At 67.9% G+C, this 57671-nt stretch carries 48 protein-coding genes (2 of these 48 running past the window's edge); 25 read left to right on the plus strand and 23 right to left on the minus strand.

Features of this window, described 5'->3' with window-relative positions; translation table 11 throughout:
• The 5 genes from ASF94_RS08140 to ASF94_RS08160 form a co-directional block, all read left to right on the plus strand.
• Window positions 1–388, plus strand: partial view of a DASH family cryptochrome gene (locus ASF94_RS08140; RefSeq protein ID WP_056664116.1) — the end only. It extends 935 nt beyond the left edge of the window; only the last 388 of its 1323 coding nucleotides appear in the window; the start codon falls outside the window, past its left edge; its stop codon occupies window positions 386–388.
• Window positions 385–1941 carry a cryptochrome/photolyase family protein gene (locus ASF94_RS08145; protein WP_056664117.1) on the plus strand — a complete coding sequence of 519 codons (1557 nt, stop codon included), beginning with the start codon at window positions 385–387 and terminating at the stop codon, window positions 1939–1941. The genes ASF94_RS08140 and ASF94_RS08145 overlap by 4 nt, the downstream gene beginning before the upstream one ends.
• Before the next feature lie 16 nt (window positions 1942–1957).
• Entirely contained in the window at window positions 1958–2671 is a 714-nt protein-coding gene (locus tag ASF94_RS08150; RefSeq protein ID WP_056664121.1) for an SDR family NAD(P)-dependent oxidoreductase, read from the plus strand.
• Window positions 2672–2903: 232 nt separating this feature from the next.
• Window positions 2904–5585: a penicillin-binding protein 1A gene (locus ASF94_RS08155; RefSeq protein ID WP_056664124.1), complete on the plus strand. Its 2682-nt coding sequence runs from the start codon at window positions 2904–2906 to the stop codon at window positions 5583–5585.
• A 214-nt stretch (window positions 5586–5799) separates the two neighbouring features.
• Entirely contained in the window at window positions 5800–6594 is a 795-nt protein-coding gene (locus ASF94_RS08160; RefSeq protein ID WP_056664127.1) for a transporter substrate-binding domain-containing protein, read from the plus strand.
• Between the two features lie 40 nt (window positions 6595–6634).
• On the opposite strand, the gene ASF94_RS08165 is transcribed toward ASF94_RS08160, so the two are convergent.
• The 4 genes from ASF94_RS08165 to ASF94_RS08180 form a co-directional block, all read right to left on the minus strand.
• Window positions 6635–8008, minus strand: coding sequence for a leucine-rich repeat-containing protein kinase family protein (locus ASF94_RS08165; protein ID WP_056664130.1), 1374 nt, complete (start codon window positions 8006–8008; stop codon window positions 6635–6637).
• 99 nt (window positions 8009–8107) lie between these two features.
• Entirely contained in the window at window positions 8108–10699 is a 2592-nt protein-coding gene (locus ASF94_RS08170) for a chemotaxis protein CheW (RefSeq protein WP_056664133.1), read from the minus strand.
• A gap of 119 nt (window positions 10700–10818) precedes the next feature.
• Entirely contained in the window at window positions 10819–11376 is a 558-nt protein-coding gene (locus tag ASF94_RS08175) for an NUDIX hydrolase (protein WP_056664136.1), read from the minus strand.
• Window positions 11377–11467: 91 nt separating this feature from the next.
• Window positions 11468–12163, minus strand: coding sequence for a fumarylacetoacetate hydrolase family protein (locus tag ASF94_RS08180; RefSeq protein WP_056664138.1), 696 nt, complete (start codon window positions 12161–12163; stop codon window positions 11468–11470).
• Between the two features lie 128 nt (window positions 12164–12291).
• Here ASF94_RS08180 and maiA point away from each other — a divergent pair, with 128 nt between their 5' ends.
• Complete coding sequence (gene maiA, locus ASF94_RS08185; RefSeq protein WP_056664141.1) at window positions 12292–12960, plus strand: maleylacetoacetate isomerase; 669 nt, start codon at window positions 12292–12294, stop codon at window positions 12958–12960.
• On the plus strand, window positions 12957–13805 hold the full coding sequence (locus ASF94_RS08190; protein ID WP_056664143.1) for a polyphenol oxidase family protein: 849 nt from the start codon (window positions 12957–12959) through the stop codon (window positions 13803–13805). Before maiA ends, ASF94_RS08190 begins: the two co-directional genes overlap by 4 nt.
• Here the strand turns inward: ASF94_RS08190 and ASF94_RS20740 are convergent.
• Window positions 13710–14075 carry a hypothetical protein gene (locus ASF94_RS20740; RefSeq protein ID WP_082493078.1) on the minus strand — a complete coding sequence of 122 codons (366 nt, stop codon included), beginning with the start codon at window positions 14073–14075 and terminating at the stop codon, window positions 13710–13712. The genes ASF94_RS08190 and ASF94_RS20740 overlap by 96 nt on opposite strands.
• Window positions 14076–14217: 142 nt before the next feature.
• Here ASF94_RS20740 and phaC point away from each other — a divergent pair, with 142 nt between their 5' ends.
• The 3 genes from phaC to phbB all read left to right on the plus strand — a co-directional run bounded on the left by phaC (window position 14218) and on the right by phbB (window position 18146).
• Window positions 14218–15948 (plus strand): class I poly(R)-hydroxyalkanoic acid synthase, encoded by a 1731-nt coding sequence (phaC, locus tag ASF94_RS08195; RefSeq protein ID WP_056664146.1) that lies wholly within the window; start codon window positions 14218–14220, stop codon window positions 15946–15948.
• A 120-nt stretch (window positions 15949–16068) separates the two neighbouring features.
• Window positions 16069–17247 (plus strand): acetyl-CoA C-acetyltransferase, encoded by a 1179-nt coding sequence (locus ASF94_RS08200; RefSeq protein ID WP_056664149.1) that lies wholly within the window; start codon window positions 16069–16071, stop codon window positions 17245–17247.
• Window positions 17248–17408: 161 nt separating this feature from the next.
• Entirely contained in the window at window positions 17409–18146 is a 738-nt protein-coding gene (gene phbB / locus ASF94_RS08205; protein WP_056664152.1) for an acetoacetyl-CoA reductase, read from the plus strand.
• A gap of 546 nt (window positions 18147–18692) precedes the next feature.
• On the opposite strand, the gene abc-f is transcribed toward phbB, so the two are convergent.
• From abc-f to dapC, 6 genes are all read right to left on the minus strand, one after another.
• Complete coding sequence (abc-f, locus tag ASF94_RS08210; RefSeq protein ID WP_056664885.1) at window positions 18693–20753, minus strand: ribosomal protection-like ABC-F family protein; 2061 nt, start codon at window positions 20751–20753, stop codon at window positions 18693–18695.
• A gap of 281 nt (window positions 20754–21034) precedes the next feature.
• On the minus strand, window positions 21035–21943 hold the full coding sequence (gene prmB, locus ASF94_RS08215; RefSeq protein ID WP_056664156.1) for a 50S ribosomal protein L3 N(5)-glutamine methyltransferase: 909 nt from the start codon (window positions 21941–21943) through the stop codon (window positions 21035–21037).
• On the minus strand, window positions 21940–23133 hold the full coding sequence (gene dapE, locus ASF94_RS08220) for a succinyl-diaminopimelate desuccinylase (RefSeq protein WP_056664159.1): 1194 nt from the start codon (window positions 23131–23133) through the stop codon (window positions 21940–21942). The genes prmB and dapE overlap by 4 nt, the downstream gene beginning before the upstream one ends.
• A 54-nt stretch (window positions 23134–23187) precedes the next feature.
• Entirely contained in the window at window positions 23188–24345 is a 1158-nt protein-coding gene (locus tag ASF94_RS08225; protein WP_056664161.1) for a PilT/PilU family type 4a pilus ATPase, read from the minus strand.
• Window positions 24346–24442: 97 nt separating this feature from the next.
• On the minus strand, window positions 24443–25276 hold the full coding sequence (gene dapD, locus ASF94_RS08230; protein WP_056664164.1) for a 2,3,4,5-tetrahydropyridine-2,6-dicarboxylate N-succinyltransferase: 834 nt from the start codon (window positions 25274–25276) through the stop codon (window positions 24443–24445).
• Window positions 25277–25288: 12 nt separating this feature from the next.
• Window positions 25289–26491, minus strand: coding sequence for a succinyldiaminopimelate transaminase (gene dapC / locus ASF94_RS08235; RefSeq protein WP_056664167.1), 1203 nt, complete (start codon window positions 26489–26491; stop codon window positions 25289–25291).
• A 174-nt stretch (window positions 26492–26665) separates the two neighbouring features.
• Here dapC and ASF94_RS08240 point away from each other — a divergent pair, with 174 nt between their 5' ends.
• A complete protein-coding gene (locus ASF94_RS08240) occupies window positions 26666–28171 on the plus strand; it encodes a methyl-accepting chemotaxis protein (protein WP_056664170.1) in 1506 nt (501 codons plus the stop codon).
• Between the two features lie 97 nt (window positions 28172–28268).
• Here ASF94_RS08240 and ASF94_RS08245 read toward each other — a convergent pair whose 3' ends face one another.
• From ASF94_RS08245 to ASF94_RS08255, 3 genes are all read right to left on the minus strand, one after another.
• Window positions 28269–29057: an RnfABCDGE type electron transport complex subunit B gene (locus ASF94_RS08245; RefSeq protein WP_056664172.1), complete on the minus strand. Its 789-nt coding sequence runs from the start codon at window positions 29055–29057 to the stop codon at window positions 28269–28271.
• Entirely contained in the window at window positions 29057–30454 is a 1398-nt protein-coding gene (locus ASF94_RS08250) for a polyhydroxyalkanoate depolymerase (protein WP_056664175.1), read from the minus strand. The genes ASF94_RS08245 and ASF94_RS08250 overlap by 1 nt, the downstream gene beginning before the upstream one ends.
• Window positions 30455–30601: 147 nt before the next feature.
• Window positions 30602–31732 (minus strand): GTP pyrophosphokinase family protein, encoded by a 1131-nt coding sequence (locus ASF94_RS08255; RefSeq protein ID WP_056664178.1) that lies wholly within the window; start codon window positions 31730–31732, stop codon window positions 30602–30604.
• Between the two features lie 167 nt (window positions 31733–31899).
• Here ASF94_RS08255 and ASF94_RS08260 point away from each other — a divergent pair, with 167 nt between their 5' ends.
• Window positions 31900–34776 (plus strand): EAL domain-containing protein, encoded by a 2877-nt coding sequence (locus ASF94_RS08260; RefSeq protein ID WP_056664180.1) that lies wholly within the window; start codon window positions 31900–31902, stop codon window positions 34774–34776.
• On the opposite strand, the gene dusA is transcribed toward ASF94_RS08260, so the two are convergent.
• The 3 genes from dusA to ASF94_RS08275 form a co-directional block, all read right to left on the minus strand.
• Complete coding sequence (gene dusA / locus ASF94_RS08265) at window positions 34760–35773, minus strand: tRNA dihydrouridine(20/20a) synthase DusA (protein WP_056664182.1); 1014 nt, start codon at window positions 35771–35773, stop codon at window positions 34760–34762. The two genes, ASF94_RS08260 and dusA, sit on opposite strands and share 17 nt — an antisense overlap.
• A gap of 440 nt (window positions 35774–36213) precedes the next feature.
• Complete coding sequence (locus tag ASF94_RS08270; RefSeq protein ID WP_056664186.1) at window positions 36214–36426, minus strand: hypothetical protein; 213 nt, start codon at window positions 36424–36426, stop codon at window positions 36214–36216.
• 240 nt (window positions 36427–36666) lie between these two features.
• Window positions 36667–37302, minus strand: a complete 636-nt coding sequence (locus ASF94_RS08275) for a GntR family transcriptional regulator (protein WP_056664189.1) — start codon at window positions 37300–37302, stop codon at window positions 36667–36669.
• Window positions 37303–37418: 116 nt separating this feature from the next.
• On the opposite strand from ASF94_RS08275, the gene scpA reads away from it, so the two are divergent.
• The 10 genes from scpA (at window position 37419) to ASF94_RS08325 (ending at window position 48056) form a co-directional block, all read left to right on the plus strand.
• The gene (gene scpA, locus ASF94_RS08280; protein WP_056664193.1) at window positions 37419–39587 is read left to right on the plus strand and encodes a methylmalonyl-CoA mutase; all 2169 of its coding nucleotides are present in this window, start codon (window positions 37419–37421) and stop codon (window positions 39585–39587) included.
• A gap of 30 nt (window positions 39588–39617) precedes the next feature.
• Window positions 39618–39938, plus strand: a complete 321-nt coding sequence (locus ASF94_RS08285; protein ID WP_156382451.1) for a hypothetical protein — start codon at window positions 39618–39620, stop codon at window positions 39936–39938.
• A gap of 8 nt (window positions 39939–39946) precedes the next feature.
• Window positions 39947–40351 carry a type II toxin-antitoxin system VapC family toxin gene (locus ASF94_RS08290; protein ID WP_255355238.1) on the plus strand — a complete coding sequence of 135 codons (405 nt, stop codon included), beginning with the start codon at window positions 39947–39949 and terminating at the stop codon, window positions 40349–40351.
• Between the two features lie 10 nt (window positions 40352–40361).
• Window positions 40362–41384: a methylmalonyl Co-A mutase-associated GTPase MeaB gene (meaB, locus tag ASF94_RS08295; protein WP_156382482.1), complete on the plus strand. Its 1023-nt coding sequence runs from the start codon at window positions 40362–40364 to the stop codon at window positions 41382–41384.
• Between the two features lie 29 nt (window positions 41385–41413).
• Window positions 41414–42946, plus strand: coding sequence for an acyl-CoA carboxylase subunit beta (locus ASF94_RS08300; RefSeq protein WP_056664205.1), 1533 nt, complete (start codon window positions 41414–41416; stop codon window positions 42944–42946).
• A 14-nt stretch (window positions 42947–42960) separates the two neighbouring features.
• Window positions 42961–43500 carry an NYN domain-containing protein gene (locus ASF94_RS08305; RefSeq protein WP_056664210.1) on the plus strand — a complete coding sequence of 180 codons (540 nt, stop codon included), beginning with the start codon at window positions 42961–42963 and terminating at the stop codon, window positions 43498–43500.
• A 61-nt stretch (window positions 43501–43561) separates the two neighbouring features.
• Window positions 43562–45670, plus strand: a complete 2109-nt coding sequence (locus tag ASF94_RS08310) for an acetyl/propionyl/methylcrotonyl-CoA carboxylase subunit alpha (RefSeq protein WP_056664212.1) — start codon at window positions 43562–43564, stop codon at window positions 45668–45670.
• Window positions 45671–45785: 115 nt separating this feature from the next.
• Window positions 45786–46253, plus strand: a complete 468-nt coding sequence (locus ASF94_RS08315) for a VOC family protein (RefSeq protein WP_056664888.1) — start codon at window positions 45786–45788, stop codon at window positions 46251–46253.
• A 334-nt stretch (window positions 46254–46587) separates the two neighbouring features.
• Window positions 46588–47655, plus strand: coding sequence for a biotin synthase BioB (bioB, locus tag ASF94_RS08320; protein WP_056664215.1), 1068 nt, complete (start codon window positions 46588–46590; stop codon window positions 47653–47655).
• Between the two features lie 149 nt (window positions 47656–47804).
• Window positions 47805–48056: a hypothetical protein gene (locus tag ASF94_RS08325; RefSeq protein ID WP_056664218.1), complete on the plus strand. Its 252-nt coding sequence runs from the start codon at window positions 47805–47807 to the stop codon at window positions 48054–48056.
• A 91-nt stretch (window positions 48057–48147) separates the two neighbouring features.
• Here ASF94_RS08325 and ASF94_RS08330 read toward each other — a convergent pair whose 3' ends face one another.
• The 3 genes from ASF94_RS08330 to ASF94_RS08340 all read right to left on the minus strand — a co-directional run bounded on the left by ASF94_RS08330 (window position 48148) and on the right by ASF94_RS08340 (window position 52576).
• On the minus strand, window positions 48148–48357 hold the full coding sequence (locus ASF94_RS08330; protein WP_235505300.1) for a hypothetical protein: 210 nt from the start codon (window positions 48355–48357) through the stop codon (window positions 48148–48150).
• Window positions 48358–48587: 230 nt separating this feature from the next.
• Window positions 48588–50660, minus strand: a complete 2073-nt coding sequence (locus tag ASF94_RS08335) for a TonB-dependent receptor (protein WP_235505301.1) — start codon at window positions 50658–50660, stop codon at window positions 48588–48590.
• A gap of 863 nt (window positions 50661–51523) precedes the next feature.
• Window positions 51524–52576, minus strand: coding sequence for a site-specific integrase (locus ASF94_RS08340; protein WP_056664223.1), 1053 nt, complete (start codon window positions 52574–52576; stop codon window positions 51524–51526).
• A 129-nt stretch (window positions 52577–52705) separates the two neighbouring features.
• Here ASF94_RS08340 and ASF94_RS08345 point away from each other — a divergent pair, with 129 nt between their 5' ends.
• Window positions 52706–53698, plus strand: coding sequence for a DNA-binding protein (locus ASF94_RS08345; RefSeq protein ID WP_056664890.1), 993 nt, complete (start codon window positions 52706–52708; stop codon window positions 53696–53698).
• 344 nt (window positions 53699–54042) lie between these two features.
• Here ASF94_RS08345 and ASF94_RS08350 read toward each other — a convergent pair whose 3' ends face one another.
• Both ASF94_RS08350 and ASF94_RS08355 read right to left on the minus strand, forming a co-directional pair.
• Window positions 54043–55398, minus strand: coding sequence for an MATE family efflux transporter (locus ASF94_RS08350; protein WP_056664226.1), 1356 nt, complete (start codon window positions 55396–55398; stop codon window positions 54043–54045).
• A gap of 109 nt (window positions 55399–55507) precedes the next feature.
• A complete protein-coding gene (locus ASF94_RS08355) occupies window positions 55508–55993 on the minus strand; it encodes a MarR family winged helix-turn-helix transcriptional regulator (protein WP_056664228.1) in 486 nt (161 codons plus the stop codon).
• 50 nt (window positions 55994–56043) lie between these two features.
• On the opposite strand from ASF94_RS08355, the gene ASF94_RS08360 reads away from it, so the two are divergent.
• Window positions 56044–56595, plus strand: a complete 552-nt coding sequence (locus ASF94_RS08360; protein ID WP_082493081.1) for a PaaI family thioesterase — start codon at window positions 56044–56046, stop codon at window positions 56593–56595.
• Entirely contained in the window at window positions 56592–57008 is a 417-nt protein-coding gene (gene gloA, locus ASF94_RS08365) for a lactoylglutathione lyase (protein WP_056664234.1), read from the plus strand. The genes ASF94_RS08360 and gloA overlap by 4 nt, the downstream gene beginning before the upstream one ends.
• Before the next feature lie 197 nt (window positions 57009–57205).
• Here gloA and ASF94_RS08370 read toward each other — a convergent pair whose 3' ends face one another.
• On the minus strand, window positions 57206–57671 hold the 3' portion of the coding sequence (locus ASF94_RS08370; protein WP_056664238.1) for a GNAT family N-acetyltransferase. The gene runs 26 nt beyond the window's last position; only the last 466 of its 492 coding nucleotides appear in the window; its start codon lies beyond the right edge, outside the window; the stop codon is at window positions 57206–57208.

A 57671-nucleotide genomic window follows, 5' to 3' on the forward strand; every position in this document is an offset into this window, starting at 1 on the left:
TGCGCTCTACCGCGCCCGGGGCCTGGCAGCAGCGCCGCCGGCGCCGCACAACGCGCAGGGGTTCGACCACTGGCGCCAGGGCCGCACCGGCGAGCCGCTGGTCGATGCCGCGATGCGCGAGCTGGCCGCCACGGGCTACCTCAGCAACCGGCTGCGCCAGGTGGCGGCCAGCTATCTCATCCATGAGCTGCAGGGCGACTGGCGCGCCGGGGCGGCATGGTTCGAATCCCAACTGGTGGACTACGACGTCTACAGCAACCAGGCCAACTGGCTCTACATCGCCGGGCGCGGCACCGACCCGCGCGGCGGGCGCCGCTTCAACCCCGCCAAGCAGGCGCTGGACCACGACGCCGACGGCCGCTACCGGCAGATGTGGGGTGCTGCATGAGCCCCACCGGCCTCCGGCCCCGCGCCCACACGTTTCGCCTGCTGCTGGGCGACCAGCTCAATCCCGCCCACTCGTGGTTCGACGCGCAGGATGCGGGCATCGTCTACGTGCTGATGGAGGTGCGGCAGGAAACGGATTACGTGCTGCACCACGCGCAGAAGATCCTGGGCATCTTCGCCGCCATGCGCGACCTGGCCGCGCAGCTGAAGGCCGCCGGCCACCGGGTGCGCTACATCGCCATCGACGACCCGAGCAACCGTCAGTCGCTGCCGGACAACCTCGCCGCGCTCATGGCCCACTACGGCGCTGAGCGGCTGGAGTACCAGCAGCCCGACGAATGGCGGCTCGATGCGCAGCTGCGCACCTGGGGCGAGGCGCAGGCCTTCGACGTGCTGGCCGTGGACAGCGAGCACTTCTACACCTCCCGCACCGAAGTCGCGCAGGCCTTCCAGGGCCGCAAGCAATGGCTAATGGAACACTTCTACCGCCGCATGCGCCAGCGCCACCAGGTGCTGCTGGACGAAGCGGGCGAGCCGGAAGGCGGCGCGTGGAACTACGACCACGACAACCGCAAGCCCTGGCACGGCACACCCGAGGTGCCGCCCGACGGCCGGCCCGAGCATGATCACACCGCGCTCTGGGCCAGCATCCAGGCGGCGGGGGTGAAGAGCTTCGGCAACCCCCAGGCGGGCGCGTTCCGCTGGCCACTGAACCGGGCCGAGGCACTGGCCTGCCTGAACCATTTCATCGCCACCACGCTGCCCGACTTCGGCGCCTACGAAGACGCCATGAGCACGAAGAGCACGCGGCTCTTCCATTCGCTGCTGTCCTTCGCGCTCAACACCAAGATGCTGCGCCCGCACGAGCTGGTTCTGCACGCCGAAGCCGCATGGCGCGCCGGTCGCGCGCCCCTGCCGGCGGTGGAAGGCTTCATCCGGCAGATCCTGGGCTGGCGCGAGTACGTGCGCGGCGTGTACTGGTCGCACATGCCCGGCTACGAGGAGCGCAATGCCCTGGGACACACCGCCCCGCTGCCCGAATGGTTCTGGTCCGGCGACACGCGCATGCGCTGCCTGCAGCACTCCATCGGCCAGTCGCTGGAACACGCGCATGCCCACCACATCCAGCGGCTGATGGTGATCGGCAATTTCTCGCTGCTGGCCGGCCTGGACCCGGCTGCCGTCCACCAGTGGTACCTGGGCATCTACATCGACGCCTTCGAGTGGGTGGAGGTGCCCAACACGGTGGGCATGAGCCAGTTCGCCGACGGCGGGCTGCTGGCCACCAAGCCCTACGTGAGCAGCGCCGCCTACATCGACCGCATGAGCGACTACTGCGGCGGCTGCCACTACGACAAGAAACTGAAGGTGGGCGAGCGGGCCTGCCCGTACAACGCGCTCTACTGGGAATTCTTCGCGCGCCACGAGCCTGTGCTGGGCCGCAACCCCCGCCTCACCATGGTCTACCGCCAACTGCAGAAGATGCCCCCTGCGCAACTGAAGGCGCTGCGCGAGCGCGCCGAGTCCGTGCGCTCGGATCTCGATGCGCTCTGAGAAAAAGGCCCGTGCGATGGATGTTCCCTCCCTCCCATCACTTCCCGATGGCTATCGCGCCATCGTCATCGGCGCGAGCGGCGCCCTGGGCGCGGCCTTGCTGGCCCATCTGCGCGCCGACCCGCGCTGCGCCCTGGCCATCGGCCTGGGCCGGCGGACCGAGCCGGCGCTGGATCTGGACGATGAGCCCTCCATCGCCCGTGCCGCGCAGCTGCTGGCGCAGCAGGGCCCCTGGCACTGCATCGTGCATGCGGCCGGCGTGCTGCATGCGCCGGGCATGGCCCCGGAAAAGCGGCTCGGCCAGTTGAACTACGGCCAGCTGGAGGCCACCTTCCGCATCAACACCTTCGGCCCGGGGCTGGTGCTGGCGCACTTCGCGCCGCTCCTGCCGCGCAAGGAACGCGGCCTGCTGGCGGTGCTGTCCGCCAAGGTCGGCAGCATCGGCGACAACCGGCTGGGCGGCTGGTACAGCTACCGTGCGTCCAAGGCCGCCTTGAACATGCTGCTGAAGACGGTGGCCATCGAGGTCGCCCGCACCCACCCGCAGGCCGTGCTGGCCGCGCTGCATCCAGGCACGGTGGATTCGGCCCTGTCGCGGCCCTTCGGCGGCGATCGCATCGGCCGGCCCGCGCCCGACGCGGCGGCCGACCTGCTGCGGGTGCTGGACGGACTCGACCCCGAGCAAACAGGCCGGTTCTATTCTTACAAGGGTGAGTCACTGCCGTGGTAAACAGGGCCGGTGCCGCCTCATACCCGCTTAAGTCAATGGCGGTATAACTGCGCCCTTTGGCCTCTGGCGGGCAAGCGTGGCTTTCCCCCCGTCCGGCCCGCGTTCGGTGGACATGGAAGCGGCATGGGCCGACCTTGTGCCCATTTCGACGCATCCGATACAGATTGCTTCTGTTTTGATAGCTACCAGCGCTGCTGCTACCAGCGCTCCCATCCATTTTCCTTACTGATCCATGTCGATGACCGATGTTTTGCGTGCCCGCGTCGGCGCGGTGCGACCCGCGCTGGCGCGCCTCGTGCGCCGCCCAGAGCGCCTCTGGTCGCTGCACAGCCTGGTGTGGCTGTTGGCGGGTCTGGTGCTGGCGTTCTGCCTTTACGTGCTGGCGCTCGTGCCTTTCACCCCCGGCATCAGCGACATCCGCAAGGCCAAGGCCGACCAGCCTGCGCAGCTCGTGTCGGCCGATGGCCGGCTGCTGGCCGAGTACAAATGGGTCAACCGGGAATGGGTGCCGCTCGCGGGCATCGCCAAGCCGGTGACCGATGCGCTCATCGCCACCGAGGACCACCGCTTCTACGACCACTTCGGCCTCGACTGGCGGCGGCTGCTGTCGGCCGTGGTGCTGACGCTGGGTGGCGACAAGCAGGGCGGCTCCACCATCACCCAGCAGCTGGCGCGCAACCTGTATCCGGAAGACATCGGCCGCGCGCCCACGCTCACCCGCAAGCTGAAGGAGGCGATCACGGCGCTGAAGATCGAGGCGCTCTACTCCAAGGAAGAGATCCTGGAGACGTATCTCAACACGGTGCCCTTCCTCTACAACGCCTACGGCATCGAGATGGCCGCGCGCACCTATTTCGACAAGTCGGCGGACAAGCTCACCGTGCTGGAAAGCGCCACGCTGATCGGGATGCTGAAGGGCACGGCCTACTACAACCCCGTGCTGAACCCCCAGCGCGCGCAGGCCCGCCGCAACACGGTGCTGGGCCAGATGCTCAAGCACGGCAAGCTCACGCAGGCGGAATTCGACACGCTCTCGCGCCGCCCGCTGCGCATTCGCTTCGAGCGCCAGCCCGAGGTCGATGGCCTGGCGCCGCACCTGGCCCAGCAGCTGCGCAAGCAGCTCATCGACTGGGCCGACCGCAACGGCTACAGCCTCTATGCCGATGGCCTGGTGGTGCGCACCACCATCGACGGCCGCCTGCAGGCGCTGGCCAACCAGGCCGTCGCCAAGCAGGGCCGGGCGCTGCAGGGGGTTGCCGACACCGCCTGGTCGCCCCGGGTGTGGAATGCCAAGAACCCGCTGGTGCGCGACCTGGTGAAGGAATCGGCCCCATACCAGGCAGCCATCGCCAAGGGCACGCCACCCGCCGACGCGGAGAAGGCGCTGCTGGACGACGCCGACTTCCTGCGCGCCCTGCGCCAGCAGAAGACCCGCGTGCAGGCCGGTTTCCTGGCGCTCGACCCGCGCTCGGGCGAAGTCCGCGCCTGGGTGGGCAGCCGCGACTTCGCGCAGGACCCGTTCGACCACGTGCAGGCCGCGCGGCGCCAGCCCGGCTCCACCTTCAAGCCCTTCGTGTACGGCGCGGCCTTCGCGGCCGGCCTGTCGCCAGAAACCACGCTGATGGACCAGGCGGTGGAGATCCCCCTGGGCGGCGGCAGGTTCTGGCGGCCGACCGATGGCGGCCCGCCCAGCGATTCGCCCATGACGCTGGCGGATGGCCTGGCGTTTTCCAAGAACACCATCACCGCGCAGGTGATGCAGCAGGAGGGGCCGGCCCGCGTGGCCCAGCTGGCGCGCGACATGGGCGTGCGCGAATCCAAGCTCGACGAGGTGCCCGCGCTGGCGCTGGGCACCAGCCCCGTCACGCTCAAGGAGATGGTGGCGGCCTACGGCACCATCGCGGCGGGCGGGCGCTACCGCGCGCCGATCGTCATCACGCGCATCGAAGACAAGAACGGCAAGGTGCTGGAAGACTTCGCGCCGGCATCGCCGGAAAAGGTGATCGGCCTGGCGCCCGTGCAGACCCTGCGCAACGCCATGCGCGGCGTGATCGACAAGGGCACCGGCGTCGCCATCCGCAGCCGCTGGGGCATCACCGCCGATGTGGCGGGCAAGACCGGCACCACGCAGGACAACACCGACGGCTGGTTCATCCTGATGCACCCGCAGCTGGTGGCCGGTGCCTGGGCTGGCTTCAACGACGGGCGCATCACCCTGCGCAGCGACTACTGGGGCCAGGGAGCGCACAGTGCCTTGCCGATGGTGGGCGAGGTGTTCCAGCAGGCGCTGCGCACCAAGGTGATCGATGCCCGCGAGCGCTTCGTCGACGAGCAGGAGACCAGCTGGACGCAGGATGCGATGACGGGCGTGCGCGACTGGGTCTATGACCTCTTCGGCCGCCGCACCGGCCAGGCCGCCACGCCGCGCAGTGACGCCGGGGCCGTTGCCACGCCGATGCCGGGCGCTCCTGCGCTGCCCAGCGCGCCCCCGTCGTCCGACCCGGAGGCGCCCGAGATCAGCGAAGCACCGCTCACCCCGCTGCAGAACGCCACGCCCTCGGGCGTGCCGCAGCCGGGCGTGGTCGTGCCGTCCGATCAGATGCCAGCCTTGCCCCAGGGACCGCTGCCTTCGCAGCCGCCCGGGGCCGCCGTGCCGCAGGGCGCGGGCGGCGTCCAGCAAGGCGAGGTCGTGCCGTCCTGGGCTACGGCACCGGCGCGTGACCCCGCGCGGGAGCCGTCCGCTCCCGTGCCGTCATTCGGCGGCACGGGTACGGATGCGGGTACGACCGGCGGCGCCGGCAGCCCGGCGCAGCCCGTCCCCGGCGTGGTGGTGACGACACCGATCCAGCGCGGCGTCGTCGTGCCCAGCGACAGCCGCAGCGCACCGACCTTCGGCGAGCCGGCCACCCGTTGAGCCGCGCCCGGCGGCGCCGCCGCGCTGCCCGGTGCCGCGCGGCGGGCATGCGCCGCGGCGGGGCTTCGGCTGGGCTGCGGCTGGGCGCCGGGGCACTGGCCCGCGCACCCGCCACGGGCTATGCTGCCGCACCTGCCCGCATCGCCGCTTGCGGATGTGCAGGGTGGGCCCTCGACGCTTTTCCATCCACACCTTCCCCCGCCGGACCGCTCCCATGATGTCTTCACGCCGTTTCCACCTCGCCTCCCTCTGCGCCGCCGCCGTGCTGGCCTGCGCCGCCCTGGCGCCCGTCGCTGCCCATGCCGGTCCACGGCTGGACCGCATCATGGACACCAAGGTGCTGCGCGTCGGCACGCCGGGCGACTACCGGCCGTTCGCCATCAAGACCGAGTCGGGCTATTCGGGCCACGACATCGACCTGATCGAGCAGATGGCCAAGGAACTCGGCGTGAAGGTTGAGTACGTCGCCACCAGCTGGCCCAACCTGATGAAGGACCTGCAGGGCGACAGGTTCGACGTCGCCGTGGGCGGCATCACCCGCAATGTCACGCGCATCCGCCAGGTCGAGATGCTCCCGGGCTACGCGCCCTTCGGCAAGGTGGCGCTGGTGCGCACGGCCGACAAGGCCCGCTACAACACGGTCGCCGACCTGAACCAGCCCGGCGTGCGCGTCATCAAGAACCCGGGCGGCACCAACGAAACCTTCGTGCTGCAGAACCTGACGGCCGCGCAGGTCAGCACGCATGACAAGAACGCCGAGATCCCCGCGCTGATCGCCGAAGGCAAGGGCGACGTGATGATCACCGAGACCTACGAAGCGCTGCACTACGCGAAGGCCGACCCGCGCCTGACGGCTGCCTTCATCAGCCAACCCCTGACGCCCACCAACACCCTCGGCTTCATGCTGCCCAAGGACGATGCGGACTATTCGCGGGTGATGGAGTTCGTCTGGGGCCTGATGGACAGCCGGGGGGGCGTGAAGCAGGCTGCCGACCAGTGGCTCAAGTGAACGCCGCTGCGGCCCCCGGGCCGCTGCGCCGCGCAGGCGCTCAGCGGGCGGCCAGGGCCCGCCCGGCCGGCTCGGCCCAGGCCTGGGTCTGCGCAGCCAGCGCCTGGCTGTCGGGGCGGTCCGTGGTGCGGGCCTGCGTGCAGGCCTGGGCCAGGGCCGCTGCCTGGCCGATGAACGGGTCGGTGAACGGGCCGCTGGCCCCTTCCTCGCAGCGTCCGGCCAACTCGTCCAGCAGGATGCCGTAGGCGCGGACATCCATGCGGCGCAGCGCGTCGCCCAGCGCTCCGGGTGGCGCGAAGGCCGCGGCGCCCAGGTCGCCCAGCAGCGCGCTCGCTTCGCCGGCGGGCGCGTGCGGCCGCCACAGCACGTTGTGCGCGTACAGGTCGCCGTGGACGATGCCCCGGCCGTGCAGATGCGCCAGCGCGCTCGCCACGTCGGCCGCGATGCGCAGGGCGGTGGCGGCGGGCAGGCGCAGCTCCGGCGCGTAGACGTCCCGTGTGCAGGTCTCGAAGCTGGGCGGGCCGGCCAGCGGGCGCCAGCCCGGGGCGACGCGTTCCATCACCAGGCCCTGCTGGCCGTCCGGGTGCCCGGCGAGCCGGCCGAGCACGGAAATGGTGCGGGCATGCCGTCCGGCCGCGAGGCTGGCGGCCATCTCGGTCATCGGCCAGCCGTCGCTGGTGACCGAGCCCTTGAAGAGCTTGACGGCGACCTCCTGCGGGTCCGTGGGCCCGTGCAGGACGGCTGCGTGGATGCGGCCGGACGCGCCTTCGCCGAGCAGCTCGCCGCAGCCCAGGGCGTGCCAGTCGATGGCATGCGCCTGCAGGCTCTCCCGCGCCCGGGCTTCCACGGCCTCGTTGAAGGCGTTGCCGCCCTGGGCGAGCCAGGCCAGGCGCGGCATGGCGGCGAGCCAGTCCGGCAGGGCGTCCAGCCGGTTGGCGGAGATGCGCAGCAGTTCGAGTCGGTCGCACTGCCGCAGGCGCTCGGGCAGGGCGCGCAGGCGGTTGCCGGCCAGCATCAGCTTTTGCAGCCGGGGACGCTCGCCCAGCGCCTCTGGCAGATCGGCGATGGCGTTGTCGGTCAGGATCAGCCAGCGCAGCCGCGGCGGCAGCGCAGCCGCCGGAACGTGCGCGATGCGGTTGGCCTTGAAGCCCACCATTTCCAGCCGCAGGCAGGCGCCAAGCGCGGGCGGCAGTTCGGTGAAGTCATTGTCCGAGGCGAAGAACACCTTCAGCCGGTGCAGCCGGTGCAGATCGGCGGGCAGGGCCGCCAGGCGGTTGCCGGACAGGTCGAGCACCTCCAGCGTGTCCGCCAGGTCGAAGATCTCGGGAGGAAAGTCCGTCAGGCCGGCGGCTATGCGCAGCGTGCGCGCGCCAGCCAGTGCGCCGGCACGCAGGCGTTGCAGTTCATCGGTCATGCCGCGAGTGTACGAACCCCTGGTGAGGTGGCGCGCCAGTGCAGGCCAGCGCAGGCCGTGGGCAAGGGCGGCGGCCCGCCCTGCGCGCGGGCGATGCGCTCAGGCGGCGACCGGCATCGGCGCTTGCGGCTCCCGGCCGGCGCGCAGGCGGCGCACCAAGTGCGGCAGGTTCAGGCACTGGATCAGCGTGCGGCCCGCATTGGCCTTGATGAGCTCGCTCACCACGGCGCCCGGCAGTCCCGGTGCAGGGAAGATGCTGGCCTCAGCGAAATGCAGCACGCTGTGCAGCTCCCCCACCAGCAGGCCGACGACCGCCTCGCCCTCCTGCGCCACCACCACCTGGCCCTGGGCCGAGGGCGGCGTGCGCTGGCCGGTCAGCACTTCGTGCAGGTCGAACACCCAGACGTATTCCAGCACCTTGCCGTGCGAGCGCAGCGGCACCGTACCGACGCAGCCGGCCAGCCCCGCGGCGGACACGGCGGCGATGCTGTGCGCGGGCAGCGCCTCGACCACCTGCGCCGTGGGCAGCGCAAAGAGGCCGTCACCCACGAAGAAAGTGGCCATCTCGCGCCCGCCGGTTGTGCCGGCCTCGCTCAGCAGCGTGGTGCGGCGCCGGCGCGCGGCTTCCTGGGCGCCGGCCACCTGGGCGCCGAACGAGTGGACCGAGATCGCCAGCACGTCTTCGCTGTAGCCGTCGCAGACCTTGAATTCCCGGTATCCGTGCGAAGCCGCGCACGCAACGATGCAGTAGGCGTCGCCATGCACCATGGCCCGCGACAGGCTCTGACCGTTGGGCACGGCGAGCATGTCCTCGGGCACCTGCAGCGTCGAGCCCACCGGCACCGAAGGGTCGGCGCTGGCGAGGACCGTGCCGGAGCGGCTGACGAAGAAGCCCTGCGTGCGGGACTTCTTTTCCAGCGCGCCCCGCAGCATGGCCTCGAATTCCTCTGCGGCGTTGAACACGATGCCGATCCCTCCCACCACCTCGCATGCGTCGCCCACGTTGCCCACGTTGCCCACGTCGCCCGGAGCGTGGATCGCCGCGTGGTAGACGTAGGTGGGGCGCCCGCCATAGAAGCCGCTGGGCCGCCAGGGCGTGACGTGGTAGGACTGCGTGCCGCGCATCGCCAGCACGGCCGCCAGGGTGTCGGGCTCGATGGCCATGCCCACCGCCGATCGGCCGTCCTCCAGCAGCGGCCGGCTGGAGGCCAGCACCCGGCCCTCGCGGTCATACACCATGAGCCGCGCGTACACCGTGTAGAGGCTGTTGATGTGTTCCAGGATGCGCTGCGCCCCGGCCAGGCGGTCGGCCGTGCGCGCGTCGCGCGCGTGCGGGTCGAGCAGCGCGCGCAGCTCGGGCGTCAGCGCCCACCAGCGGCAATCGTTGGCGCGCTCGTACAGGTTGCGGTCGAGCAGGTCCACCAGCAGCTGGGTCAGAAGCTCGCCGTCGCGCATGCTCGACATGAGCACCGTGCCATACAGGTCGCGGATGGACTGGCTGAACACCTCGTTGGTGAGCGCGCCGGTTTCGCCGATCTGCTCGAGCACGGCCTTCAGGCGGGCGACGTCCTGGTGCTGGCGGCCGGTCATGACCTGGCCGTTCCACACCACGCGCCGGATGGTGTCGGCCGCGTCGACGATCGCATGCAGCGGGGGGCAGAAGTCCTGCGCGTGGCTCAGCAGACCGTGCGCCACGCCTGGCTCCAGCGCGTCCAGCACCTGGCTGGATTCGCCGGAAAAGGCCAGGTCCACCGGCGCCATCACCTGGCCGCGCCAGCCGGAGGGGCCGGGGTAGCCCTGGTAGCCCGCCGTGGCCACGGTCTGCACCAGGTAGGCGCGGCCGGCATGCACCTGCAGGGAGAGCGCGCCGGCTTCGTTCACCGGCACGTGGGCGCCCACCGGCACCCAGAGCGGATCGCCGCTGGCGATGACCTGGTGGCTGCTGTCCAGCAGCAGCGGGATGTGGCGCTGCTGGCCGTGCTGGTTGCGCGCCCGGAAGATGCCTTCCATCTCGTCCGCGAAGGCGAAGCTCAGGCAGAGCATGCCCACGGGCTCGCCGGTCTGCGGATGCAGCATGCGCTGCGAATACAGCAGCGCGTGGCGCTTGCCGGGCCGCAGATCGGTGGGGCCGAAGGTTTCCACGTAGCCCGCGCTCTGGAGCGTGCGCGCCAGCAGCGGGTCCTGCGTGCCTTCGACCGGGCTGGCCTCGTCGATCTGCGCCACCACCGCGCCCTGCAGGTCCAGCAGCAGGATCTCGTCGTACACGGTGTACTTGTTGCGGTATTCGCGCAGGCGGGTCAGCACGGCACCCTGGTCGCTGTCCAGGCCGGCGACGAAACGGCACAGGTCCTGGTCGGTGGCGAGAAAGCCCACGTCCGCCGTGCGTTCGTAGAGGTTGCGCACCACGATGTCGATCACCTGGCGGGCACTGGTGCCGAGCCCGTCCATGACCTGGCCGATGGATTCGCCCACCAGCGAGCGCACGAGTTCCGTCTCCAGCTGCTGGAAGCCCTCGCGCGTGGCCCGCATCATGGGCAGCAGGCTGTGCGCTTCCTGCGGGCAATTCATCTTGGCCGACGACTCGATGAGCCGCCACATGAGGTTCAGCTCGCGCAGCGCGCTCTCGCAGCGCGTGACCTCGCGCATGAATGGGATGAACTTTTCCGTCTGGAATGGCGCCGGTGTGGGCATGGAGTCCTCCAATTCGCCCCGCCGTGGGGCGCATGCAGACCCCAAGCAACCACCATGCCTGACTTACATCGGGTTACATGCCGGCTCCGCGCGCGGGGAGCCGGCGTGGCCGAAACACCTCACACCACGTCGAGGCTGTGGACGTGGCCAGAGCCCAGCGCGCCGCTGCGCCGGTCGGCGAAGTACTGCTCCAGCGTGACCTTCACCGTGCGAAAGGCGATCTCGTCCCAGGGAATCTCGTCCTCGGCGAAAAGCCGCGCCTCGATCGTCTCGAAGCCCGGCGCGAAGACGTCGCTCTGCAGCGTGGCGAGGTAGAAGAAGTGGACCTGCCCGACACGCGGCACGTTCACCACGGAAAAGAGCCGCCCCATCTCGATCTGCGCGCCGGCTTCCTCGTCGGTCTCGCGGGCCGCCCCTTCGGCGCTGGTCTCGTTCAATTCCATGAAGCCGGCGGGCAGCGTCCACTTGCCGCGGCGCGGCTCGATGTTGCGCAGGCACAGCAGCACCCGGTCGCCCAGCACCGGCACCGTGCCGACCACGTTCAGCGGGTTTTCGTAGTGCACCGTGCCGCAGGCGGGGCACACCGCGCGCAGCTTGGTGTCGCCGTCGTCGGGCACGCGGTAGACCACGGCGGTACCGCATTCACGGCAATGCTTGATGGGGCTGCGAAGGGTCATGCGGGGCGGGGTTTGAATGAAATATGGCGCTGGCGCTTCATACGCCAACGTTTATAGCTATGCTTTTTATAGCAATCGAGTCGGCAGGACCTCAGGCCACCGTCAGCCGCAACGTGCCCAGGCCGTCGATGCCGCCTTCCAGCACATCGCCGCGCACCACGGCGGCCACGCCCTCTGGCGTGCCCGTGAAGATCAGGTCGCCGGGCTGCAATTCCCAGGCGGCGGACAGGTGCTCAATGGTTTCGGCGATGTTCCAGATCAGCTGCGTGACGGTGCTGCGCTGGCGATCGGTGCCGTTCACTTGCAGCCAGATGGCGGCGTTGGCCACGTCGCCCGCCTGCGCTGCCGGGGTGATGGGGCCGATCGGGGCGCTGGCGTCGAAGCCCTTGCCAATGGACCAGGGACGGCCCTGCTTCTTCATCTCGCCCTGGAGATCGCGGCGCGTCATGTCCAGTCCGACGGCGTAGCCCCAGATGTGCTGGAGCGCGTCGGCGGCCTGGATGTTCTTGCCGCCCTTGCCGATGGCGACCACCAGTTCGATCTCGTGATGCAGGTTGGACGTGAGGCTGGGGTAGGGCAGGGTGCCGGTGTCGCCTGCAGCGACGGGCAGCACGGCATCGGCGGGCTTCATGAAGAAGAACGGCGGCTCGCGGCCGGTGAAGCCCATTTCCTTGGCGTGCTCTTCGTAGTTGCGGCCCACGCAGTAGATGCGGTGCACCGGGAAGCGGTCGGCGGTGCCCACGACGGGCACGCTGGCCTGGGGCGGTGGAGTGATCACGTAGCTCATGTCTGCCTTTCAGGGTCGGATGCGGTGGGCCGCACGGCATGCGGGGCGCTGGGGCCGCACGGTCAGCGCCGCAGTGTGCCACGGGCCGGCACGGGGCGTGGGCAGGCCGCCGTTATGCTTGCCGCACCATGAAACTCTTCAACTATTTCCGCTCCTCGGCCTCGTACCGCGTGCGCATCGCGCTGGAGCTCAAGGGCCTGGGCTACGACTACGTGCCGGTGCATCTGGTGCGCGCAGAGCACCGCACCCCCGAGCACGCGGCGCGCAGCGGCGACGCGCTGGTGCCGGCGCTGGAGACGGATGACGGGCAGATGCTGGTGCAGTCCATGGCCATCATCGAATACCTGGACGAGACCCACCCCGAGCCTGGGCTGCTTCCCGCCGACGCGCTGGGGCGGGCGCGGGTGCGCGCGCTGGCGCAGATGATCGCCTGCGAGATCCATCCGGTGAACAACCTGCGCGTGCTGCGCCACCTCACCCAGACCCTGGGGCTGGGCGAAGACGCCAAGACCGGCTGGTACCACCACTGGACGCGCAGCGGCCTCGAAGCGTTCGAGCGCCAGCTCGCGCTGCTGGCGGCGGCCCGCGCGCAGGCCGGCCTGGCTACGTCGCAACTCTGCTGGGGCGACACGCCCACGCTGGCGGACTGCTGCCTGGTGCCGCAGATCTTCAATGCCCGGCGGTTCGCCGTGCCGCTGGACGGCCTGCCGCTGACGCTGGCCGCCTGCGAAGCGGCGAGCGCGCTTCCCGCCTTCCAGCGCGCCCATCCCAGCGCCTGCCCGGACCACGAGGCATGAGCGCGGCCCCGCACGACTGGCTGGTGCCAGACTGGCCGGCCCCGGCGCGGGTGCGCGCCGTGTGCACCACCCGCTCAGGTGGCGTCAGCGCTGCTCCGTTCGACACGCTGAACCTGGGCGACCACGTCGGCGACCGGCCGGGCGATGTGGGGCGCAACCGCGCCTACCTGCAGGCGGCCCTCGGCGCGCGGCCGGTGTTCCTCAAGCAGGTGCACGGCGCCGAGGTGGCGGAACTGTCGCTCGCGTCGCCGGACGGCGTGGTGGCCGATGCCTGCAGTACCGCTGTGTCTGGCGTGGCCTGCACCATCATGGTGGCCGACTGCCTGCCGGTGCTGTTCACCAACCCGCAGGGCACCTGGGTGGCGGCAGCCCATGCGGGCTGGCGCGGGCTGGCAGGCGAAAGCGGAAGCGGGGTGCTGGAGGCGGTTGTGGCGTCTTGCCCAGCCTCCGGGCCCGCGAAGCCAGCGCGTTCAGCGAGCAAAGTCATAGCGGATGGGCAGGCGCCCGAAGCCCTTCTGGCGTGGTTGGGGCCGTGCATCGGCCCGACCGCCTTCGAGGTCGGGCCGGAGGTGCGCGCGGCGTTCTGCGACGTCGACCCGCAGGCCGCACGCCATTTCACGCCGCAGCCCGCCCCAGGCAAGTACCTGGCGGACCTGGCCGGGCTGGCCCGCCAGCGGCTGCAGCGCCTGGGCGTTGCGAGCGTCACCGGCAACGACGGCACGGCGGCGTGGTGCACGGTGGCCCCGGCATCACGGTTCTTCTCGCACCGGCGCGACACCGCGCGGCTGGGCAGCAGCGGCCGGTTCGCCGCTTGCGTCTGGATCGACGGCGCCCCCAGCGGCTGACGGAGGGACCGCCGGCGCAGCAGCGTGGGGGCCGGGGGCCGTCGCTTGCCGGGCCGCTTCCGCCCGCTGGGCCGCCTGCGCAGCGGCGCGCGCTCTCAAAGCCCGCTTGCGCCCCGGCGTGCCCAGGATGTAGCCCAGAATCCCCATGGGCAGCAGGCCATAGAACACGAAGGTGACGATGGCGCCGAGCACCGTGCCGTTGGGCGCCTGGGCTTCTGCCACGGCCATCAGCACCGTGACATACAGCCAGCCGATGATGACCAGATACATGGTGGGGGGCGCGGCGCAGGCCGCGCGGACGATTTGGTAAAAAAAACCGACTTCGGTTGCCGGGAGCCCCGGGCGTCGTCAACAATGACCGGACAATACACGCAAGGCCGCAAGAGCCTGCGGCGATTCAAGGAGGCAGACGATGGAGACGGACTCGCAATGGGCCGATGGCGCCCGGCAATTCCAGCGTATTTTCGGTGAGGGCTGGGCCCAGGTACTGAAAGGCCTGCAGCCTCCTGCTGCTGCTGCTGCTGCGGCAGGTGCCTCGTCCACTGCAGCTGCCGCGCTGCCCTCCGCGCCGGTGCGCTTCGCCCCCGACAAGCTGGCTGCCCTGCAGGCGAAGTACCTCGAGGAAGCCAAGGCGCTCTGGAGCGAGGGCCTCCAGACCCCCCCGGCGGTGGCCGACCGGCGCTTCACCAGCGAGGCCTGGTCCAAAAGCCCCATGGCGCGTTTCTCCGCCGCCGCCTACCTGCTGAACGCCCGCACGCTGATGGGCCTGGCCGATGCCGTGGAGGGCGACGACAAGGCCAAGGCCCGGATCCGCTTCGGTGTGGAGCAGTGGATGGCGGCCATGTCGCCCAGCAACTTCCTGGCATTCAACGCCGATGCCCAGCAGAAGGCCATCGACACCCAGGGCGAGAGCATCGCCAAGGGCATTGCCAACCTGCTGCACGACATGCGCCAGGGCCATGTCTCCATGACCGACGAAAGCCTCTTCGAGGTCGGCCGCAACGTGGCGACCACCGAGGGCGCGGTGGTGTTCGAGAACGACTACTTCCAGCTCATCGAATACAAGCCGCTCACCCCCAAGGTGTACGAGCTCCCCTTCCTGATGGTGCCGCCCTGCATCAACAAGTACTACATCCTCGACCTGCAGCCCGAGAACTCGCTGATCCGCCACGCGGTCGCCGAAGGGCACCGCACCTTCGTCGTGAGCTGGCGCAACGCCGATGCGTCCCTGGCGCAGTCCACCTGGGACGACTACATCGAGCAGGCCGTGATCCAGGCGATCCACACGGTCCAGGAGATCAGCGGCGCCGAGCAGATCAACGCGCTGGGGTTCTGCGTGGGCGGCACCATGCTCTCGAACGCGCTGGCGGTGCTGGCGGCCCGGGGCGAAGATGCCGTCGCCAGCGCCACCTTTCTCACCACGCTGATCGACTTCTCCGACACGGGCATTCTCGATGTCTTCATCGACGAGGCGTTGGTGGCGTTCCGTGAGTTGCAGATGGGGCAGGGCGGCTTGATGAAGGGGCAGGATCTGGCATCCACCTTCAGCTTCCTGCGGCCGAACGACCTGGTGTGGAACTACGTGGTGGGCAATTACCTGAAGGGCGAGACCCCGCCGCCCTTCGACCTGCTCTACTGGAACAGCGACGCCACCAATCTGCCGGGGCCCTATTACGCCTGGTATCTGCGCAACTTCTATCTGGAAAACAACCTGATCGAGCCGGGAAAGCTCACGGTCTGCGGCGAATCCATCGACCTGAACCTGGTCGACGTCCCGACGTACATCTACGGCTCGCGCGAAGACCACATCGTGCCGATCAACGCGGCCTACGCGTCCACCCAGGTGCTGCCGGGCCCGAAACGCTTCGTCATGGGCGCCTCGGGCCACATCGCGGGCGTGATCAACCCGCCTGCCAAGAAAAAGCGCAGCCACTGGACCCGCGACGACGGCCAGCTGCCCGCCACCCTGGACAGCTGGCTGGAGGGTGCCACCGAACACCCCGGCAGCTGGTGGACCGACTGGTCCCGGTGGCTGGCAGGCCATGCCGGGCGGCAGGTCGCGGCCCCCAAAGCCTACGGGCGGGGGACCCGTTTCAAGGCGATCGAACCCGCGCCGGGCCGCTACGTGCGGCAGAAGGCGTAAACCCTGCGGCCGGCGGCGCACCACCCCGCGCCCGGCCGCGGCAGCGCACGGCTGCGACCCTGGCCGTGACACGACCCCTCACCCATTCTTGCACTTCAGACTCTCTCAGAAAGACTCGCCATGGAAGACATCGTCATCGTTTCCGCCGTCCGTACGCCCGTGGGCAAGTTTGGCGGCACGCTCGCCAAGACCCCCGCCACCGAGCTGGGCGCCATCGTCATCAAGGAGGCGCTGGCCCGCGCCAACGTGCCCCTGGACCAGGTCAGTGAAGTCATCATGGGCCAGGTGCTGACCGCCGGTGCGGGCCAGAACCCGGCCCGCCAAGCCATGATGAAGGCCGGAGTGGCCAAGGAAACGCCCGCGCTCACGATCAACGCCGTGTGCGGCTCCGGCCTGAAGGCCGTGATGCTCGGCGCGCAGGCGATCGCCACCGGCGACGCCGAGATCGTGGTCGCAGGCGGCCAGGAGAACATGAGCCTGTCGCCCCACGTGCTGAACGGATCGCGCGATGGCCAGCGCATGGGCGACTGGAAGATGACCGACACGATGATCGTGGACGGCCTGTGGGACGTCTACAACCAATACCACATGGGCATCACGGCGGAGAACGTGGCCAAGCAGCACGGCATCGCCCGCGAACAGCAGGACGCCCTGGCCCTGGCCAGCCAGCAGAAGGCCGCCGCCGCGCAGGACGCCGGCCGCTTCCAGGACGAGATCGTGCCGGTCACGCTGCCGCAGAAGAAGGGCGACCCCATCGTCTTCGCCGCAGATGAATACCTCAACCGCAAGACCAACGCCGAAGCGCTGTCGGGCCTGCGTCCCGCGTTCGACAAGGCCGGCTCGGTCACGGCAGGGAATGCGTCGGGCCTGAACGACGGCGCGGCGGCGGTGGTGCTGATGAGCGCCAAGAAGGCGGCCGAACTGGGCCTGAAGCCGCTGGCGCGCATCGCCGCCTTCGGCACCAGCGGCCTGGACCCGGCCACCATGGGCATGGGCCCGGTTCCTGCTTCTCGCAAGGCGCTGCAGCGCGCCGGCTGGGATGCCAAGGACGTGGACCTGTTCGAGTTGAACGAAGCCTTTGCGGCCCAGGCCTGCGCGGTCAACAAGGAACTGGGCGTGGACGCCGCCAAGGTGAACGTGAATGGCGGCGCCATTGCCATCGGTCACCCCATCGGCGCCTCCGGCTGCCGGGTGCTGGTCACGCTGCTGCACGAAATGCAGCGCCGCGACGCCAAGAAGGGCGTGGCGGCGCTCTGCATCGGCGGCGGCATGGGCGTGTCGATGGCGGTGGAGCGCTGAAACCAGGGTGGAGCGGCCGCGATGGAGTGGGCGGCGAGCCATGGCAGCACGGCTTGTCAGCGACCCCGGACAAGTACCGCAGCTTGGTGTTTTCCTGGGCGAAAGGCCGCTTTCTCCCGGGTTAGAGTGGGAGCGGAATCAATGAATCGAAGGGATATCGAATGAGCCAAAAAATCGCATACGTGACCGGGGGCATGGGGGGCATCGGGACCGCTATCTGCCAACGGCTGCACAAAGAGGGTTTCAAAGTCATCGCCGGCTGCGGGCCGACGCGCGACCATGCCAAGTGGCTGGGCGAGCAGAAGGCGCAGGGCTACACGTTCTACGCCTCGGTCGGCAACGTGGGCGACTGGGATTCGACGGTGGAAGCCTTCACCCAGACCAAATCCGAACACGGCACCATCGACGTGCTGGTCAACAACGCCGGCATCACCCGTGACCGCATGTTCCTCAAGATGTCGCGCGAAGACTGGGACGCGGTGATCGAGACCAACCTCAACAGCATGTTCAACGTGACCAAGCAGGTCGTGGGCGACATGGTGGAAAAGGGCTGGGGCCGCATCATCAACATCAGCAGCGTGAACGGCGCCAAGGGCCAGGCCGGCCAGACCAACTACTCGGCCGCCAAGGCCGGCATGCACGGTTTCTCGATGGCACTGGCGCAGGAGCTGGCCACCAAGGGCGTGACGGTGAATACCGTGAGCCCCGGCTACATCGGCACCGACATGGTCAAGGCCATTCGACCCGACGTGCTGGAAAAGATCGTCGGCACCGTGCCGGTGAAGCGCCTGGGCGAACCTAGCGAGATCGCCTCCATCATCGCCTGGCTGGCGTCGGAAGAGGGCGGCTACGCCACCGGCGCCGACTTCTCGGTCAACGGCGGCCTGCACATGGGCTGATGCGTCTGCCGCCATCGCTCGCATGCCAGGAGCGATGCCAGAACCACCCACCCCGCTTCGGCGGGGTTTTTTGTGGGCGGGCGGCGCTCCGGTGGGAGCGTTGCGAAGAAGACGGGCAGCAAAAAGCCCCGTCGAACGGGGCTTCTTGGCGGGGAATGGGGGTGGAAGGTGGCCGGGCAGTGTGACTGGAACCCAGAGCCGGCACGAGGACGCTGAGGGGCGGCCGGCAGCGGGGCGGTCGTCGGGTCAGAGCCAGGGGGCTGGGACGGGACGCTGGCTCTGCCGTAGCCGCCGCTCAGAAGCGGGCCGGGGCGCGCTTGCGATCGCGTTCGTCTTCAGGCCAGGCGGACAGGATGGTGGTGTTCATGCTTGAAAAGCTCCTTGGATGCATGAACAACGCACCTCCCTGGGGCTGCGTTGACAGTCGCGTGCAAGAATTTGCAGCGCGCTTCATCCAACTTGGTGCAGCACTTTTCCGCTCTCAAAATGGGAGCGTCCGGCCCTTTTTTCACGAGGCCCCGGGGCTCAAATGAGCCTCCACCCGGTTCAGGCTTCGGCAGCGGCGCTCTGCAGTGCTTCCAGCTCGCCGGATACATCCAGCCACTTTTCTTCGAGTCCGGCCGTCTCGTCTGCACCAGCCTTGAGCTTGCGCCCGCATTCGGCGATCTCGGCCGGCGGCAGCGGCTGCGTCAGCTTGTCTTCCAGTGCCTGGCGCTCCTGGGCGAGTGCCGCCAGCCGTGCGTCGATGCGCTCCAGCTCCCGCTTCAGTGGCCGCGTCTTTTCCGCCAGCTGCTGGCGCGCCTGTGCGCCGAGCTTGCGCTGCTCCCGACCATCCCCAGCGGCTGCCGTGGTGGATGCGGCAGGCGCTGTGGCAGGCGCCGGTGCGGGTGCCACGGCAGGGGCCGCCGCTGCCGGCGCTGGCGCCGGGTTTGCCGCCGCGGCGCGGGCCGTCTCCGCCTCGGCCGTCTTGGCGATCTCGCGCAGGCGCTTGGCTTCGTCCAGCAGGTAGCGCTGGTAGTCGTCCAGGTCTCCGTCGAAGGGGCCCACCACGCCCCGGCCAACCAGCCAGAACTCGTCGCAGACCGACCGCAGCAGCGCCCGGTCGTGGCTGACCAGCATCAGCGTGCCCTCGAATTCGTTCAGCGCCATCGCCAGCGCCTCGCGGGTTGCCAAGTCCAGGTGGTTGGTCGGCTCGTCCAGCAGCAGCAGGTTGGGGCGCTGCCAGACCATCATCGCCAGCACCAGCCGCGCCTTTTCGCCGCCGCTCATCGTGCCCACGGCCTGCTTGACCATGTCGCCCGTGAAGTTGAAGGTGCCCAGATAGCTGCGCAGGTCCTGCTCGCGGGAGGGCTGCTTGGCGTCGGCGCCCATTTCCTTGGCCAGCCGGATCATGTGCTCCAGCGGCGTATCCTGCGGGCGCAGCACGTCCAGCTCCTGCTGGGCGAAGTAGCCGATGCGCAGGCCCTTGCCTTCGATGATCTGGCCCGCCAGCGGCTTCATGTCGTGCGCCACCGTCTTCACGAAGGTGGACTTGCCCTGGCCGTTGGCGCCCAGGATGCCGATGCGCTGGCCGGCCATCACCGACTTGCTCACGCCGGTCAGGATGATCTTGGGCGGCGCGGCTTCGTCGTCCTCGGCCACGTAGCCGAAGGACGCGTTGTCGATGGACATCATCGGGTTGGGGATGTGCCCTGGCTCCTTGAATTCGAAGGTGAATTCGGCCTCGGCCAGCAGCGGCGCCACCTTTTCCATGCGTTCCAGCGCCTTGACCCGGCTCTGCGCCTGCTTGGCCTTGCTGGCCTTGGCCTTGAAGCGGTCGATGAACTTCTGCAGGTGGGCGATCTTGTCCTGCTGCTTGGAGAAGGCGGCCTGCTGCTGCTCCATCTGCAGGGCGCGCATTTCCTCGAACTTGCTGTAGTTGGCGCCGTAGCGCACCAGCTTCGCGTGTTCGATGTGCAAGGTGACGTTGGTCACGGCGTCGAGGAATTCGCGGTCGTGGCTGATGACGATCATGGTGCCGGCATAGCCCTTGAGCCACGACTCCAGCCAGACCAGCGCGTCCAGGTCCAAGTGGTTGGTGGGCTCGTCCAGCAGCAGCAGGTCGCTCGGGCACATCAGCGCGCGGGCCAGTTGCAGGCGCATGCGCCAGCCGCCGGAGAAGCTGTCCACCGGACTGTCCAGCTCGCCCGACTTGAAGCCCAGGCCCAGGATGAGCGCCTGGGCGCGGGCCGTGGCGTCGTAGTCGCCGGCATCGGCCAGGTCGGTGTAGGCATGGGCGATGGCCATGCCGTCGTCGGCGGCTTCGGCGGCGGCCAGCTGGGCGCGCAGCTCGGTCAGGCGCGTGTCGCCGGCCAGCACGAATTCGGTGGCCGATTCGGACGTCTCGGGCATGTTCTGCGCCACCTGCGCCATGCGCCACTGCGCGGGGATGAAGAAGTCGCCGCCGTCTTCGTGCAGCGTGCGGTTCAAGAGCGCGAACAGCGTGGACTTGCCCGCGCCGTTGCGGCCGACGAGGCCGACCTTTTCGCCGGGGTTGATGGTGGCGGTGACGTTGTCGAGCAAGACCTTGGCGCTGCGGCGCAAGGTGACGTTTTTGAGAGTGATCATGTCCAATACCAATACCAATACGAGGCGCGGCACCCTGGATTCAGGGCACCGAAGGGAGAAAAGAGCGCGTGACCCAGAGGCGGGGCACGGGCCGGAAAAGCGGTGGTAGCACGCTGCGGCGGCAGGGGCAGGGGCAGCGGCGACGCCGGTAGGCAGGGCACTGCGCCGCGCCGCTGAGTCGCTAGGCCATCGCGAGCAGGCGGCACCATTCGTCACGCGGCTGGGGCGTGCCGCGTGGGGGTTGCCGCCGCAGCATCGGCAGGTGCCGGCTCACGTTACGCTCACATCGGTGGAGCCACCAGCGCTTCGCGGGTGACCAGCAGCACCTGGTCTTCGCCTGCGCTGGTGTCCAGCCAGAACACCGGCAGCTGCGGGAAGGCGGCCTCGAAGTGGGCGCGCTCGTTGCCGATCTCCAGCACCAGCACCGCCTGCTCGCTCATGCGTGCGGGCGCGTCGGCCAGCAGGCGGCGCACGAAATCCATGCCGTCGACACCACCGGCCAGGGCCAGCTCGGGCTCGGCGCGGTACTCGGCCGGCAGGCTGGCCATGCTGCCGGCATTGACGTAGGGCGGGTTGCACACAATCAGATCCCACGGGCCGGGCAGGGCCGCCAGGCCGTCGGACAGCTGCAGCGCGATGCGGTCCTGCAGGCCGTGCTTGTCCACATTGATGCGGGCGACTTCGAGCGCCTCGGGCGACAGGTCGGCGCCGGTGACCACCACGTCGGGGTAGGCCATGGCCGCCAGCACCGCCAGGCTGCCGTTGCCGGTGCACAGGTCGAGCACCTGGCGGGTATGTTCGCCCAGGAAGTCGTCGAAGCCGCCATCGGCCAGCAATTCGGCGATGAAGCTGCGCGGCACGATGGCGCGCTCATCCACATAGAAGGGCAGGCCCTGCAGCCAGGCTTCGCGCGTCAGGTAGGCGGCGGGCTTGCGGCTGGCGATGCGCTCTTCAAAAAGGGTAGCAACCCGCGCTTGATCGGCGGGCGCCACGGGCCGATTTGCCTCGGAATCGTCGCCGCCATCCAGCAAGGTGTCCAGTGGCAGCCCCAGGCGCCAGAGCACCAGCCAGGCCGCCTCGTCGCGCGCGTTGGTCGTGCCGTGGCCGAAAGCGACGCCGGCCGTCTGCAGCCGCTCAGTGCCCCAGTCCACCAGCTCGCCCAGGGTCGAGCCCATGTCCGCGCCGCTCATGCCGCCCTCCGTGCGTCCACTCCGGTGAGGGCGTTGAGGTGTTCCAGCGTCCGGCGGTAGATGTTCTTCAGCGGTTCGATATCGGCGACCACGATGTGCTCGTCGATCTTGTGGATGGTGGCGTTCGGCGGGCCGACCTCGATGACCTGTGGGCAGATCTGGGCGATGAAGCGGCCGTCGCTGGTGCCGCCGGTGGTGGACAGCTCGGTCGCCAGGCCGGTTTCGTCCGAAATCGCCTGCTGTACGGCGTGCATCAGGCTGCCCGGCGTGGTCAGGAAGGGCTGGCCGCCCAGCGTCCAGACCAGGTCGTATTCCAGGTCGTGGCGGTCCAGCATGGCGTGCACCCGCTGTTTCAGGCCATCGGCCGTGCTCTCGGTGCTGAAGCGGAAGTTGAAGTCGATGACGACCGCGCCCGGAATGACGTTGGTCGCGCCCGTCCCGCCGTGGATATTGCTCATCTGCCAGCTGGTGGGCGGGAAGAAGTCGTTGCCCTGGTCCCAGACCGTCGCTGCCAGTTCGGCCAGGGCCGGCACGGCCTGGTGGATCGGGTTGCGGGCCAGCTGCGGGTAGGCGATGTGGCCCTGGATGCCGCGCACGGTGAGCCGGCCGCTCAGCGTTCCGCGCCGGCCGTTCTTGACCATGTCGCCCGTGCGCTGCACCGAAGTGGGCTCGCCGACGATGCACCAGTCGATCACCTCGCCACGCGCCTCGAGCTGCTCCACCACCACCTTGGTGCCATCCACCGACGGGCCTTCCTCGTCGCTGGTCAGCAGGAAGGCGATCGCGATGCGCGGATCGGGATGTGCGGCGAGGAATTCTTCCACGGCCACCACGAAGGCGGCGATGGAGGTCTTCATGTCGCTCGCGCCCCGGCCGTAGAGCCGGCCATTGCGGTGCGTGGGGGTGAAGGGTGCGCTGCTCCACTGCTCCAGCGGCCCGGTCGGCACCACGTCGGTGTGACCGGCAAATGCTATGGTTTTTATAGCATCATGTGCCGAAATGTCGGGCGCTGCAGGCCGTTTTGCCCACAAATTGCTGACCCGGAAGCCGTCGGGGCCGCTGTCCAGCCGCTCGCAGTGGAAGCCCAGGGGTTGCAGCCGTGCTGCAAGCATGTCGAGGCAGCCGGCATCTTCTGGGGTGACGGAGGGGCGGGAGATCAGCTGTTCGGCCAGGGTCAGGGTACGGGACATCGGGAAGGCAAATGGGCGCCGCGGCGCGTAGCAAGGTCGAAGGAGGGTGCGGGCTCAGTGGCCCTTGACGTCGAGCACGATCTCGGTGAACGACGGCTGGTCGTCTTCGGGCGGCGGCTCCTGGCTGGCCTGGGCCGCCTTGGCATTCATGGTGAAGTCGTTCTGCAGCCGCCACATCAGGTTGGTCGGCGAATCGGCGTGCGACATGCCTTCCTTGCGGTCGATGCGTTGTTTCAGGATCAGTTCGGCCAGCGCCGCCTCGAAGGTCTGCGAACCTTCGGCCATGGATTTTTCCATGGCTTCGCGCACCCCCGAGAAGTCGCCGGTCTCGATCATTTCCGACACCAGCTTGGTGTTCAGCAGCACCTCGGTCGCGGGGACGCGGTCGCCCTGCGGGGTGCGCACCAGTCGTTGCGAGATGACGGCTTTCAGCGCGGACGCCAGGTCGCCGAGCATCGTCGGACGCACCTCGACCGGGTAGAACGACAGGATGCGGTTGAGCGCGTGGTAGCTGTTGTTGCCGTGCAGCGTGGCCAGGCACAGGTGGCCCGACTGCGCATAGGCAATCGCCGCCGACATGGTCTCGCGGTCGCGGATCTCTCCGATCAGGATGACGTCGGGTGCCTGGCGCAGCGCGTTCTTCAGCGCCGTCTGCAGGGACTGGGTGTCGCCGCCGATCTCGCGCTGGTTGACGATCGACTTCTTGTTCTTGAACTGGTATTCGACCGGGTCTTCCACGGTCAGGATGTGGCCGGTCTGCTGGGCGTTGCGGCTGTCGAGCATCGCCGCCAGCGTGGTGCTCTTGCCCGAGCCGGTGGCGCCCACCACCAGGATCAGCCCGCGCCGCTCCATGATCAGATCGCCCAGCACCGGGGGCAGGCCGAGCGACGAGAGTTCGGGGATCTGCTGCGCGATGAAGCGGATCACCACGGCGTAGCTGCCGCGCTGGCGCATCGCGCTGATCCGGAAGCGCCCCACGCCGCTGAGCGGCACGCCCATGTTCAGTTCGCCCGTCTCTTCCAGCTCCTCGATGCGTTGCGGCGGAATGATCTCGGCCAGCAGGCTGCGCGGCGCATCGGGCGGCAGCACCTGGCTGTTGATCGGCACGCACTCGCCGTTGATGCGGATCAGGACCGGGGCGTTGGCCGCCAGGTAAACGTCGGATGCCCGCTTCTCGGCCATCAGCCGCAGAATCCGTTCCATCGTGCTCATGGTGATTGCCTTTGTGGCTGGTTGCGTCGGCGAAGCGGGCCCTCCTGCCGCCCGCACGCGCCGTGCGGGACGGGCAGGACGGGCAAGAGGTGGAGTCTCAGTCGCGCAGCAGGTCGTTCAGGCTGGTCTTGGAGCGCGTCTGCGCGTCCACCGTCTTCACGATCACGGCTGCGTAGGTGGCGTAGTCCTGGCCCGACTTGGTCTTCTTGGGCAGGCTGCCGCTGATCACCACGCTGCCCGAAGGCACGCGGCCGAAGCTGATCTCGCCGGTGTCGCGGTTGAAGATCGGCGTGCTCTGGCCGATGTACACACCCATGCCCAGCACCGAGTTCTCTTCGACGATCACGCCTTCCACCACTTCGGAGCGCGCGCCGATGAAGCAGTTGTCCTCGATGATGGTGGGGTTCGCCTGCAGCGGCTCCAGCACGCCGCCCAGGCCCACGCCGCCCGACAGGTGCACGTTCTTGCCGACCTGCGCGCAGGAACCCACGGTGGCCCAGGTGTCCACCATGGTGCCTTCGTCCACATAGGCGCCGATGTTCACGTAGCTGGGCATCAGGATCGCGCCGCGCGCGATGTAGCTGCCGCGGCGGGCGACGGCCGGAGGCACCACGCGCACGCCGGTGGCGGCCATCTCGTCGGCCGAGAGGTGGGCGAACTTGGTGGGCACCTTGTCGAAGAAGCCCAGGTCGCCGGACTTCATCAGCTCGTTGTCCTTCAGGCGGAAGGACAGCAGCACCGCCTTCTTGATCCATTGGTGCACGGTCCACTGGCCCACGCCTTCACGGGTGGCCACGCGCAGCTTGCCGTTGTTCAGCTCGGCGATCACGTGCTCCACGGCATCGACGACTTCCTTGGGCGCCGAGGCGGGCGAAAGGCTGGTGCGGTTGTCCCAGGCGTTGTCGATGAGGGTCTGCAGTTGTTGGGTCATGGCTCGGTCGGATCAGGTACGGGATTGGATGAATTGCACGATGCGCAGCGCGGCTTCCACGCATTCTTCCGTGTCGGCCACCAGGGCCATGCGCACGCGCTGGGCGCCAGGGTTGACGCCACCGGCCTCGCGGGCCAGGTAGCTGCCCGGCAGCACGGTGACATTGTATTGAGCCAGCAGGGCGCGGGCGAACTCGGCGTCGGTCATTCCCAGGGCATCGGGCACCCGGGCCCAGAGGTAGAACCCCGCGTCGGGCAGCTTGACGTCCATCACGCCCGCCAGCAGCGGCGTGACCTGGGCGAACTTCTTGCGGTAGAGCGCGCGGTTCTCGGTCACGTGCTGCTCGTCGTTCCAGGCGGCGATGCTGGCGCCCTGCACGGCCGGGCCCATCGCCCCGCCGTGGTAGGTGCGATAGAGCAGGAAGGCCTTGATCAGCGCTGCGTCGCCGGCGACGAAGCCGCTGCGCAAGCCCGGCACGTTGCTGCGCTTGGACAGGCTGGTGAACGACACCAGGTTGCGGAAATCGGTGCGGCCCAGCCGGGCAGCGGCTTCCAGCCCGCCCAGCGGTGGTTCGCCCTGGAAGTAGATCTCGCTGTAGCACTCGTCGGACGCGATGACGAAGCCGTAGCGATCGCTGAGCGCGAACAGCTTCTTCCACTCGGCCAGCGGCATGACGGCGCCCGTCGGGTTGCCGGGCGAGCAGACGAACAGCAGCTGGGTCTTCTGCCAGACGGCTTCGGGCACGCTGTCCCAGTCCACGGCGAAGTTGCGCGCCGGGTCGCTGGGTGCGTAATACGGCGTGGCGCCTGCCAGCAGGGTGGCACCTTCGTAGATTTGGTAGAAGGGGTTCGGGCACACGGCGACGGCGTCGCCGCCCGTGGGGTCCAGCACGGTCTGGGCGAAAGCGAACAGCGCCTCGCGCGACCCATTGACCGGCAGCACGTGCGCCGTGGGCTCCACGGTCACGCCGTATCGGCGATGCAGCCAGGCCGCACAGGCTTCCCGAAGCCGCGGCTCGCCCGCCGTGGCCGGATAGCTGGCCAGACCGCCCAGGCTGGAGACCAACGCTTCCTTGATGAAGGGTGGGGTGGGGTGGCGCGGCTCCCCCATGCCGAGGCTGATCGGGCTGTAGTCGGCGGGCAGGGCGACGCCCGCGAACAATTGGCGCAAGCGCTCGAACGGGTACGGCTGCAGGCGGGAGAGCAGGGGATTCATGGGGCGCGATTATGGTGGATCGAAGCGATGCCCCGTTTCCGCGCAGCGGGCCGGCAACGGCGAGGTGGCGCCCGCCGGGACAGTGCTTACCCTCTGGCTGGTCGCCGCACTTGCTGTTACACAAGGATGCATATCGGCCGCCACCCGGCGGCGAGGGCAAGGAGGGGCGATCGCATGTCCGAATTCATGGTGCTGCGTCCGGGGGTGAGCCTGCTGCGGCGGTGGGGGCTCGGGGGAAAAATCGGCATGGTCGTGCTGACCGCGGTGGTAGCCCTGGCGGCGGTCGTGGCGTGCCAGCCTCAGGGCCTGGGGGTCACGGCCGTGGTGGCTGCGCTGGGGGGCCTGGCGGTGGGCTATGCGGCGTGGTGCCTCCAGGCGCACCTGGCGGCGGATGTGGCCCGGCTGCTGCGGGTGACGGAACAGGCGGCGGCAGGCGATCTGCGCGTCGCGGCGGGCCTGGCAGGCCGGGACGAGCTGGCGCAGCTGAGCGTGCAGCTCGACCGCATGGTGCTGGCCCTGTCGTCGATGGTGGCGGACATCCGCAGCAACGCCGCCTTGGTCGCCCATGCCGGAGAGAGCCTGGCTGCGGACAACCGGGCGTTGGCCGAGCGCACCGAGCAGCAGGCGGCGAACCTGGAGGAGACCGCTGCGAGCGTCGAGCAACTGGCCGCGGCGGTCAACAGCAACGCGCAGACGGCGGTCGGCGCCGATGGCCGGGCGAGTCAGGTGCGGCAGGCGGCGGACGGCGGCGCGACGGCCATGAAGCAGGCGGTCGAGTCGGTGGAAGCCATCCAGCAGGGCGCACGGCGCATGAACGAAATCATCGGCGTGATCGATGGCATCGCTTTCCAGACGAACATCCTCGCGCTCAACGCGGCCGTCGAGGCCGCGCGGGCCGGGGAGCAGGGCCGGGGTTTCGCGGTGGTGGCGTCGGAAGTGCGCAGCCTGGCCGGGCGGTCAGCCGAGGCGGCACGCGAGATCCGCGCACTGATCGGCGAGTCGGTGCGGCAGGTGGAAGCCAGCGCCGGGCTGATCCGCCATGCCGGCGAGAGCATCGCCGGGGTGACCAGCGGAATCCGCGACGTGGCGTCCAGCGTGACGGAAATCTCCCATTCCGGCGCCGAGCAGAGCGTGGGCCTGAAGGAGATCAGCGCGGCGGTGCAGCAGTTGGACCAGATCACCCAGAGCAACGCCCGGATGGTCGGCCTGTCGGTGAGCCAGGCGGAAGCGCTGGAGGCGCGGGCCGCCACGCTGTCCCAGGCGGTGCTGCGCTTTCAGCTGCAGCAGGGGACGGCGCAGGAAGCGATGGCGCTGGTGGCCCGGGCCTGCGCGCTGCGGCGCGGCACGTCGCGCGACGGCCTGCTGCGCGCCATCACCGACCCTGCCCAGCCGTTTCACGACCGCGACATGTACGTGTTCGCCCTCGACGCACAGGGGACCTACCTCGCATTCGGCGGCAACCCGGCCAAGGTGGGAACCCGGGTGCAGGACATTCCCGGCATCGCGGGCGACCGGCTGGTGCGGGATATCGTGGACCAGGCCGAGCGCGGACCTGGCTGGGTGGAGTACGACATCACCAACCCCGCGACGGGGCAGGTTCAGACCAAGATGTCGTTCGTGCAGCGGGTCGACGACCTGTACCTCGGCTGCGGGGTCTACAAGTCTCTGGCGGCGCGCTAGGCAGCGCGGCGCGAGGCAACCCGCCCGGGGTCGCCCGATCGGCGCACGGGAGGCACAGCCTGGCCCCGCCGCCCCGGCCGGGGCCGTGCGGACAGGATCAGGCGGGCCTGGAAGGGGCGCGCTTTTCCCGGGCGCGGGCGAGCGCTGCGGCTATGACGGCCTGGCGCGCTTGCTGGGGGGTAGGGGCGCCCTCCGGGCCGTCCGTCCCCTGCGTGCCCTGCGTGCCCTGCGTGCCCTGGACAGGCTGGGCAGCTGCGGTGGCGGTGGCATTGACCACCGAATCGGCGCCAGCTCCTGCGGCAGGCTGGGGCTCCGCTGGCCGGCGGTGTTCGCCAGCTCCACGCCGCCACTGGTGTGCCGCGTAGCGCCGACGGGCGTGCTCTGCCTGGGAGGGCGACCAGGCCGCCCAGCCGGTGCGGCTGCCACTGTCGTTGACCAGTTCGATGCAGTCCACCGGACAGACCGGGATGCACAGCTCGCAGCCCGTGCAATGGGCAGCGATGACGGTATGCATGCGTTTGTTGGCGCCGATGATGGCGTCGGTCGGACAGGCGTCCAGGCAGAGAGTGCAGCCGATGCACCAGGCCTCGTCGATCACGGCCACGCTGCGGGGCCCTTCCTGTCCATGCTCCGGGCTGAGCGCCAGCACCGGCTGCCCGGTCAGCGCTGCCAGGCGTGCCACGCCTTCGGCACCCCCTGGGGGGCACTGGTTGATGCCCGCGCGGCCTGAGGCGACCGCGAGCGCGTAGGTCGCGCAGTCGGGCTCGCCGCAGCGGGTGCACTGGGTCTGGGGCAGGGCAGCGTCGATCCGGGCCGCCAGGCGCTGCACGGCGGCGTGGGCGTCGGCGCCCGTGGCCGTGGCCGTGGCCGTGGCCGTGGGGTCCATCAGGCCTTGCGGGCGCTGCGGCGCTGGCGGGTCGCCGGTGCGGCCGTGGCGGCGGGCTGCGCCGCATCTTCGGAGACGTCTGCCACCACGGCGGCGGCGCCGGTGCGCGCGGCCGCAGGCTTCGCGGCCGGGGCCGGCTGGTGCGCCAGGAAGAAGCTGCGCACCTGGGGGTAGACCAGATCGCGCCAGCGCCGGCCGCTGAAGATGCCGTAGTGGCCGGCACCCTTGACTTCGTAGTGCAGCCGGTCGCCCTCGGCGATGCCGGTGCAGAGATCGTGTGCCGCCTGGGTCTGGCCGGAGCCGGAGATGTCGTCGAGCTCGCCCTCGACGGTCATCAGGGCGGTGCCGGTGATGTCCTGCGGCTTCACCCGCTCGACATCGCCATCGGGCGAACGCACGTCCCAGGTGCCGTGGACCAGGCTGTAGTCCTGGAAGACCGTCTTGATGGTTTCCAGGTAGTAGTCCGCGTCCATGTCGAGCACGGCGTTGTACTCGTCGTAGAACTTGCGGTGCACCTCGGCGCTGGCGTCGTCGCCCTTGACCAGGTCCTTGAAGTAGTCCCAGTGGCTCTTCGCATGGCGGTCGGGGTTCATGGCGACGAAACCCGTGTGCTGCAGGAAGCCGGGGTAGACCCGCCGGCCCGCGCCCGGGAAGTTGTCGGGCACGCGGTAGATCACATTGTTCTCAAACCACTCGAAGCTGCGCTGCGTGGCCAGGTTGTTCACGGCCGTGGGCGACTTGCGCGCGTCGATGGGGCCGCCCATCATCACCATGGACAGCGGCGTCTGCTCGCCCCGGCTGGCCATCAGCGACACCGCTGCCAGCACGGGCACCGTGGGCTGGCACACGCTCATCACATGGCAATTGCCGTGCAGCCCGTTCAGGTGGCGGATGAAATCCTGCACATAGTTGATGTAGTCGTCGAGGTGAAAGGCCCCGTCCGCCAGCGGCACCAGCCGGGCGTTCTTCCAGTCGGTGACATAGACCTTGTGCCCCTGCAGCAGCGTACGCACGGTGTCGCGCAGCAGCGTCGCGTAGTGACCGGAGAGCGGCGCGACCACCAGCACCACCGGCTGGTCCTTGGTCTTGGTGAGGGTTTCCACGTCGTCGGAGAAACGCTTGAAGCGGCGCAGCTCGCAGAAGGGCTTGTCCAGCACCACGCGCTCGTCGATGGCGACCGGCGTGCCGTCCACGTCCACCGAGCGGATGTTGAATTCCGGCTTCTCGTAATCCTTGCCCAGGCGGTAGAGCAGGTCGTAGCCGGCGGACAGACGCTGTGCGTAGACGGTCTGGCTGAAAGGGGACAGGGGGTTGTTCAGGAACTTGGCCGCCGTCTGCGCCATCTCGGCGAACGGCTCCATCAGGGAGCGCTGGGTTTCGTAAAGGTTGTACAGCATGGGGTTGCCCGTTCACTTTTGTTGCAGTGCAATATAGCAGCAGACCCGCGACCATGTGTGACGTGAAACTACCGATGCAGAGTCGCCCGGGCGACATATCCGGCCGGCTCAAGGCCAGCGGTCACCACGGGAACTTCAACAAAGGTTTCACGCGGGCGGCGTGCGGTCCTCTGTGGCTGGGGAAGGCTGCGGTGCGAGCGAGATGGACGACGGATTCGCCTGCAGCCACGCCTCGAACGCTTCGCGCGAACTGTTGCGCAGTGCCCGCCTGAACGTCACCCGGTCGCCGAGATAGAGGCAGTGCCGGATCACCGTGTACGGATTGAAGCTGCCTTCGGGGTGCAGGTCTTCATAGTGCTGTTTGTAGCGCTTGACCGTGCCGATGGTGGCCCGCAGCAGGGTGTTGAGGCGCGATCGATTCAGCTCTGGCGACCAGGCCCGCATGTCCTCCACGAACAGATCGACCTTCTGCGGCTCGAATTCCGTCCCCTTGAAGAAGTGGTTGGCGATCTTGAGGAAGGTGAACGCGTTCAGTTCGCTGCCAGCCGACGTCGCCTTGCCTGCGCGCGGCGAGCCTGCCTCCGACGGGCCGTCGGCTTCTTCCGGCTCGTCCGGCGTGCGGCGCAGTTCTGCCTCAGTGGCGTCGCGGATCTGGCGGAACTCGCGGTCAGCCAGCTCGAACAGTGCCGACAACACGTTGATGCGCCGTTTCAGGTCGCCCGGAATCGATTTCTTGTACTTGATCTGGTGATCCAGCACGCTCCAGGAGTCCTGGATGATGGTGCGCACCTGCAACTCAAAGGTCTGGTGGGCATAGGCGGCGAGTTCAGGCAGCGCGGCCTGTGCAGCGTTCAGGCGCAGATCGAGATGCAGGCCCTTGTAGCCAAACGAGGCCTCGGTGCTCTCCACGGCCGTGACCTTGTCGGTCACGTCGATCACGTCGAAGTGCGACCTCACGATTTGTGCCACCTTCTCCAGTTCGTCCTCGTACAGGCACACCACCCGCACGCCGACGATGTCGGTCAGGTAATGCTGGATCTCGAAAGGCTCGTTGCTTTCCTCCAGCGCCGCGCGGTACTTGCGCGAGAACTTGCGGATGCATTCATCCCGGTCCTTCACCCGGCCCTCGACTTTCGAGATGTCGATGCTCTGGTCCTTCGACAGGATCGACTGCAGCAGCGCCACATAGAACGCGCAGGCGTGCTCCAGAACCGGTCGCTCGCGGGCGTAGTACTGGTGAAAAGCGGCTTCTTCGCGGGTCAGGTGGGGCAATGACATGGGAACGCTGAGGGACGACAGAGCTGGCCAGCCTGACGGCCGGCACCCGGGGAATATTAGATCAAGCGTAGACCCCCTTTGCGGCAAGGCGGTAGGCGCCAGCCCGCGCCGCTGTAGGAGGCGGACTTCAAACCCCGTGTTACAAGCCGTGCGAGGCTAGGGCCTCCATGAATTTAGTCCCAAGTTGGCATGGCCGCTCCCTTCAGGCAGGGCGCTGGCACGCACGCCTGTTCATCGCCCCGGTGCTGGTCGTGGTACTGCTCGGCTTCAACTACGTCTACTGGCGGCAGGAGCAGCGTGCTCTGGACATCCGCCGCACGCAGTCGTTCGAGCGGGCGGTCGACCGCACCCTGACGACCTTGTCCGACCGCATGGACGCCTACGAAATGGTGCTGCGCGGCGTGAAAGGCTTTTTCGACGCGTCCGACCGCATCAGCCATGCTGAATTCCGCGCCTACGTTGATGCACTGCAGTTGCGCTACACGCGGCCGGGCCTGCAGGGGTTGGCACTGCTGGAGAGGGTGAACCCTGCGGAGGCCGCAGACACTCTGGCTGCGTCCGCATCGTCCTGGGCAACGAACATCGGGAGCAAAGCGCCCCTGTCGCCCCCGCCTGGCGAGGACATCGCGCTGACCATCGATACGCATGCACCGGTGACCCACCACCAGCCGCTCACTGCCGGCAATCTGGAACTGTTGGCACTGGAAGCCGCGACCCGGCCGGCCACGCGTGAAGCCATGCTGCGCGCTCGGGACACCGGGCAGCTGGCGCTGACGGGCCCGATCCCCGACCCCGCCGATGGGGGTGCGAGTCTTGCGATGTACCTGCCGCTGTATCAACCCGGCAGCGATGCAGACCCGAGCAGCGTGGCGGACCGGCGCGCGCAGATCCACGGCTGGGTGGCGGCGCCTTTCCGCGCGGCCGACATCGTGGGCGGACTGAAGGACCAGTTGGACCCTGACGTGGCGATCGCCATCCTGGATGGCCCCTCCCTGGTAGGCGGCTCCCTGGTATATCGGAGCGAGGCCGCATCCGACAGCGGGTTGCCGTCACGTGCCCCGCTCTCCACCGCCATCCGCTCGATGAACGTGGGCGGCCGGCGCTGGACGGTCGAGCTGAATTCGCTTCCGGCTTTCGACCGGCGCTTCGACCGCGGAAACCACCACAACATCGCCATGCTCGGCGTGCTGCTCAGCCTGCTGGCCGGGTGGTTCGTCAGCCGGCAGTCCAGTTCGCACGAGCAGGCGCTGACACTGGCCCGCAGCATGACGGGCGAGTTGCGCGCCACCCGGGACGCGCTGGAGAGCACGCTCAATGCGGTGCCCGACGTGCTGATCGAATTCGGGCTGGACGGGCGCATCCACCACTACCGCTCTTCGCGGGAAGACCTGCCCGCCCTGCCGGCGCAGCAATTCATCGGCAAGGCGGTGGGCGACGTGCTGCCGGCGGCGGCGGCCGCCGCATGCCTTGCGGCGCTGCAGGAGGCACATGCGCGCGGCTACTCTTCGGGGCAGCAGTACGCGCTGGAATCGGCAGGCGGCACCCGTTGGTTCGAGCTGTCGGTGGCACGCAAGACCCAGGGCGCACCCGCGCCGGGCCCGCGCCGCGCCGTGGACGCGCCCTTCGCTGGTGAACCCCGTTTCATTGCGCTGTCTCGCGACGTCACGCGCCGGCATGAAACCGAGGCCGCCATGCACCGGCTCGCGTACTACGACGCGCTGACCGGCCTGCCCAACCGCCGCATGCTGCTGGAGGCACTGCGGCAAGCCATCGCGGCCGGTGTGCCAGCGGCTGGCAGCCCGGCGCAAGATACCGCGCCGGGTGCCGCGCTGGGTGCCATGGCTGCCGCCATCGGTGGACTGTTCTACATCGATCTCGACAATTTCAAGCAGATCAACGATGCCCGTGGCCACACCGTCGGCGACAGCTTGCTGGTGCAGGTGGGCGCGCGCCTGACCGCGCTGGCCGGTGCCGGTGAACTGGTGGCGCGCCTGGGCGGCGACGAATTCGTGGTGATGGCGCCACGGCTCGGAGCCAACGAGGCGCAGGCCCGCGAGGCGGCGCAGACCCTCTCCGTGCGGCTGCGCGACCGGCTGGACCAGCCGTACACACTCGGCGAAACGCTCTACGGTAGCACCGGCAGCATCGGCGTCACCCTGTTTCCGCGCAGCGGCGAAGGCGCTGAAGACCTGCTGCGCGAAGCCGACACGGCGATGTACCAGGCCAAGCGGCTGGGCCACAACCGCGTGTGTTTCTTCGAGCCTGCCATGCATGCCGAGGCCCAGGAGCGGCTGGCGCTGGAGCAGGACCTGAAGCAGGCGGTGGCTGACGATGCGTTGGAGGTCTTCGTCCAGCCGCAGGTCGATGGCGCAGGGCGGTTGATGGGCGGTGAACTGCTGCTGCGGTGGAGGCATCCCCAGCACGGCATGGTGTCACCGGCCCGCTTCATTCCCGTGGCGGAGGAATCGGGCCTGATCCTGCGGATGGGTGAGCGTGTGATTCGCCAAGCTTGCGCGTCCCTGGCGGCGCTGAACGCCCGGGGCCACGCGCTGTCGATATCGGTCAATGTCAGCCAGCGGCAGTTCCGGCAGGACGATTTCGTCGCCAGCGTGCACCAGGCCCTGCAGGCCAGCGGTGCCCCCGCGTCGCAGTTGATCCTGGAGGTGACCGAAAGCCTCCTGGTGGAGAACTGGGAAGACGCCGTTCAGCGCATGACCGAGTTGGGCCAGCTGGGCGTGCGCTTTTCCATCGATGACTTCGGCACGGGATATTCCAGCCTGGCGTATCTCAAAAAGCTGCCGCTCTACGAGCTGAAGATCGACAAAAGCTTCGTGCAGGATGCGCCCACTGACCCAAGCGATGCCGCCATCGTGCAGGCCATCCTGTCCATGGCGCGCCATCTGCATCTGCGGGTGGTGGCGGAAGGGGTGGAGACTGCGGCGCAGGCGGACTTTCTGCGCGCCCACGGGTGTGGCGGACTGCAGGGCTACCTTTTCGGCCGCCCCGAACCCCTCTCGGAGTGGATGCTCAGGCTGCAGGCGTGAGCGCTGCTGGGTCTTCCACCCTCACCGCCCCTTGGCGCGGCATCGGCCCCAGCGCCGCGGCGGCCAGGGCAGCCACCTCGCGCGCGGGCAGGGCCTTCAAGCGGTGATCGCTCCACAGCTGGCGCCAGCGGCGTGCGCCGGGCAGGCCGTGGCGCAGTCCCAGCATGTGCCTGGCGATGGCGTACCAGTGGGTGCCGTGTTGCGCCGCCTCCCGTTCCATGTAGTCCACCATGCGCGCTTCCACGTCGTCGCGGCGGAGGTCCGGCGCCGTCGTGTCGCCATGAAACGCTGCGTCCCAGCCCGCCAGCCACCAGGGGTTGTGATAGGCCTCGCGGCCCACCATCACGCCGTCGAGCACCGCCAGTTGCTCCAGCACCGCATCGTCGGTGGTGAAACCGCCGTTGATGGCGATGGTCAGGTGCGGGAAATCGGCCTTCAACTGCGCTACCACGCCATAGCGCAGCGGCGGAATCTCGCGGTTCTCCTTGGGGCTCAGGCCCTTCAGCCAGGCGTTGCGGGCATGGACGATGAACACCCGGCAACCCGCCTCGGCCACCGTGCCGATGAAGTCGCGCACGAAGCCGTAGTCCTCGCCTTTGTCGATGCCAATGCGGTGCTTGACTGTGACAGGCACGCCGACCACATCGACCATCGCCTTGACGCCATCGGCCACCAGTTGCGGCTCATTCATCAGGCAGGCGCCGAAAGCGCCGCGCTGCACCCGCTCGCTGGGACATCCGCAGTTCAGGTTGATCTCGTCGTAGCCCCATTGCTCGCCCAGCCGCGCAGCCTGGGCCAGCTCGGCAGGCTCGCTGCCTCCCAGTTGCAGGGCGACGGGGTGCTCCTCGGCATTGAAGCGCAGATGCCGCTCCACGTCGCCATGGATCAAGGCGCCCGTCGTGACCATCTCGGTGTAGAGCAGGGTGTGGCGGGTGAGCAGGCGATGGAGGTACCGGCAGTGCCGGTCGGTCCAGTCCATCATGGGCGCCACGGACATGCGCCAGGGGTTGCGGGTTGCTTGGGGGGCTTGAGGGTCAAGCGGTTGCGCGATGGTGGGCGCCATATCGGTTCGTCCTGTGGGTTTCTGGCCGCACCCGGTCGGCTGGAATCGTCCTGCGACTGGGCTGCGCGCTCGCGATGTCAGTCGCCGCGCGCCGCGCGCAGGGTGCGGTGGGCCGCCCCATCGAATCCGTGGCAAGACGGAGTGACGCATGGCGTCACGCGAATCGAGCAGGCGGAAGCATTTGCCGACCCTCACAGAGAAGGTGGGCCTGGGGGCGCGCAGTGGGGATTATCTCAGCGCCCGCAAGCACCTGGTAGCGCAAGGGTGCAGCGGTACAAGGGGCCTGCCCTTATTAGCCCCGAGGTGACACTCGTCGAGCCGGCCTGCCAGGCGGTGCGGCCCCCGTTCGACTTGACGCACGCAAGCTCGCGCGCTTATGGCTTGGGGTCTTCTCCGAGTACGTCGAGCACGGGCTTGTCCGACCACTCCTGCGCTGTGTCCAGCGTGGGCGCGGGCATGGCCTTGCCTGACGGCTGCCGATCTTGGCCGGGCTGCTCGTCGGTGCCGACGGGCACGGCGGAAGGCGGGCGCGGCAAGCCTTCCGGCACGGGTTGCACAACGGGGTGGTCTTGGGGATCGCTGGACATGGAGAACTCCTCTGATCGGGTGGACGGGTGGATGGACCACCATCAGACCGCATCGGACAAGCCGGCAAGGTGAGTTTCCAAGCGGGGCGAGCGTAGGCGAACCGCTTCGTTGCCGCACCTGACGCGCTCCGTGCGGCTTGGAGGGGGGGCGTGGTGCGTTGCACCGGTAAGGAGCGCCCAGCCGCCTGCCGCAGGCTCTTCAAAAAGCGGTGCGGGAGTCTCTTCAGCGTGGTGAGCGCGTCACGCAGCGGCTTCCAGCCCCTGCTCGAAATGGGCTCGCGTGGCTTGAACCGCCGCCTGGGGGTCGCGTGCGCGCAGCGCTTCCAGGATCAGTGCGTGCTCCTGCAGCGAATCCGCGATGCGCCCGTGCTTCAGCAAAGAGTTGTGGCGGTTGAGCTTCATGACCTTGCGCAGGTCGGCCACCATCTGGTTGCGCCAGCGGTTGTCCGCCACCTCCAGCAGGCGCATGTGAAAGCGTTCGTTGATGGCAAAAAACCGGTCCCGGTCGGCGACTGCAGCGGACAGGTCCGCATGCAAGGCCTGCAATTCCAGCAGCTGTGCGTCCGTCGCGCGGCTGGCGACCACGCCCGCTGCGTCGCTCTCCAGGAGGGCGAGCAGGTGATACACGTCACGCAGATCCTTGTCCGACACTTCCGTCACATAGGCGCCACGGCGCAGCTTCATCGTGACCAGGCCTTCCGCCGCCAGCACCTTGAGGGCTTCGCGCAGGGGCGTCCGGCTGATGCCGAACTCCTCGGCGATCTTCAATTCGTCGATCCAGCTGCCGGGCTCCAGCTCGCGGCGGAAGATCCGCTGGCGCAATGCTTCCGCCACCTCTTCATAGAGGGCGCGAGGCGACAGGGTGAGCGCGGACATGCGCGGAATGTACTGGAAAAAAACTATAAATTAATAATTACGGAGGCGTAGAATGCAGCGAAGATTGACGTGGACGTCAACACCGCACGGCACCGCAACCAGACCCTCGCAGAGACATGAGCCAAAGCAAATCTGATTCTCTCTTCCCACCTGCAGACCTGGCCGCGTGGACCCAGGCGGCCGCGAAATCGGCACCGGGTGGCGATCTCTCTGCCCTGGACTGGGTCACGCCGGACGGCATCACCGTCAAACCTCTCTACACCGCCGCCGACACGGCCGGATTGCCGTACGCCAACACTCTGCCCGGGTTCGAGCCCTACCTGCGCGGTCCCCAGGCCACCATGTACGCCGTGCGGCCTTGGACGATCCGCCAGTACGCCGGCTTCTCTACCGCCGAGGAGTCGAATGCCTTCTATCGGAAGGCCCTGGCTGCCGGCGGGCAGGGCGTTTCGGTCGCTTTCGACCTGGCCACCCACCGGGGCTATGACTCCGACCATCCCCGGGTGACCGGCGACGTCGGCAAGGCGGGCGTGGCCATCGATTCGGTGGAGGACATGAAGATCCTCTTCGACCAGATTCCCCTCGACAAGGTGAGCGTGTCGATGACCATGAACGGCGCCGTGCTGCCGGTGCTGGCAGGCTACGTGGTGGCGGCGGAAGAGCAGGGCGTGTCGCAGGCGCAGCTGAGCGGAACCATCCAGAACGACATCCTCAAGGAGTTCATGGTCCGCAACACCTACATCTACCCGCCCAAGCCCAGCATGCGGATCATCGGCGACATCATTGGCTACACGGCCAGGAACATGCCGAAGTTCAACTCCATCTCCATCAGCGGCTACCACATGCAGGAAGCCGGCGCCAACCAGGCGCTGGAGCTGGCGTTCACGCTGGCGGACGGCAAGGAATACGTGAAGACAGCCATCGCCTCGGGCCTGGACGTGGACGCCTTCGCCGGGCGCCTGTCGTTCTTCTGGGCCGTGGGCATGAACTTCTACCTGGAGATCGCCAAGATGCGCGCGGCGCGCCTGCTGTGGTGCCGCATCATGAAGGAGACGGGCGCCAAGAACCCCAAGAGCCTGATGCTGCGCACCCACAGCCAGACCAGCGGCTGGAGCCTGACCGAGCAGGACCCGTACAACAACGTGGTGCGCACCACCATCGAGGCCATGGCAGCCGTCTTCGGCGGCACGCAGAGCCTGCACACCAACGCGCTGGACGAGGCCATCGCGCTGCCCACCGAGTTTTCGGCGCGCATCGCCCGCAACACGCAGCTCATCATCCAGGAAGAGACCCACATCACCAACGTGGTGGACCCCTGGGCGGGCAGCTACATGATGGAAAAGCTGACCCAGGACATGGCCGACGCGGCGTGGAAGATCATCGAGGAAGTCGAGGCCATGGGCGGCATGACGGCGGCCGTCGATTCCGGCTGGGCCAAGCTCAAGATCGAGGCGGCCGCCGCCGAGAAGCAGGCGCGCATCGACTCGGGCAAGGACGTGATCGTGGGCGTGAACAAATACAAGCTCGCCAAGGAAGACCCGGTCGACATCCTGCAGATCGACAACGTGAAGGTGCGCGACAGCCAGATCGCGCGGCTGAACGATATCAGGGCGAAACGCGACGCGGCGCAGGTGCAGCAGGCGCTGGATGCGCTCACTTCTGCAGCAGAAACCGGTGAAGGCAATCTGCTGGACCTGGCGATCAAGGCCGTGCGCCTGCGCGCCACGGTGGGCGAGGTGAGCGACGCGCTCGAAAAGGTCTACGGGCGCCACCGCGCCGACACCCAAAAAGTGACCGGTGTGTACGCCGCCGCCTACGATTCCGCCGAAGGGTGGGACAAGTTGAAGACCGAGATCAACGCCTTTGCCGAAGCGGAGGGCCGCCGCCCCCGGGTGATGATCGCCAAGCTGGGCCAGGACGGCCACGACCGGGGCGCGAAGGTGGTGGCCACGGCTTTTGCCGACCTGGGTTTCGACGTGGACATGGGGCCGCTCTTTCAGACGCCCGAGGAATGCGCCCGCCAGGCGATCGAGAACGACGTGCATGCCGTGGGTGTCTCCACCCTGGCCGCCGGGCACAAGACGCTGGTGCCCGCCATCATCCAGTCGCTGAAGGACCAGGGGGCGGACGACATCATCGTGTTCGTGGGTGGGGTGATTCCTGCGCAGGACTACGACTTCCTTTACGAGGCGGGCGTCAAGGGCATCTATGGGCCGGGTACGCCGATTCCGGCCAGCGCGAAGGATGTACTGGAGCAGATTCGGGCTAAGGTGGTGAGCGAGTGATACAGTAATACGGTATTACAGGAGTCAGCCATGGCCGTATCCGTTCGTATGGACCCGTTGACGGAAAAGGAGCTGGAGCTTGCCGCCCGCCGTCAGGGAATCACCAAGTCGCAATTCATCATCAACGCAGTGGAGCGGGCGTTGGGTCGCAAGGACCCAGCAGCGCTGTTCCACAAGGTGATGGACGACTCTGCGCGCTATCGCGTGGAGGACGAGCTTCCCGATGAAGCGCTTTCTCCCATCAAGGCCGCCTTGCGCCAGACCCTTCGCGCACGCCATACGCAGGAGCAGGATGACTACGCCGCTTACCTGAGCGAGCGCCAATCCCAGGTCCCTGGAGGCGCGGATTGAAGTTGTGTTTGCTCGATACAGGCCCGATGGTCGCGTTGTTCGACGAGGGTGAGCGTTTCCACGCGCACTTCAGGCGACTCATGGTGGACGCACCGGTTTCCATGCGGATGCACACCACCTGGGCCTGCGTGACAGAGGCCAGCCACCTGTTGGGCCCCCGCCGCCGGCTGGCCTTGCTGCAGTGGATCGCCCACGGTGCGGTGCAGGTGTTCCCTTTTGACGGCCAGGATCTGCTGGAGATGTGCGTGTGGATGGAGCAATACACCGAGCAGCCCCGCACGGAAATGGATCTGGCCGATGCTTCTCTCTATTGGCTGGCCTGCGAATCCGGAGTGGCTCAGATCCTGACCACCGACGTGCGTGATTTCTCGCGCTATCGCCTGCCCGATGGCCGCGCCTTCGACATCCTCTGATCCGCAAATGATGCCTCTGCCTTTGCTTCAGTCCTTGTTGGAGGGTGCGCCCATGGTCCAGCGCCGCGCCATCGCCAAATCCATCACTTTGCTCGAATCGACCCGCGCCGACCACCGCGCCCACGGCGACGAACTGCTCACGGCACTGCTCCCGCACACCGGCAAGGCGTTCCGCCTGGGCATCAGCGGCGTACCAGGCGTAGGCAAGTCCACCTTCATCGAAACACTCGGCCTTTTTCTGATCCAGCAAGGCCACCGCGTGGCGGTGCTCACCATCGACCCGTCCAGCACCGTCTCCGGCGGCTCCATCCTGGGCGACAAGACCCGGATGGAGCAGCTCTCCGTCCATCCGCAGGCCTACATCCGCCCCAGCCCGTCCAGCGGCACCCTGGGCGGCGTGGCCGAGAAGACCCGCGAGGCCATGCTGGTCTGCGAGGCCGCCGGCTACGACGTGGTGATCGTCGAGACCGTGGGCGTGGGCCAGAGCGAAACGGCAGTGGCGGGCATGACCGACATGTTCGTGCTGATGCAACTGCCCAACGCGGGCGACGATCTGCAGGCCATCAAGAAGGGCGTGATGGAGATCGCCGACCTGGTGGTCATCAACAAGGCCGATATCGACAAGAACGCCGCCACCCGGGCGGAGGCGCAGATCACCTCCAGCCTGCGCCTGCTGGGCATGCACGGCAACCCCGACCACGCCACGCACGGCGCGCTGTGGCAGCCGCGCGTGCTGCAGATCAGCGCGCTGCTGGGGCAGGGTGTGCAGGCGTTCTGGGAAGCCGTCACGCTCTACCGCCAGATGCAGACTGCCAACGGCCGCCTGGCGCTGCGGCGCGAAAAGCAGTCGCTGGCGTGGATGTGGGAACGCATCGACGCCGGCCTGAAACAGGCGTTCCGCCAGCACCCCGAAGTGCGCGCGTTGCTGCCCGCCCTGCAGGCCGACGTGGCGGCGGGGCGTGTCGCGGCATCGACCGCAGCAAGAAATCTGCTCGCAGCGCAAGGCCGTCCAGCGCTGCCAGCTATCAAATAAATAGCATCATCACCGAAAGGGCGACCCACATGCAGGACATCCTCGAGCAACTGGAGCAAAAGCGCGCGCTCGCCCGCCTGGGCGGCGGGCAAAAGCGCATCGACGCGCAGCACAAGAAGGGCAAGCTCACCGCGCGCGAGCGCATCGAGCTGCTGCTGGACGACGGCACCTTCGAAGAGTGGGACATGTTCGTCGAGCACCGCTGCACCGACTTCGGCATGGAGGCCAACCGCCCGCCGGGCGACGGCGTGGTGGCCGGCTACGGCATGATCAACGGCCGCCTCGTCTTCATTTTCAGCCAGGACTTCACCGTCTTCGGCGGCGCGCTGAGCGAAACGCACGCCGAGAAGATCTGCAAGGTGATGGACCAGGCCATGAAGGTGGGCGCACCGGTCATCGGCCTGAACGACTCGGGCGGCGCCCGCATCCAGGAAGGCGTGGCCTCGCTCGGCGGCTATGCCGACGTGTTCCAGAAGAACGTGCTGGCCAGCGGCGTGGTGCCGCAGATCAGCATGATCATGGGCCCCTGCGCCGGGGGCGCCGTGTACTCGCCCGCCATGACCGACTTCATCTTCATGGTGAAGGATTCGAGCTACATGTTCGTCACCGGCCCCGAGGTGGTGAAGACGGTCACGCACGAGGACGTCACGGCCGAGGAACTGGGCGGCGCCATCACGCACACCACCCGCAGCGGCGTGGCCGACATGGCGTTCGAGAACGACGTGGAGGCGCTGATGATGCTGCGCCGCCTGTACAACTACCTGCCGCTCAACAACCGCGAAAAGCCGCCCGTGCGGCCCAGCAACGACCCGGCCGACCGCAAGGACCTGAGCCTGGACACGCTGGTGCCCGACAACCCGAACAAGCCCTACGACATGAAGGAGCTGATCCTGAAGACGGTGGACGATGGCGACTTCTTCGAGCTGCAGCCCGACTACGCGAAGAACATCGTCATCGGCTTCGCCCGCATGGAAGGCCAGACCGTGGGCATCGTCGCCAACCAGCCGCTGGTGCTGGCGGGTTGCCTGGACATCAAGTCCAGCATCAAGGCCGCCCGCTTCGTGCGCTTCTGCGATGCGTTCAACATCCCGGTCATCACCTTCGTGGACGTGCCCGGCTTCATGCCCGGCACCAGCCAGGAGTACAGCGGCATCATCAAGCACGGCGCCAAGCTGCTCTATGCGTATGCCGAGTGCACCGTGCCCAAGATCACCGTCATCACCCGCAAGGCCTACGGCGGTGCGTACGACGTGATGAGCTCCAAGCACCTGCGCGGCGACGTCAACCTGGCCTGGCCCAACGCCGAGATCGCGGTGATGGGCGCCAAGGGCGCGGTGGAGATCATCTTCCGCGAAGAGAAGAAAGACCCGGAAAAGCTGGCCGCCCGCGAGGGCGAATACAAGAAGCGTTTCGCCAACCCGTTCGTCGCCAGCGCCCGGGGCTTCATCGACGACGTGATCCTGCCGCATGAAACCCGCAAGCGCATCTGCCGCAGCCTGGTGATGCTGCAGAACAAGAAGCTGGAGAACCCGTGGCGCAAGCACGGGAACATTCCGCTGTGACGTTGGCACGCCCCATGAAGACCGTCTGGATCGTGGATGGCGCCTACCTCTTCAACTACGGCAAGAGCCGGCCCTTCGACTATCTCAAGCTGAAAAACGAGATCACGCGCCTGAACGGCGGGCCGCTCTACGAGAGCTACTACCTGAACTCGGCGAGCGATCCGGCCACCGATGCTCAGAATGCATTCCACTCGTGGATCAAGACGGCGCCGCCGATCGGGCCGAAGTTCCGCGTGCAGCTCTACAAGCTCAAGCGCATGCACGCCCACTGCCCGAGCTGCAACCACGCGTTCGACCGATCGGTGCAAAAGGGCGTGGACGTGGGCATTGCCACTCTGATCATCAAGCTGGCGGCCCAGAACGTGTACGACCGGCTGATCCTCTCGGCTGGTGACGGGGATTTCGAGGACGCCATCTCCTACGTGAAGTCTGAGCTGCACAAGGAGGTGTGGGTCTCAGGCTCCACCTCCAACCTGTCGCCCGATCTGCAGTCGTATTCGGACAACGTGCTCTGGATGGAAGACATGAGCCCGGCCATCGACCGGCATGGCTGATCCCGCGCCAGCAAGACAAGACCCCTGAACTGCCTGTCAGAACCCTCCATCTCCCAACACCATGTTCACCAAAATCCTGATCGCCAACCGGGGCGAAATCGCATGCCGGGTCATCGTCACCGCCAAGAAGATGGGCATCGCCACCGTGGCGGTGTTTTCCGATGCGGACAGGGAAGCGCGCCACGTCAAGCTGGCCGACGAGGCCGTCCACATCGGCGCCGCGCCCTCGCGCGAGTCTTACCTGCTGGGCGAGAAGATCATCGCGGCCGCCAAGCAGACCGGCGCGCAGGCCATCCACCCGGGCTACGGGTTCCTGAGTGAAAACGAGGCCTTCGCCCAGCGCTGCGAAGACAAGGGCATCGCCTTCATCGGGCCCAAGGCGCACTCCATCGCGGCCATGGGCGACAAGATCGCCTCGAAGAAGCTGGCCAACGAGGCGAAGGTCAACACCATCCCCGGCTGGAACGATGCGATCGAATCGGCCGAGCGGGCGGTGCAGATTGCGCGGGACATCGGCTACCCGGTGATGATCAAGGCCTCGGCGGGCGGCGGCGGCAAGGGCCTTCGCGTGGCGCATGACGACAAGGAGGCGCTGGAGGGCTTCGCCGCCTGCCAGAACGAGGCCCGCAACTCCTTCGGTGACGACCGGATCTTCATCGAGAAGTTCGTGCAGCAGCCGCGCCACATCGAGATCCAGGTGCTGGGCGATTCGCAGGGCAACGTCATCTACCTGAACGAGCGCGAATGCTCCATCCAGCGCCGGCACCAGAAGGTGATCGAGGAGGCCCCGTCGCCCTTCATCAGCGACGCGACCCGCAAGGCGATGGGCGAGCAGGCCGTGGCGCTGGCCAAGGCGGTGAAGTACCAGTCGGCCGGCACGGTGGAGTTCGTGGTCGGCAAGGACCAGGACTTCTACTTCCTGGAGATGAACACCCGCCTCCAGGTGGAACACCCGGTGACCGAATGCATCACCGGGCTGGACCTGGTGGAGCTGATGATCCGGGTTGCGGCGGGCGAGCCCCTGCCGCTGACCCAGGCAGACGTGAAGCGCGACGGCTGGGCCATCGAGTGCCGCATCAACGCCGAGGACCCGTTCCGCAACTTCCTGCCCTCCACGGGCCGGCTGGTGAAGTTCCAGCCGCCGGCGCAGACCCTGTTCGCCGGTGGCGTCGGGGATAGGGCGGCGAGCCCGGCCGCCCGCGCGGCCGAGGCGCCAGCGCGCGAGGCGGGCACGACGGGCTACGGGGTGCGGGTCGACACCGGCGTGTACGAGGGCGGTGAGATCCCGATGTACTACGACTCGATGATTGCCAAGCTGATCGTGCATGGCATCGACCGTGACGATGCCATCCACAAGATGCGTGCCGCGCTGAACGGCTTCGTGATTCGCGGCATCAGCAGCAACATCCCTTTCCAGGCGGCGCTGCTGGCCCACCCCCGATTCGTTTCCGGCGACTTCAACACCGGCTTCATCGCGGAACATTACGCCCAGGGCTTCCATGCAGAAGACGTGCCGCACGACGATCCGCTCTTCCTAGTGGCCCTGGCCGCATTCATGAACCGCCGCTACCGGGCGCGGGCCTCCGGCATCAGCGGCCAGCTGGCCGGGCACAACGTGAAGGTGGGCGAGCGCTTCGTGGTCGTGGTGCTCGGCGCCGACGGCCAGCACCAGCACCATGAGGTGTCCGTCACCGACTTTGAAGGCAAATCGGGCTCCAGCGCAGTATCCGTGGGGGGCAATAGCTATCAAATCAGTAGCAGTGCGACCTTGGGCGAGATCCGCGTGCAGGGGCAGTGCAACGGAGCCGCGTTCACGGCGCAGGTGGAGCGCGGCACGGCGCGCAACCCGCTGGCGCTGCGCATCGCACACAACGGCACGCAGATCGATGCGATGGTGCTGTCGCCGATGGGAGCGGAGCTGCACCGCCTGATGCCCTACAAGGCGCCGCCCGATCTGAGCAAGTTCCTTCTCTCGCCCATGCCCGGGCTGCTGGTGCAGGTGGCCGTGGAGCCGGGCCAGAAGGTGCAGGCGGGCGAGAAGCTCGCGGTGATCGAGGCCATGAAGATGGAAAACATTCTTTTCGCCGCGCAGGACGGGGTGGTGTCCAAGGTGCTGGCAGGCAAGGGCGAGTCGCTCGCGGTGGACCAGGTGATCGTCGAGTTCGAGTGAATTTCCAGTCATTTTGGCTGTCAGCGCCGATCCCGCCTGCGCTGGCCGCTATGTAATCGATAGCATCGGAGTCATCATCGTGAACACCACACCCTCTGGCAGTCCGGCCGCGACCCTGGCCGGGCCGCGGCCCTTCAAAGTGCTGGGCATCCAGCAAATCGCCCTTGGCGGCACCGACAAGGACAGGCTCAAGACCCTGTGGGTCGACATGTTGGGCCTGCGGCAGACAGGCACCTTCCGCAGCGAGCGCGAGAACGTGGACGAGGACATTCTGGCCATGGGGCAGGGCGCGCATGCGGTGGAGGTGGACTTGATGCAGCCCCTGGACCCGAACGCCAAGCCCGCAGTGCATGCCACGCCGCTGAACCATGTGGGCCTCTGGATCGACGACCTGCCGGCTGCGGTGGAATGGCTGACGGCGCGCGGCGTGCGCTTCGCTCCGGGAGGCATCCGCAAAGGGGCTGCCGGCCACGACATCACCTTCCTGCACCCCAAAAGCAACGAAGAGTTCCCGATTGCGGGCGAGGGGGTGCTGGTCGAGCTGGTGCAAGCCCCGGCCGAGGTTATTTCGGCGCTGGGTTGATCGGCCGCCCGGCAGGCGCGCGGTAAACGTTCGTCATCTTCGCTCAGCCAGGCGGCAGCGCACTGGCGGGTTGCCGGCATAAGCGGTGTTTTTCCCCGCACTTGCATTCAGCCGCTTGCGGGTGTGTGCAACTGCCTTCGATCTTCTGGCAACGAGCTGCTTAATCGCGTCAACCCACCACGCGAATTGGCCGACGTTGACGACGGTCTTCGGGCCCCGTGTTTCTGAGGCCCGGACCTGGATCGCCCGCTTTTTCTGCCACAGAATCCGCCCATCTCGTGCCGCGCACCCTGGTCCGCGCGGCGCAACCGCACCGTAGACGAGTACTGCTGTCATGACCCTCACCGCCACGCCCCCTGCCCACGAAAACGCTGCCGCTGCCCTCAGCCAGGCTCCGGCCGCCGCCGTGCAACTGCACCGCCGGCCCGCTGCCGCAGCGTCTGCGCCGTCCGGCCCCTGGACGATCGACGCCATTCAGGCGCTGCTCGACAAGCCCTTCATGGACTTGCTCTTTCAGGCGCAGACCGTACACCGGGAGCATTGGCCCGCGGGCGACGTCGAGCTCGCCACCCTGTTGTCGGTCAAGACCGGCGGGTGCCCCGAAAACTGCGGGTACTGCCCGCAGTCCGCCGAGTTCGACACCGGCGTGAAGGCGCAAAAGCTGATGAGCGTGCAAGAGGTGACGGCCGCCGCGCAGGCTGCCAAGGATGCGGGCGCCACCCGCTTTTGCATGGGCGCCGCCTGGCGCGCGCCGAAGGACCGCGACATCGAGAAAATGGGCGAGTTGATCGGGGCTGTGAAACGCCTTGGCATGCAGACCTGCGCCACGCTGGGCATGCTCGAATCCCATCAGGCCACCGCGCTGCGCGACGCAGGGCTGGACTACTACAACCACAACCTGGACACTGCACCCGAGTACTACACCGACGTGGTCAGCACGCGCCAGTACCAGGACCGGCTGGACACGCTCTCGCACGTTCGCGCTGCCGGCATCAGCGTGTGCTGCGGCGGCATCATCGGCATGGGCGAGGCGCCAGTGCATCGCGCCGGCCTGATCGCCCAGTTGGCGAACCTGAATCCTTACCCTGAATCGGTGCCGATCAACAGCCTGGTGCGGGTTCCGGGCACACCGCTGGCGGACAGCGAGCCGGTCGACCCGTTCGACTTCGTGCGCGTCATTGCCGTCGCCCGCATCACCATGCCCCGTGCGCGGGTGCGGCTGTCCGCCGGTCGCCAGCAGATGGGCGAAGCCGTGCAGGCGCTGTGCTTCATGGCGGGCGCCAATTCGATCTTCTACGGTGACAAGCTGCTGGTGACCGGCAATCCGGATGTCGAGGCCGACGTGGCGTTGCTCGCCAAGCTCGGTCTGCCGGGCCATCGCCCTGCGGGAGCCGGCGCCTGAGGGCAGGCGGTACCGCGACGCGGGCTGTACCGAGGTGCCTGGGCCGCCCCGCGCGCCAGGGCGCGCAATCGGCCTACGCCTGCGCATTGCGGTCGTTTGCACAATGGGGTGGATCCTCGACACACCATCTGTTCCCAGGGAGCCCGCCCATGAAATCCACCACATCCGCTTCCGCCCAGCAGGAAACCGTCTTCGGCGTGGCCGATGGGGCCACCTATTCCGGCATGCTGTGCCTGCGGGACGACGGCCGCTATTACTTCTCGCAAGCCCAGGTGGATGGCCACAATCTGCCCATGCCCGACCAGCAGTGGGCATCGCGTGACGAGGCCGTGAAGGCGCTGGCGGGCATGGCGTCTGGCAGCCTGCCGGCGCAATCCACGCAGCCATCTTCCGCGAGCTGATCAGCCGCCAGGGCCAGCGGGGCGCTGGGATGCCGGCCGCATACCGGCGCGGTGCCGAGGTGCGCCCTCGTCGATCAGCCTGCGCGTGGGATCAGCGCGACCACTTCCGCTCGGGCTTTTCCTTGACCGTGATATCCACGGCCTTCTGAACCAGGGGTTTTCCGGTGACTGCGTCCGAGGCGACGACGTCTTCCAGTTGCAGCTTCTGCACCTCGGTGTGGGTGGTCTGCTCCAGGTCGTCGAGCACGGCGGCCACTTTTTTCTCGGCTTCTTCGACTGCGGCGGATTTGGCTTGGGGCATGGTCTTCCTCATCAGGTTCTGCCGGCATCGTCACCGTCTTTTCCCGACCAGGCTCGGATCTGAAGTCGCCTGTTCCTGTCGGCCAACGGCTCGAACCTGACGTCGGCCCCTGCGGCCGGGACGGTGGTACCCCGCCGCGCTTCTTGCCTCCTGTGGCGCGCGTGGCTCAGCGCTGAATCCGCTCCGCCACCACGCCACCACACCACCACGCAGTCAGCGGGTCAGCCGCCTTACCACTTCACGTTCAGCGAAACATAGGCCGTGCGACCCGCGTCGGGCGAGAAGCTGGGCTGCGCGCTGCCGGCAGGCCAGAAGAAGTTGTCCCACCAGACGTAGGCGAACTTTCGGTTGGTGATGTTCTTCACCTGCAGATCGACGCTGACGGCTTTGGAGAGTGCATACCTGGCGTTGAAATCCAGCAGCACGAACTCGCCAAACTTGCCCTGGGCGTTCAGGTCGTCGATGAAGTAGCTGCCTTGCGCCCGTGCCTGCAAGCCAAGTCGGAGTGGTTCGGTCACCTGGTAGTCCGCACCGGCGTTGCTGATGTGGCGAGGCGTGGAGAACACTTCCTTGCCCGCCAGTGAGGTACCGGAGGCCGTGAAGCCCCGGCGCACCTTGGCTTCCTGGATCGAATGCGACGCCCAGAGCGTGACTGCGGAGCCCACGCGCGTGGATGCCTGCAGGTCCACGCCCCGGCGACGGGTGGCGCCCAGCGCCACGTTGGTGCCCGTGCTGGGCATGTTGGCCACTTCGTCGGTCGCGTCCTGCTGCCATACGGCCACCCTCAGATCGGTGCGCGCAGAGGGCTTGTACTTCACGCCGACCTCTACCCCGGTGTTGATGGAGGGCGCGAACGTTTCCTGGCCCCCCGAGGTGATGTAGGCCGGCGCCCGTGAGCCGGTCAGGATCTGGAAAGTGCGGCCCCAGTTGGCATAGACGCTGGCGGCTTCGCTCACGCTGTAGACCATGCTGAGCTTGGGCTGCTTGATCCAGCCGTAGTCCTGCAGCGGCCCGGTGACACCGCTCGGGCTCAGCGACGCATGGCCGTTGAACTTGTCCAGCCGTACGCCCGGAATGATCTTGAGCCGGTCGCTCGCCTTGTAGATGCCCTGCAGGTAGAGCCCCACGTTGTCCAGCGTGTACCGATCGTCGTTCGACACGTGGGTCGGGTTCTCGAAGTGGGTGGGCACGGCGTAGGCGTAGCGCAGGCGCTGGTACAGGTTCTTCTGGTGTTCCAGCTGGATGCCGCCATCCACCGTCCAGGCGTCGTTGGCACGCCAGGTGGCCGTGCTCATCAGACCGGTCTGGTCCTCGTCCCACACCCGGCGCTGGCGGGGCAGGTTGTTCAGGCTGCGCGCAGGGCTGTCGGTGAAGGTGACCCGGCGGTCGTCGTCGTAGTGGTTGAAGTAGAGCCTGGTGTTCAGAAACAGGGCCGGGGTGGCCTGCCAGTCCAGGTGCAGGCTCAGGTGATGCATGCGCCGGTCGTCGGCGTCATGGGCGTTGTGCAGGGCCGACTGCCGGCGGTCCTGCTGCATCTGCGTGGCCGTCATGAAACCGGGTTCCTCTGCCTTGTGCGAATAGAGGCGCGCGACGGCCCCGGCCTTGAGCCGGCCATCGCTGGAGGTCAGGAACCACTTGCCACCCAGCGAGTATTTCTCGGAGTCGGAATGCGCGCGGCTGCCGTCCGATACCTGGTGCGCCACAAAATAGTTCTGGGCGAATCCTTCGGACTCGCGGCCCACGGCCATCTGCACCTCGCGGGTGCCATGGCTGCCCACGGTGGCGCGGGCGTCGGTGTAGTCGCCCCCTTGACGGGTCCCGAAATTGATGTTCCCACCGATGTTGTGCAGCCCGTAGCGTGGGTCGTTGGTGCCGCGCACCACCTCGATGTAGTCGAGTTCCAGCGGAAAGATCATGTCCATGAACCGCTGGTTGCCGCTGTTGACGTTGCTGGGAATGCCGTCGATCAGCACCTTGATGCCGTTGATGTAGCCCTCGCCATTGAACGCGCGGAAGGTGGCCTTGCCCGACTCGGCGCCCATGCGGGTCTCGGTGAGCTGCACGCCGGGCAACTGGCCCAGCAGTTCCCAGCTTTGCATCACGTTCTTGTCCTCGATCTTGTCGGCGCCGAGGATGTCGACCGACGTGAGCAGGCTGGTGGGTGACAGGGCGCCACCGGCACCCGAATGCACTGGCACCTCGCCCAGCGTGACGACCGGTTCGCCCTCGGCGCGTGCGGCGGTGTGAAGGCAGGCGATGGCGGCCGCCACGACGATGGGCCGCATGTAGAAAGAATAAGACACGAAAAACTCCCGGGGCCGGCAGCCCCACTCCATGAACGAATCACCGCGCGCCCGCAGGCAGCCGGCTGCGAGCCGTGCGCCAGGGGCGCGGAATCGGCTGCAGGCGGCACCGGCACTCCGTCAGTCATCGGGAGCGAATGGGCGCGGTCGAAGTCAGGCGGGCAAAGAGGGAGGGGCCCGGGAGGCCGGGGTGAGCCATGCAGGCTCGGTGTGGAGGGCGCGAGCGACGTCGCTCGGCGCCGGCGGCTGGAAAGCGGTGGCGCTGCCGGGCGCAGCGTCTGCGCCGCTGGAGAGATGCTGACTTGCCAGGTGGGCGCAGACCAGGCAGGCGTCCGCCGTGTGTGCGTGCCCGGATTCGGCCGGTGGGGCTTCGGTGCCCCGCGCAGCGCCTTCCGCAGCGATTTCATCCGAAAGCGTGGCAGCGGTTGCCGAAGCTGCGGCCAGCAGAGGCGCCGACAGTCGCAGTGCCGTGCCGGTCGTGGCGTGACCCGCCAGGTGCGTCAGTTCATGCGCCCAGGGCAATAACGCCGTGCTGCCCAGGGCCAGCCACAGCAGCGCTATGAAACGGTGGACCCAGGCGCGACGCATCGGCCGGGATGATAACTGCGCTGATGCGCGGGTTCGGTGGTCCTGGCCGATCGGCGCGCCCCAGCCTGGGCTGCCCAAGCTGGGCGAGGCTAAAGAGGCAGCAGCCCGCTCTCGCGAGTTGCCCCGGTGTGGCGGGGCGGTCTGGACGGGCCTTGCGGCGCCCGCCTGCCCGCCTCACGATTCAGCAGCAACGGGTGGGAACCTGCCCGCGAGCGACCGCCTGGGTCGAGCAGGTTCTAGGCGACGCGCGCCAACCAACGCTGCCATGCCTCGGCTCAGAGCAGCTTGGCTCCGGGGTTGTCCTTGGAGGGCCGGTAGTACGCCACCACGCTGGCCACGCTCCGGTGCCCGGTCATGGCCATGGTGTCGGCCAGCGGCACTTTTTGCACTGCAGCTTCGGTCACGAAGCCGGAGCGCAGGGAGTGCGCCGAGAACACGTCGGGCAGGCCGGCCAGCTTGGCGCGGGCCCGGACGATGTCTCGCACTGCGGCCGGCGACAGCGGCTCGCCCAGATGGCCGCCCTTGCGCACCTGGCGAAAGATCGTCCCGTCCTGAATGAGCGAGGCGTCCAGCCAGGCCTGGAGCGCCTCGCCCGCCATGCCCTCCAGGGGCTTGTGGTTCTCGGGGCGGTCGGTCGCGGACTGGTTGCTCTTGGAGTGGTGCAGGGTGTAGGTGAAGCTGTGGGGGCCTGCGCGGCGCAGATGTTTCATGAGCGCGCCGGACACCTCCGAGCGGCGGCGACCGCCGGACGCCCATGCGAAGAGGAGGAGGGCACGGTCGCGCAGGCCCTTGAGCGAGTCGTCGCACGTATCCAGCATGGCCAGCAGGGGATCCTTGGTGAGCGCGTCCTTCTTCTGCGGCAGCGCCCCGCGCTTGCCGTACGCGCGCCGGATTTTGGTCAGCAGATTTCGCACCTGAGGGTCCTGGCAGGGGTTCTTCACGTCGCGCCGCCGGTGCGCCTTGGACAGCACGGCGATCCGGTGCACGAGGGTGTTGAGCGCCATCGGTCCGGGCTTGCCCTTGAAACCGCCGCTCACCAAGGCGTGGTCCACAGAGGAGGGCAGGTCACTGGTCAGGCCGTCCGGCGTGGTGCGCTCGGCATGGTCCACGATGAACTGCAGCACCACCGCCGGCGGCAGCGGAAGGGCGATGGCTTGCCCGTAACGCAGCCCGAACCAGGCCGCCCAGTAGCGCAGCGCGGAACGGTAGCTGGCGAGGGTGTTCACCGACTCGCCCTCGCGCAGCAGCGCCTCGACGGCCTCGGCCGTCACCGTCGACAGGGTGGAGGGCTCCAGGGCAGGGAGCAGCGGTAGAGCGGGCAAAAGCATGGGAACAGGGATGGGATTTCAATCAATGCATTGTAAACAATACATGCTACGTAGTATAAAATACACATTCAATGTTTAGATCGCGATAAACAACGATTATCGTGGGTAAAAAAGATGGAGGTGACAGGCATGCAGTCGAGAATCGTTCGGGGCCCGCGCGGGGTGCAGTCGGAAGACGTGTGGGCGGCAGCGGATGCCGTCTTGGCGCTGGGGGAGCGGCCCACCATCGAGCGGGTCCGTCAACACCTGGGGCGCGGATCCCCAAACACCGTGGGCCCAATGCTCGACAGCTGGTACGGCTCGCTCGCCCAGCGGTTGCGAACGCCGGAGGCGGCCGAGGCCGGTTCTGTGGAATCCGCATCGGGCCTGCCGGGCCCCGTGGCGCGGGCCGCGCAAGTCTTGTGGGGGAGGGCGTTGAAGCAAGCCGAAGAGCAGGCCTCCGATCAGATTGCGACGGCGAAGGCAGACCTCGCCGCGCAGGCCGAAGCGCTGGCGCAGGCACGCGATGCACTCCAGCAGGACGCCCGGCGGCTGGAAGACCGCAGCGCCGCGTACGCCCTGGCCATGCAGGCCAAGGACCAGCAGATCGCGGAACTGGGCCGGTTGAACGAGTCGCTCCAGCAACAGTTGCTGGACGGCCAGCGGCAGCTGGAGCGCGCCAGCGCCGAGTGTCAGCAGCTCCGCCAGGCCGCAGAGGCCGCCCACCGCAGCCAGGCCGCCCGGGAAATCGAGCAGCACGCCGAACGATCCCGGCTTGAGGAGCGAGCCCATGCGCAGGAACGGCGGCTGCACGCGGAGGTGGATCGGGCCCGGCAGGAATCGAAACGACTCGCCCAGCAGCTTGAAAGCGAGTCCCGAAAGTCGGCGAAGTCCCTCTCGGACGCCCTCGAGCGGAGTCGAGACCTGGAGAACCAGCTCGGTGCGCTGCAGTCGCAAACCGCGCAACTCACCAAAGAGCTGCAGGCAAGCCATGACGACCGCCTGAGCCTCCAGCTCAGGCTGCAGGAGCGCGAGCAGCACATGCTTTCACTGCTGAACGAATTGCGGGACCGGCTTCCGCCCAGTCCTACCGAAGCCGCCCGGGTGAATCCGCGACCGCGCAGGGTGCGTGTGAAGCGGTAGAGCGGTACGGCGGGAATGCAGTCACATCGTCATGTGGTCATGTGCGACGGGACAGCTGCACGACCTGCGGACGCGAAACACGGCTGGGATGCGCCGGTTCATCGACCCGCGGGGTCATGCCATCTGCGCCTTGGCGTCTGGATGAGCCGAATGGGGTTAGCGCCGAGATCCATCGGTGCCGACGCAGAGATACCCCGCTGGTTGCCAACCATACTAGGGGTATTTGACATAATATACATCGTATCTAGTCGTATTGGCCGCGCTGCAAGGCGCTACCCCGCGTCGCATCAGCCAGCCGAAGCGCTACCCGGCGCCATCACGCCCGCGTCGTCGGCCACGCCCGCCTAGCCGCGCCGTATCCCCGGCCAAGTCCAGCTGAGGCGACCGAACCACACGCCGCCGGCGACCGCCAATGCATTCATCGATCCGTAGACCACCAGCGCCACCGCCTGCGCTGCAAAAACCTGCGACAAGGTTCCGCCGGATTGAAGCGACCACCAGCCGCCGACGCCGGCCACCAGCAACCGCGCGACGTTGCCGCCGACGGGCCACGCCAGCTTGCCTGCGCCCTGGGACGCGAAGTACAGCGCCAGGCCGATGCCGAAGAAGCCGTACACCGGACCCACGATCCGCAGGTACTGGGCGCCCGTTTCCAGCATGGCGGGGTCCGATCCGAAAAGGCCGAGCCAGGCGTGAGGAAAAAGCGCAGCGATCAGGCCGATGGTTTCGGTCAATGCGAACGCCACGCCTGCGCCGATCCAGGTGGCTCGCATGGCGCGATCGCGGTCGCCCGCACCCAGACAGGTACCGACCAGGGTCACCAGCGGCGCGCCCAGCCCGAACACCAGCGGCACCAGGATGTATTCAAGACGGGAAGCCGTGCCGTAGCCTGCAATGGCGGCGGGCCCGAAGTGCCCGACCAGCCCGGTGGCGATGCCGATGGTGAGGTTGGTGGCCAGGGTGGAAACGGCGGCTGCCAGGCCCACGCTCAATATGCTTCCAAACAACGCTCGACGCCACTGAAGCCCCTGCCGCGTCAGCCGCAACAGGCTGTGCGGCGACCGCAGATAGGTCCACAACGCCAGCGTGCCTCCAAGGTAGTAGAGCACCAGCGCCAACGCTCCCCCTGCGATACCCATCGCGGGGACCGGGCCCCAGCCGAAGATCAGCAAAGGCGACAGCGGCAGCAGCAGCACGGTCCCCACCGTGGTGACTTGGGCGGGCAGCGCCATGTTGCCGGTGCCGCGCACCACCGCCGACAGCGCGTTGAAGAGCCAGACCAGGACGGCGGCTCCGAACACCACATGGGAATAGGTCAGCGCGGCCTGCAGCGACGCGCCCTCCCCGCCCATGGACCGGTACAGCGCTGCCCCACCCCACCACAGAGCCAGGGTGAAAAAAATGCCGAAGGCCACGGCGATCCACACCCCCGCCCAGGCCAGCGACTCGGCCTGGGCCCGGTCGCGCCGGCCCAGTGCGCGCGCGATGGCGGATGCGATGGCGCCTCCCATTGCACCCGCCGAGGTCATCTGCATCAGCATGACGACAGGGAAAACCAGGGCCATGCCCGCCAGCGCGTCGGTACCCAGGCGGCCGACGAACCAGGTTTCGATCAGGCCCGCTGAGGCCTGCGCCACCATGATCAGTATGTTGGGCGCCGCCATGCGGAGCAGCAAGGGCGCCAGCGGCGCCTCCAGCATGCGGCGCGTTCGCGGGTCGAGCTCGGGAGCCTCGGTAGTTGGCGGAGCCGAGGCCGGGCTGGAGACAAGGACGCCGAGAGACATGGCCACTCCAATCCAAGGGTCTGTGTCAGGGCCGCGCGGCGGTGGCGGCATCGGCATCGGCATCGGCGGCTGCACCGGCATCCGCGTCCAGCAACCGCACGGTGTCGTCCAGCAGCGCATGCAGCGCCGCCACATGCTCCACGCCCAGACGCTCGTTCAGTGCCTCTTGCGCCATGCGCCAGTGGCGCTGTGCTTCCTGGCGCTTGGCGCGGCCTGATTCGGTCAGTTGCACGCTGCGGCTGCGCGCGTCGTCACCAGCAGCCACCTCGACCCAGCCGGCGTCCTGCAGCGGCCGCAGGTTGCGTGTGAGCGTCGATGCGTCCATGCGCATGGCGCGTGCCAGCTCGCCCGGCCGCACCGGGCCCAGGCTGTGGATGTGCGACAGCAGCGAGTACTGCGTGGTTTTGAGCCCGGTCTTGCCCAGCTCGGTGTCATACCGCTGTGTGACCAGGCGCGTGATCTGGCGCAATTTGAAGTTGGTGCAGCCGCGGGGCTTGGACGTGTCGCTCATGGCATATGATTGTATATGCAACACTTGTATATGCAACAAAGGAGGCCGGCATGGCGACAGAAGATGCGTTGACTCAATGGATCGCACAGGAAGAGGCAGTCCTGCAGCGGATGAAGGCGGGGCCCGGCGCCGGTGTCGCCACACCGGAGCAGATCGCCGGAAAGACCGGGCTGGAGGTCATGCAGCTGATGCTGGAGGGCCTGCTGCCTTTCCCGCCCATCACCCAGACGCTGGACTTCTCGTTGGTGGAAGTCGGTGAAGGCTCGGCCATCTTCCAGGGCACGCCGGGCGGCGCCCATCTGAATCCCATGGGCACGGTGCATGGGGGTTGGTTCGCCACGCTGCTCGACTCCGCGTTGGGCTGCGCCGTGCACACGCGCATGCCGGCCGGTCGTGCCTACACCACCGCCGAGCTGAGCGTGAACATCGTCAAGGCCCTGACGCCCAGGGTGGCGCGCGTGCGTGCGGAGGGCCGGGTGATTCACTGCGGCCGGCAGCTGGCAACGGCCGATGCCCGCCTGTTCGGGCCGGACGGCACGCTCTATGCCCACGCCACGACGACGTGCCTGGTCTTCGAGTTGCCGGCACAATCGCGGTCATGAGATTCCTCCACACGATGCTGCGCGTTGGCAACCTTCAACGCTCGATTGACTTCTACACCCAGGTGCTCGGAATGCAACTGTTGCGCCAGTCCGAGAACCCCGAGTACAAGTACTCGCTGGCGTTTCTCGGCTTCGAGGGGGGCAACCCGGGCCAGGCCGAGATCGAGCTGACCTACAACTGGGGCACCGAGAGCTACGACATGGGCACGGCGTACGGCCACATCGCCCTGGGCGTACCCGACGCCTACGCTGCGTGCGAGAAGATCAAGGCCGCAGGCGGCAACGTGACGCGCGAGGCCGGCCCGGTCAAGGGGGGCTCGACGGTGATCGCTTTCGTGACCGATCCGGACGGCTACAAGATCGAGCTGATCGAGCGCAAGAGCGACGTGAGCGCCGGAACCGGCCTGCGCTGACCTCAGTTCGTCTCGGCGGGATGGGGCGACTTCAGGGCCTGGCCTTCGAGGGCGCCACACGCCCTACCCTGGCACACACGCCCTACCCTGGCACATGCGCCCTACCCTGGCACATGCGCCCTTGCTTCCACGACAGATCCCTTTTGGGGGCCGTCCCTGCCCGCCAAGGTGCGGGCACGGGCCCGAGCCGCACGGCCTCAGTCCGCAGCCTGGCCGGCCAGAGCCTGCAGCGCATCGCCGGTCAACCGGTACCGGATCCACTCCGTCTGCGGCTTGGCGCCCAGGCTGTCGTAGAAAGCGATGGACGGCGTGTTCCAGTCCAGAACGCTCCATTCGAAGCGGCCGCAGTCCCGGGCTACAGCGATGCGCGCCAGGTGTTGCAGCAGGGCCTTGCCGGCTCCCTTGCCCCGGCACTCCGGCGACACGTACAGGTCTTCCAGGTAAAGCCCGTGGCGGCCTTGCCAGGTGGAGAAGTTGAAGAAGTAGACGGCGAAGCCGACCGGCTGGTCGCCGTCCAGACAGATCAATCCGAACACCGCCGGCTCAGCGCAGAACAGCGTGCGCTTCAAATGCTCAGGCGTCGCGAGTACTTCGTGCTCGGCCCTTTCGTAGATGGCCAGATCGCGTACGAACCGCAGGATCAGGTCGGTGTCTTCGATGGTT

It is taken from the genome of Acidovorax sp. Leaf160 (genome assembly GCF_001424265.1).
In the GTDB taxonomy this organism is placed as follows: domain Bacteria; phylum Pseudomonadota; class Gammaproteobacteria; order Burkholderiales; family Burkholderiaceae_C; genus Paracidovorax.

Coding starts and splice junctions, on each gene's coding strand:
- dapD (WP_056664164.1), bottom strand. CDS start 25,276: ATGACCCAACAACTGCAGACCCTCATCGACAACGCCTGGGACAACCGC.
- ASF94_RS20740 (WP_082493078.1), bottom strand. CDS start 14,075: ATGTATCTGGTCATCATCGGCTGGCTGTATGTCACGGTGCTGATGGCC.
- ASF94_RS08285 (WP_156382451.1), top strand. CDS start 39,618: ATGGCCGTATCCGTTCGTATGGACCCGTTGACGGAAAAGGAGCTGGAG.
- ASF94_RS08330 (WP_235505300.1), bottom strand. CDS start 48,357: ATGCCCCAAGCCAAATCCGCCGCAGTCGAAGAAGCCGAGAAAAAAGTG.
- ASF94_RS08250 (WP_056664175.1), bottom strand. CDS start 30,454: ATGCTGTACAACCTTTACGAAACCCAGCGCTCCCTGATGGAGCCGTTC.
- ASF94_RS08165 (WP_056664130.1), bottom strand. CDS start 8,008: ATGACCGATGAACTGCAACGCCTGCGTGCCGGCGCACTGGCTGGCGCG.
- ASF94_RS08305 (WP_056664210.1), top strand. CDS start 42,961: ATGAAGACCGTCTGGATCGTGGATGGCGCCTACCTCTTCAACTACGGC.
- ASF94_RS08325 (WP_056664218.1), top strand. CDS start 47,805: ATGAAATCCACCACATCCGCTTCCGCCCAGCAGGAAACCGTCTTCGGC.
- ASF94_RS08350 (WP_056664226.1), bottom strand. CDS start 55,398: ATGCTGGAGGCGCCGCTGGCGCCCTTGCTGCTCCGCATGGCGGCGCCC.
- ASF94_RS08345 (WP_056664890.1), top strand. CDS start 52,706: ATGCAGTCGAGAATCGTTCGGGGCCCGCGCGGGGTGCAGTCGGAAGAC.
- ASF94_RS08225 (WP_056664161.1), bottom strand. CDS start 24,345: ATGAGCACGATGGAACGGATTCTGCGGCTGATGGCCGAGAAGCGGGCA.
- ASF94_RS08175 (WP_056664136.1), bottom strand. CDS start 11,376: ATGACCCTTCGCAGCCCCATCAAGCATTGCCGTGAATGCGGTACCGCC.
- meaB (WP_156382482.1), top strand. CDS start 40,362: ATGCCTCTGCCTTTGCTTCAGTCCTTGTTGGAGGGTGCGCCCATGGTC.
- dusA (WP_056664182.1), bottom strand. CDS start 35,773: ATGTCCGTGGCGCCCATGATGGACTGGACCGACCGGCACTGCCGGTAC.
- ASF94_RS08360 (WP_082493081.1), top strand. CDS start 56,044: ATGGCGACAGAAGATGCGTTGACTCAATGGATCGCACAGGAAGAGGCA.
- bioB (WP_056664215.1), top strand. CDS start 46,588: ATGACCCTCACCGCCACGCCCCCTGCCCACGAAAACGCTGCCGCTGCC.
- prmB (WP_056664156.1), bottom strand. CDS start 21,943: ATGAGCGGCGCGGACATGGGCTCGACCCTGGGCGAGCTGGTGGACTGG.
- ASF94_RS08190 (WP_056664143.1), top strand. CDS start 12,957: ATGAGCGCGGCCCCGCACGACTGGCTGGTGCCAGACTGGCCGGCCCCG.
- phaC (WP_056664146.1), top strand. CDS start 14,218: ATGGAGACGGACTCGCAATGGGCCGATGGCGCCCGGCAATTCCAGCGT.
- phbB (WP_056664152.1), top strand. CDS start 17,409: ATGAGCCAAAAAATCGCATACGTGACCGGGGGCATGGGGGGCATCGGG.
- ASF94_RS08355 (WP_056664228.1), bottom strand. CDS start 55,993: ATGAGCGACACGTCCAAGCCCCGCGGCTGCACCAACTTCAAATTGCGC.
- gloA (WP_056664234.1), top strand. CDS start 56,592: ATGAGATTCCTCCACACGATGCTGCGCGTTGGCAACCTTCAACGCTCG.
- ASF94_RS08255 (WP_056664178.1), bottom strand. CDS start 31,732: ATGTCATTGCCCCACCTGACCCGCGAAGAAGCCGCTTTTCACCAGTAC.
- ASF94_RS08200 (WP_056664149.1), top strand. CDS start 16,069: ATGGAAGACATCGTCATCGTTTCCGCCGTCCGTACGCCCGTGGGCAAG.
- dapE (WP_056664159.1), bottom strand. CDS start 23,133: ATGTCCCGTACCCTGACCCTGGCCGAACAGCTGATCTCCCGCCCCTCC.
- ASF94_RS08300 (WP_056664205.1), top strand. CDS start 41,414: ATGCAGGACATCCTCGAGCAACTGGAGCAAAAGCGCGCGCTCGCCCGC.
- ASF94_RS08170 (WP_056664133.1), bottom strand. CDS start 10,699: ATGCCCACACCGGCGCCATTCCAGACGGAAAAGTTCATCCCATTCATG.
- ASF94_RS08150 (WP_056664121.1), top strand. CDS start 1,958: ATGGATGTTCCCTCCCTCCCATCACTTCCCGATGGCTATCGCGCCATC.
- ASF94_RS08340 (WP_056664223.1), bottom strand. CDS start 52,576: ATGCTTTTGCCCGCTCTACCGCTGCTCCCTGCCCTGGAGCCCTCCACC.
- ASF94_RS08145 (WP_056664117.1), top strand. CDS start 385: ATGAGCCCCACCGGCCTCCGGCCCCGCGCCCACACGTTTCGCCTGCTG.
- scpA (WP_056664193.1), top strand. CDS start 37,419: ATGAGCCAAAGCAAATCTGATTCTCTCTTCCCACCTGCAGACCTGGCC.
- ASF94_RS08180 (WP_056664138.1), bottom strand. CDS start 12,163: ATGAGCTACGTGATCACTCCACCGCCCCAGGCCAGCGTGCCCGTCGTG.
- ASF94_RS08270 (WP_056664186.1), bottom strand. CDS start 36,426: ATGTCCAGCGATCCCCAAGACCACCCCGTTGTGCAACCCGTGCCGGAA.
- dapC (WP_056664167.1), bottom strand. CDS start 26,491: ATGAATCCCCTGCTCTCCCGCCTGCAGCCGTACCCGTTCGAGCGCTTG.
- ASF94_RS08160 (WP_056664127.1), top strand. CDS start 5,800: ATGATGTCTTCACGCCGTTTCCACCTCGCCTCCCTCTGCGCCGCCGCC.
- ASF94_RS08240 (WP_056664170.1), top strand. CDS start 26,666: ATGTCCGAATTCATGGTGCTGCGTCCGGGGGTGAGCCTGCTGCGGCGG.
- ASF94_RS08260 (WP_056664180.1), top strand. CDS start 31,900: ATGAATTTAGTCCCAAGTTGGCATGGCCGCTCCCTTCAGGCAGGGCGC.
- ASF94_RS08155 (WP_056664124.1), top strand. CDS start 2,904: ATGTCGATGACCGATGTTTTGCGTGCCCGCGTCGGCGCGGTGCGACCC.
- abc-f (WP_056664885.1), bottom strand. CDS start 20,753: ATGATCACTCTCAAAAACGTCACCTTGCGCCGCAGCGCCAAGGTCTTG.
- maiA (WP_056664141.1), top strand. CDS start 12,292: ATGAAACTCTTCAACTATTTCCGCTCCTCGGCCTCGTACCGCGTGCGC.
- ASF94_RS08310 (WP_056664212.1), top strand. CDS start 43,562: ATGTTCACCAAAATCCTGATCGCCAACCGGGGCGAAATCGCATGCCGG.
- ASF94_RS08245 (WP_056664172.1), bottom strand. CDS start 29,057: ATGGACCCCACGGCCACGGCCACGGCCACGGCCACGGGCGCCGACGCC.
- ASF94_RS08275 (WP_056664189.1), bottom strand. CDS start 37,302: ATGTCCGCGCTCACCCTGTCGCCTCGCGCCCTCTATGAAGAGGTGGCG.